Below are 57,304 nucleotides of genomic sequence, written 5' to 3'. Positions count from 1 at the left end.
CTGGCGCGCTGACCGCGTGCCCCGCTTGAGAGCCGCCGCTCGCGACCACGCCCGGACGGGAGCATGCCTTGTCGCGTGGACGCGTTCACGACCACCGGCACCACGCCGTGAGAGCCCGCGCACAGCGCACCGCGCGTCATGCGTGAGTGCCGCGCGCAGCCGTCGAACTGGTCTCGGTCAGCACCGCGCACGCTGGCCGTGTGCCCCGTTTGGGAGTCGCCGTCCGCGGCCACGCCCGGACGGGAGTGTGGTGTGTGGCGTGGGGGCGGTTACATCCACTCGGCATTCGGAGTGGTGTTGTGTGGCCGCGGTTAGGGGGATGCGCGGTCTCCCATTGAGGGAGACCGCGCATGGGTGGTGGGTTGTTAGGTGAGGGCGGCTTGTTTGGGTTCTTCCTGGCTGAACTGGGTGCGGTAGAGGTCGGTGTAGCGGCCTCCGGCGGCCAGGAGTTGGTCGTGGGTGCCTCGTTCGACGATGTGGCCCGCCTCGACGACGAGGATCTGGTCGGCGGCGCGGACGGTGGAGAGGCGGTGGGCGATCACTACGGCGGTGCGGCCGTCGAGGGCCTCGGTGAGGGCCTCTTGGACGGCGGCCTCGGAGGTGGAGTCGAGGTGGGCGGTGGCCTCGTCCAGGATCACCACGCGGGGGCGGGCCAGGAGGAGGCGGGCGATGGTGAGGCGCTGGCGCTCGCCGCCGGAGAGGCGGTAGCCGCGCTCGCCGACGATGGTGTCGAGTCCGTCGGGCAGGCTCTCGATGAGGTCCTTGAGGCGGGCGCGGTCGAGGACGTCCCACAGGTCGTCGTCGGACGCCTCCGGGCGGGCCAGCAGCAGGTTGTCGCGGATGGACTCGTGGAACAGGTGGCCGTCCTGGGTGACCATGCCGAGGGTGGCGCGGATGGTGGCGAAGTCGAGGTCGCGGACGTCGACGCCGCCGAGGCGGACGGTTCCGGAGTCGGGGTCGTAGAGACGCGGGAGCAGCTGGGCGATGGTGGACTTGCCGGCCCCCGAGGAGCCGACGAGGGCGATCATCTGGCCGGGCTCGGCGCGGAACGAGACTTCGTGCAGGACGTCGACGCCGCCGCGGGTGTCGAGGGTCGCGACGTCCTCGAGGGAGGCCAGGGAGACCTTGTCGGCGGACGGGTAGGCGAAGGTGACGTCGTCGAACTCGACCGAGGCGGGGCCGTCGGGCATGGGACGGGGCTTCTCGGGCTCGGCCACCAGGGGCTTGAGGTCGAGGACCTCGAAGACCCGCTCGAAGCTGACCAGTGCGCTCATCACCTCGACGCGGGCGCTGGCCAGGGCGGTGAGGGGCGCGTACAGGCGGGTCAGGAGCAGGGCCAGGGCGACGACCGCGCCCGCGTCGAGCTGGCCGCGCAGGGAGAAGTAGCCGCCCAGGCCGTACACCAGCGCGAGGGCGAGCGCGGAGACCATGGTGAGCGCGGTGATGAAGACGTGCTGGACCATCGCGGTGCGCACGCCGATGTCGCGGACGCGGCGGGCGCGGGCGGCGAACTCGGCGGACTCGCGGTGCGGCTTGCCGAACAGCTTGACCAGCGTGGCGCCGGGTGCGGAGAAGCGTTCGGTCATCTGGGTGCTCATGGCGGCGTCGTGGCCGGCGGCCTCGCGTTCGAGGCGGGCGAGGCGGGTGCCCATGCGCCGGGCGGGCAGCACGAAGACCGGGAGCAGGATCAGCGTGAGCAGCGTGATCTGCCAGGAGATCTGCACCATGACGACGAAGGTCAGCAGGACCGTCACCAGGTTGCTCACGACGCCGGAGAGGGTGTCGCTGAACGCGCGCTGGGCGCCGATGACGTCGTTGTTGAGCCGGCTGACCAGGGCGCCGGTGCGGGTGCGGGTGAAGAACGCGACCGGCATGCGCTGCACGTGGTCGAACACGGCGGTGCGCAGGTGGAGGATCAGGCCCTCACCGATGCTGGCCGACAGGAAGCGGTTGGCGAGGCCGAGCGCCCCCTCGGCGAGGGCCAGGCCGGCGATCAGCACGGCCAGCCACACGACGGTGGAGGTGTCGGAGCCGCCGACGATGGCGTCGACCACCCGGCCCGCCAGCACGGGCGTGGCCACCGCGATCACCGCCATGACCACGCTGCCCAGCAGGAAGAGGGCCAGCAGCCGGCGGTGCGGGCGGGCGAACCGTCCGATCCGTTTCAGCGTGGCCTTGGAGAAGGGCCTGCGGTCGTCCTGCGCGTTCATGGCGTGGTGGAGTGACATCCACGCCGTGACCTCCATGTCCATCGGGATCACCGCCGTCCGGTCGTCGTTTCGCCACCGGTGGCACGGCGGCCGTTCACGAAGATGATGGAACCTCAAGAATGGTTGAGGTCAAGTCCTCGTCTTGCCCAGACTGGCACCCGGGTACGACACTCTGGGCCGGACGAAGGACGAAGGGGAGAAATTGGACATCGGCAAGCTGCGGGCGGACACCCCCGGGTGCGACCGGGTCGTTCATCTCAACAACGCCGGGGCCGCGCTCCCCGCCCGGCCGGTGATCGACGCCGTCACCGGGCATCTGGAGCTGGAGTCGCTGATCGGCGGTTACGAGGCCGCCGACCGGGCCGCGGCGGAGCTGGAGCGTTTTTACGACGCGACGGCGGACCTGATCGGCGCGGAACGCGACGAGATCGCCTACGTGGAGAACGCCACCCGCGCCTGGGACATGGCCTTCTACTCCATCCCGTTCCGGGCCGGCGACCGGATCCTCACAACGACCAGCGAGTACCCCAGCAACACCATCCCCTACCAGCAGCTCGTGGAGCGGCGCGGCGTCCGCGTCGACGTCGTGCCGGACGATGGAGACGGGCAGATCTCCCTGGACGCGCTCGAGGCCGAGCTGGCCAAGGGCGACGTGCGGCTTGTGTCGCTCAACCACGTCCCCACGCACAACGGCCTCATCAACCCGGCCGCCGAGGTCGGGCGGCTCTGCCGGGCGGCGAACGTGCTGTACCTGCTGGACGCCTGCCAGTCGGTCGGGCAGTTGCGGGTGGACGTCGGGGAGATCGGCTGCGACATGCTCTCGGCGACCGGGCGCAAGTTCCTGCGCGGCCCGCGCGGGACCGGGTTCCTCTACGTGCGGCGGCCGATCCTGCACACGCTCGAACCGCCGTTCCTGGACCTGCACGCGGCGTCCTGGACGGAGTCCGGCACCTACGAGATGCGGGACGACGCGCGCCGCTTCGAGAACTGGGAGCGGTACATCGCGGGCCAGATCGGCCTGGGCGTGGCCGTCGACCAGGCCGCCGCCATCGGGCTCGAAGCGATCGAGGAGCGGGTGACGAGTCTTGCCGCCGGCCTGCGGGAGGCCCTCGCGGAGCGGCCCGGCGTCACCGTCCTGGACCGCGGCCGGCGACGCTCGGCGCTGGTGACCTTCACGCTGGACGGCCATGACCCGGCCGCACTGAAACTGTCACTGCGCGAGAAGGGCATCAACGTCAGCGTCACCAACGGCGGGCAGCAGCGCTACGACGTGCGGGCCGCGCCCGCAGCCGTGCGCGCCTCGGTGCACTACTACAACACCGAGGAGGAACTGGAGTCGTTCCTGGCGGCCCTGCCCGCGCCCTGAGGTTCAGGTGTTGCCCTTGGCCGCGCTGATGTCGGCCAGGGCGGACTGGGCGCCCTCCGCGATGGCGAGGTCGCCCAGGGAGACGATGCCGATCGGACGGCCGTTCTCGATGACCGGCAGCCGCCGCACGGAACGTTCCCGCATGCGGTCGGCGGCCGTGTCGAGGGAGTCGTCCGGTCCCACCGTCGCGGTCACGTCGCTGCACACCCCGGCGACCTTGGTCTGCCGCGGGTCGTCGCCCGCGGCCAGCCCGCGCACCACCAGGTCGCGGTCGGTGACCAGGCCGTAGAGCGTGTCGGAGTCGGCCACCAGCACGGCGCCGATGTCCTCGTCCCGCATCGCGCGGGCGACCGTGACGATGTCGAGTTCGGGAGAGACCGAGGTCGGCGACCCCGTCATGATGTCGCGGACCTTCGTGGCCATGGAACGGTCCTCCTCGGATCGGGTTCGTGTGAGACTCCCAGGACACCTCCCGCCTTACCCGACGACAACGGCCTCATTCACGCGGGAGGTCGCGCGGTGACACGGCGCGCAGAGCGCGGCGATCGCTTAATGCGCCGAAGTTTCCGACTAAACTGCACAGCCTTGAATGGTGTACGGGGAGTCGCCGGCGAGACCGCTCCCGCCCGCCCGTGAACACGAGCCGAGGAGGTCGCGCCGTGCAGGATCCGGCGCCTCTGAAGGATCCGGCGCAGCCCCCGGCCGAATCGTCCGATGCGGACGGGGCCCCGGAATCCCCCAGGTCCGGGACCGCCGCGTTCCGTACCGCCCCGGCCTCCGGCGCGCGCGAGGACGACGCCGAAGGCTCCGAGCGGGACGAGGATGGTCCCGAGGGCGGTGGCGGCGAACCTCCCGAGGACGACGCGGAGGCGGAGGCCACCGGTGAGGACAGCGCGCCGGAGCGCGCCGAGGCCGAGGAGGCGATCGGGGAGAAGCCCGAGTTCTCGGCGCTGATCTTCAATTCGGCCGGGCAGTGGACGATTCCGGCGCCCACGGACGAAGCTCCCGCGGCGGAGCCGTCCCCTCCCGAGCCGCCGGCTCCCGAGCCGCCGGCCGCTGAACCGGCGGCCGCGGAGGCGGCCGTCCCTGAGGCGGCCGTCCCTGAGGCGGCCGTCCCTGAGGCGGCCGTCCCTGAGGCGGCCGTCCCTGAGGCGGCCGTCCCTGAGGAGCCTGAGCAGGAGGTCTCCGAGCCGGAGGCGCCTCCGGCGGACGAGCCGGTGGCGCCGGCCTCCGCGACCGTCCCGGAGATCGATCGGAAGATCGCGCCGAAGGTCGCGCCCGAGACCGTTCCCGAGATAGACGTGGCGGCGGCACGCCCCAAGCCGCCCCCTCCCCCGGAGGAGCCCGACCCGCTCGGCCTCACGCCGGAGCCCGTACCGGACGAACCTCAGGGGCCGCCGGACGTTCCCGCGCCGGAACCGGAGCCCGAGCCCGAGCCGGATGCGCAGGCGTTCTACGAGGATCCCCTTCAGCAGCGCGGTGCACCTGAGGCACGGCCCAGCGCGCCCGTTCCCGCGGATGCCTGGGAGGGGTGGCCGCAGTCTTCGCACACCGCGCCGCCCGTACCGCGAGAGGTTCGGCCACAGCAGGAGATCCGGGTCCTGCCTCAGGAGGTTCGCCTGCCGCAGGGCTATGCGAGCCCGCCCACGCCTGCTCCTGCGGCGCCGCAGGAGCAGACACCCCAGGCTTACGCACAGCCGCCGGCCCAGCCTCAGCCGCGCGTACAGCCGCCGCCCCCGCAGCCCGAGCGTCCCCAGCAGCCGCCGCAGGAGTACTCCCCTGGCCCGCCGCACCACCAGTACGGGGAGACGCCCCCTGCCTACGGGGCCGCCGCCCCTCCCCACTACGGTCCGGTCCAGCAGGACGACCAGCAGACCTTCGGCGAGGCGCGCGACTTCGCCGCGGCGTACGAGGCCGCTGCCAGTGAAGTCAAGGGGCGCAAGAAGCGGCGCCGGGGCCTGATCAGCCTCATCATCGTGCTCGTCCTGCTCGCGGGCGGGGCGGCGGGGCAGCTGGTACGGCCCGTGCCCGAGCCCAGGATGCAGTTGACGCTCCCTGCGTCGACCCACACCTTCCCCGGGTCCGCCCCAGTGCTGCCTCTGCCCGTTCAGGGGCAGTCGGCCCTGTACGTGGACGGCATCGGGCCGATGGGCGCGTCCGGTGGGACGGTCCCCACGCCGACGGCCAGCGTGGCGAAGGTGATGACGGCCTACGTCTTCCTGCGCAGCCACCCGCTCGCCTCGGGGCAGCCCGGCCCGATCTACACCGTCTCTCCGCAGGCGGCGGCGCAGATGCCCGAGCGCAGGGAGCGCGGCGAGTCGCTGCTCGGGGTGACCGCGGGCATGCGGCTGACCGAGCGCAAGGCCCTCGAAGCCTTGATGATCATCTCGGCGAACGACGTGGCGCACGAGCTGGCCCGCTGGGACGCCGGCGATCCGCGCGCCTTCGTCCAGAAGATGAACGACACGGCGCGGACGCTCGGCATGACGAGCACCCGCTACACCGACCCCAGCGGCTACGACTCGGGCACCGTGAGCACGGCGGCCGACCAGGTGAAGCTGCTGCGCGCGGCGATGGACGTCCCCGCGTTCGCGGAGATCGTGAGCAAGCGCTCCTACGTGCCCGACGACGGCGGGGCGGTCCGTGCCGGCGGCAACGTCCTGATCGGCCAGTACGGGGTGGTCGGCGGCAAGACCGGCTACACCGACGCGGCCGGCGGCAACTTCGTCTTCGCCGCGCGCCGGCGGCTGGCCGGGGTCGACGTCCTCTTCCTGGGCGCGGTGATGGGGCAGCGGTCGCCCAGCGCACTCGGGGCGCTTCGGGCCAGCCGTGATCTGCTCGCGGCCGCCCAGCGGACGCTGACGTCGGTCACGCTGGCCCAGGGCGGCGCGCGTGTGGGCCGGGTCGACGACGGGTTGGGCGGGTTCACGCCGGTGCGCGCGGCCGCGCCGATCACCGTGGTGGGCTGGCCCGGGCTGACCGTGCGGATCCGGGTGGACGGCGACCCGCCGCGAACGGCCGCCCAGGGCACCCGCGTGGGTTCGGTGAAGGCCGGTGCGGCGGACGTCCCGCTCGAACTCGGCCAGCGGCTGGAGGAGCCGTCCATCCTGAAGCGTCTGATCCGCCTCGGCTAGACGGGCCGCGCACGGCTCAGACGTGGCCGGAGTAGAGGGCGGACAGGAAGCGGATCAGGAGTTCCTCGCGGGTCGCGGGCGGGAGGGCGTCCAGGACGGCGTTGACGACGGCCATCTCCGGCTGCCCGCCGGAGCCTGCGCCGATGTCCACGCCGACGGCCCCGAGCAGGCCGGCGAAGCCTTCGTCGTCCACGTCGTCGAGGTCGAGTGAGGCCAGCGCCTCGATCAGGCCGTCGGGGACCTCGGTGGGCCCCGCCGCACGCGCCGCCTTGGCCGCTTCGGCCAGGGTGTGCAGGAGCGCGTGCACCCCGGCGAGGCTCACTCCGGTGAGGGTGAAGTGGACGTTCGCCGGAATGCCCATGAAGGAGAGCTGGGGCTGGAAGAACCAGCCGCGCGCCCGGGCCTCGTCCGCGAGGACGAAGATGTCGAGCTCGGGGTCGTCGGAGGCCACGGCCACCAGAGGCGCGTCCGGTGCGCCGAGCACGCGCAGGCCGGGTATGGCGGCGACACCGGCGATGAGGCGTTCGGCCGCCTCCATCGCGCCCGCGGCGAGGTCGCGGTAGCCCTCCGCCCCGAGCGACATCATGGTCGCCCAGGCCGCCCCGAGCGGGCCCGCGGTCTTGCTGCTCTGGACGGTGGCGTTGATGACGGTGTAGCCGGGCCAGCCCGCCGAGGCGAAGTAGGCCCGCCTCCGCATCGACTCGTCCCGGAACAGCACCACCGACGCGCCCTTGGGCGCGTACCCGTACTTGTGCAGATCGCAGGACAGCGACGTCACTCCGGGCACGGAGAGGTCGAACGGGGGGATCGTCCGGCCGTTCTCGCGCAGCCAGGGCAGCACCCAGCCGCCGACGCACGCGTCCACGTGGCACGGCACGCCCGCCTCCGCGGCCAGGGCGGCGATCTCGGCGACAGGGTCGATGACGCCGTGCGGGTAGGACGGGGCCGAGGCGACCACCAGTGCCGTACGCGGCGTCAGCGCCGCGGCCATCGCTTCGGGGTCGGCACGGTAGGACGCGGGGTCGACCGGAACGGCCACCACGTCCATGCCCAGGTAGTGGGCCGCCTTGTGGAAGGCGGGGTGCGCGGTCACGGGGGCGACGATCTGCGGAGGCCCGTCCTCTGTCCTCTCGGCGGCAGGACGGGCGTCGCGGGCGGCCTTGACGGCGAGCATGATCGATTCCGTGCCGCCGCTGGTGAAGATCCCCGAACCGCCGCCCAGCCGGTCCGCGACCGCGCCGAGGACCTGCCGCTCCAACGTGACGATGCTGGGGAACGCGGTCGGGTCAAGGCCGTTGACCTCCAGCATCTCCTGGTACGCGCGGGCCGCCAGGTCGTGCACCGCGGCGCGTCCGGTGTCGTACACGTAGGCGGTGACCTGCCCGCCGCGTACGGGAAGGTCCCCGGCCTTGAGGCGGGCCAGCCGGTGCAGCAGTTCGTCCGACGCGATGCCGTGTTCGGGCAGGGCGTGGGGGGTGGCTTCAGGGGGCATGGCGCTGGGACTCCTCCAGGTGAGGGCGGGAACCGGACCCCGGGCCGGTGGCCAGGTGGCGATAGGCCAGGAGCATGGGCACGCTGAGCAGGAGCAGCAGGGCCGGTACGAGGGTGAAGCCCGCCGTGAGCCCGTTGAGGGCCGATTCCGGTTGCCGTGCGGGGGTGTCGAAGTCCGCGGACTGGAACGAGGTCCAGGCGAGGATCAGCGCGAAGATGCCCGGACCGAGGGCCAGTGCTCCGGTTTCGGCGGCCGTCCACAGGCCCGTGAAGGCTCCCGCCTGGGCGTGCCCGGTCCGTTCCGTGTCCGCGTGGACGGTCTCCGGGAGCAGGGACAGGGGCAGCAGTTGCACGGCCGCGTAGCAGACGCCCACCAGCGCCGTCAGGCCGAGGACCGGCGCGACGTCCCCGCCGTCCAGCAGCGGGTACAGGGCGCAGGCCGCGCCCGCGAACGCCGTGACCGCGGCCAGGTAGCAGGGGATGTGGCCGAAACGGCGTGCCAGCGCACCCCACAGCGGCACCGCCAGGGCGCTGGGGCCGACCATGCAGACGAACATCGTGGACGTGAGCCCGTAGTCGTCGAGCCGGTAGGTCGCCGCGTAGGGGGCGCCCGCCAGCATCACCGCCACCGCCAGGGACTGCAGCACGAAGGCGGCGAGCAGTGCGAAGAAGGGCCGGTTGCCTCGCGCCAGGCGCAGCGCGGCGGCCAGTCCAAGCGCGCGCGGGCCGGGGCGGGAGGGGATCCATCGGGTGGCCAGCGCACTGGCGAGCATGGCCGCGCCCATGGCCAGCCCTATGACCACGCCCATCACGGCGTAGCCGCCTCGGCCGCCACCGTCCACGGCGTCGACCAGGGCCGGGGCGAGGCCGCCCGCAAGGAGGATGCCCACCGTCAGGCAGACGATCCTCCAGGCCATCGCACGGCTCCGCTGGTCGGGTCGCGCGGAGATCTCGGCGGGCAGCGCCACGTACGGCACCTGGAAGCACGCGAACGCGCTCGCGGCGAGCAGGAACGCCAGCCCCGCCCACACCGCCGCGAACCCGGGCGAGTGGACGGGCACGGCGAACATGGCGGCGAAGCACAGCGGCAGGGCCATCGCGCCCAGCAGGAGCAGGCGTGTGCGGCGTCCGCTGCGCACGGCCTCCCGGTCACTGGCCGCGCCCACGATCGGGTTGAGCAGGACGTCCCACGCCTTGGGCAGCACCAGGACGGCGCCCGCGATCGCAGCGGAGACGCCCAGCACATCAGTCAGGTAGTAAAGGAGCAGCAGGCCCGGGACCGCGGAGAAGACGCCCGTCCCCACCGAGCCGATGCCGTATCCCAGCAACCGCCCCCGGGGCAGGCGTGAATCGGCGGTGGCTTCCGCGTTCATTCCGGGAGGTCCAGCATCCGGGCCACGAGGCGGTGCAGGTGGGCCCGGAAGCGGGCGACCTGTTTGGGGTCGTCCAGGCCGGTGCGCCGCCCGTCCACGTCGAGGACGCCGCCGCGGCAGAAGCCGTGGGTGGTCCAGATGACCGTCATCACGGCGTAGTCCACGTCCACCCCGTCCCCGACTACCTCTTGGACGGCCTCGCCGACCCTGGCGAGCAGGGGTTTGACGTAGAGGCCCTCCAGGTGGACGACGTCGGCCGCGTCCGAGAGCCAGCGGTGCATCCACAGCGCCGGGATCTCGGGGTGGTCGAGGCAGAAGTCGAGATAGCGGTCCACGAGCCGCCGCACGCCGCCCGGGTCGGGGGTGAGGCCGGCGAGCGCCTCTTCCAGGACGGCCCGTTCGGCGCGGTGGGCGCGTTCCATGACCGCCAGGTAGAGATCGCGTTTGCCGCCCACGTGGTAGGCGACGGTGGCGATGTTGAGCCCGGCGGAGTCGGCGATGAGGCGGGTGGAGGTCCCGTCGTAGCCGAGCTCGGCGAACAGCCGGGTGGCGACGTCGAGGATGCGCTCGCGCGCGGAGTCGCGCGCCGGTTCGCCGGGCATGCGGTCACGCTACGCCGCCGCCCGTTCTCCGTCAATCACTTGATGGAGAGTGGGGATCATGGAGCGCCCTTTTGGTTACTCAGGGCTGACTCCGGGCATTCAGGAGTCTGACGCAGTGGAGACATCACGCAGGTCAAAGCGTGGACAAGGACGGGAACCGGCGGGTAATGCGCCGGAGTCGAACGTTTCGGGGGACGACAGTGAGCATCCTGCGCCACGGTGGGGACGTCCGCGGTCCCGCCCTACGCCTTCTCACGCTCCGTGACACCCCGGGCCGCCCGTCCTCCCGCGAACACCCGGCCGGGCCGCCGGCGCCGTCCCCCTCCACCGCGGCCTCCGCCGCTCCGCCCCCGTGCGGCGCGGCTTCGCAGCCCGGCGGGCGCCCGGCGACGTCGGCGGTCCGCGCGGTCGCCAGCGTCCTGACGCTGGGCGCGGCGATCTTCTATCTCGCCGTCGCCGTGAAGGGCGTGGGCGGGCTGCTGCTGGGGCCGCCGCCGGAGATGGTGACCACCGCGGGCGATCTGGGCGCGAGCACCCGGTCGGCCCAGCTGCCGCCCGCCGAACTCGCCGGGGCCCGCTCCGGCACCGCCGAGGCGGAGACCGCGACCGATGCCGCGCCCGGTCCCGGAGACCAGGACCTGGAGGTCCTGCTGCGCCCGCTGGCGATCACCGGGGCGGCGCTGGCCGGACTGCTGCTGCTGTGGTCCGGGGTGCGCGGCCTGCACGCGGTGCGCGACCAGCGGCGCTGGCGCGGGCGGCAGATCTCCGGGCTGATCGGCTTCGGCCTCGGGACGCTGGCCTTCGGCCTCGGGCTCGCCGCGGCCGACGGCCGCACGGCCGCGTACGTCGGATCCGTGTGGCAGGGCGTGGAGCCGATCCGTCCGAGCGTGGTCCTGGCGCTCCTGATCGGCTCGCTGGCGCTGCTCCTGCCGGCGCGCAGGCGCGACCCCGGCCCGCGCCAGCCCGCCCGGGCCTCCACGGTGCCCGATTGCGCCGCGGCGCACCCGGCCCCGGTTCGTTCTCCTATCGGACGCTGATCCTTTCGGGCGCTGATCCTTCGGGCGCCGCCCGTTCGTCCGCGCACGCGCTCCTGGACTCATGCACGTGCGAATGGACGGCGTTCTTTAGCAGAGATCTTCACACTGGTTACGCCCGCGATCCGAACCGTCCTGCAAGCTGGCGATAGCTCCAAAGAGGACGAATCACCCAGCATGCGATTTCGGGGGAACTGCATGACGATGCCGCGGATCACCCACCCCATCAGTACGCGGAAGCGGACCTTCCGGCAGCGGGCCGACGAATGTCTGGTGGCCGCCTATACCACCGGTCTCACCAAGACCTACGACCCGTCCGGCGGCCCCGCGCTCGACAACGTGAACGTGGCATTCCGGGCGGGCGAGCTGTGCGCTCTCATGGGGCCCTCCGGCTCCGGTAAGAGCACGCTGCTGGCCTGCCTGGCCGGGCACGAGCCGCCCAGCGTCGGCCGCGTCTACGTGGGCCGCGGCGACGCGCGGCCGTGGCTGCCGCAGCAGATCCGGCAGATCTGCCGGGGCGAGGTCGGGTTCGCGCTCTCCCACTCCCGGCCGTTCCTCGACCGGACGGTCGAGGAGAACCTGGAGTGGGCCGCGGCGCTGGCCGGGACGCCCCCGGCCGCCGCCCGCGCCCGCACCGACCGGGTCGCCGCGGTCACCGGCCTCCTGGACGATCTCGGCACCCCGGTCGGCCTCCTCCCCGAGGACCGGCGCCACCTCACGATGTGCGCCGCCGCGCTGCTGCCCGGTCCCAGCGTGCTGCTGGTGGACGAGACCGAGTCCGGCGGCGCGATGACCGCCGACACCTTCGCCGTGCTCCGCCGCTGCGCGACCGCGTTCGGCACGACGGTGGTCGCCGTGACCGAGAGCCCGGCCGCCGCGGCGCTCGCCGACCGGGTGCTGTTCCTGTCCTGCGGGCGGGTCGCGGGGATCGTGGCGCGTCCGGCCGAGGACGTGGTCTACGAGCTGCGCGAGGTCTTCGCCGCGCAGCAGGCCGAGGAGGCCGGGAAGGCCGAGCCGGTCACGCCCCAGACGACGACTACCTCAGGACCCCCGGCCTCCGGGCAGCGCGGCCAGTTCCCGCCGGCCCCGGCCCAGCCTCGCCCGGCGCGGCGGGAGCCGCGCATACCGGGCATGCGGAACCCGGCCGAAGCCTAGGACCGCAACCGCGCCCCGCGGTGTGGTCTACGTGGCAGGCGAGACGGAGGCGCCGGAAGAGGAGGAGGCGGCTTCGGTGGGGCGCTGTTCGGCGTCCGCCGAGGTGAGCCAGACGGTGAGCACCATCTCCATCTCCATCCGCGACTCGGGGTCGTAGAGGTTTCCCCCGAACAGTTCCTCCAGCTGGTGCAGGCGGTAGCGGACGGTCTGCGGGTGCACGTGGAGGCGGCCGGCGACCTCGGTGGCGTTGAAACCGTTCTGGATGCAGGCCAGGAGAGTGCGCATCAGGCGTTCACGATGCCGGGGCCTGATCGCCTTGAGCGGCGCCAGACGCAGGTCCGCGATCGCCCGCACCAGTTCCTCGTCCTTGAAGACGACGAGGGTGGGCATGTGGTCGGCGCAGCGGATCAGCCGTTCGGACGGAAGGATGCCGCGCCGGGCCAGCGGCAGCGCCTCGCGGGCCCAGCGCAGCGACTTGGCGGCGTCCTCGGTCTTGACGGTGGGGCCCATGGCGGCGACCCACGTGCGCAGCGACGACTCCAGCATCCGCCCGCGCCCCGGCCCCTCCGGGTCCGGCACGATCAGGCACGGCTCGCGCCGGTTGACGTCGGCCAGCACGTCCGGCGGCAGCGACGGGTGCGAGAACGGCTGCCGGCTCCGCTCGTACAGGACCACGGCGGCGACGGTGCGCGGCACCCGCCACTGCGCCAGCCTGGCCAGGTCGGCGATCGCCTGCGGGGCGGCCGGGGGCTCGGCCAGCAGCAGGTCCAGCAACCGGCGGCGGCGGTGCTCCAGCTCGCCGGCCTCCTGCGCGCGGGCCTTGGTGTAACCCTCGGCGGCGGCGCGGGCGATCTCGTCCAGGAACGCGAAGATGGCCTCGGCGAGGCTGGCCAGGGCGCGCCGGGAGATGTTGAAGGTCTCCGACTCGGCCGCGAGCCGCCGCCACGCCACCCGCGCGCAGAGCCGCATCGAGGTCTGCAGGACGTCGAGGCTGCGGCCCTCGCGCGCCTCGGCCCAGCCGATCTCCCGGTAGACGGCCGCGACGGGCTCCCAGGAGCTGTCGGGGTCGACGATGAGGTCCACGAACTGCTGGAGCGCCCCCTCGACGGCCAGCCGCACCAGCCGGGAGTACTCCTCGTCCTGCGGGCGGGCGTACTCGGGGATCTCGGAGAGGATCTCCTGGATCATCTCCTCGGCCAGCGCGTCCAGATGGGGCCGCATGAGATCGGACATCTCACAGGGGACGCCGGCCCACGGTTTCAGGGGCGTGCGTTCCTCGAGCGTCGTGGTCACCGTTCGCACCTCCCGCCCCGTCGGCAACCAGGGGCTCATCGGAAGTTACAGAGCGGTGTACGCGTCCGCTGCGAACCGGGCCACGCATTGCGCGCACATCGTTGTCATCCGGATGACAAACCGTCGTTCCCGTGAAGGGATACAGCCGTCATATCCGCGCAAGGGGGCGCATCGGACAACAGCATCGCGCCTTGGGAAGCACCGGGTCAACGACCGCGCCCCCGTGCGTCCCCTGCCTGGTCCCCCACACGGGCCGTGCCCACCGTGAGGCCCCTGTCAGGCGCGCCTGGGGCCGGGGCCCGCGAACGCGGCGACCGCGCCGAGCCCGAGGTAGATCGCCCCGGTCGCGTAGCGCTGCCCGCGCCGGAAGCGCGGCCGGCCCCGCAGCATCGCGCCGATCGACCCGCCGGCGACGGCGTAGAGCACGTCGCTGACGAGCCCGATCAGCGCGGTGACCAGGCCCATGACCACGATCTGCGCCGGGACGGCGCCCGCCCGCTGGTCCACGAACTGCGGCAGGAACGCCAGGAAGAACAGCACGACCTTGGGATTGAAGATGTTGATCAGAACGCCGTCGAGGTAGACCCGGCGCAGCGGCTTGGGCGAGGTCTCGGGCCCGTCCACCCGGTCGCCGCCGCGCAGCGTCCGCACCGCCAGGTACACCAGGTACGCGGCGCCCGCGTAGCGCAGCACGCCGAAGGCGGTCGCGGACGCGGCCACGATCGCCGACAGGCCCGCCGCCGCGGCCGCCACGTGCACCAGCGTGCCGGTCTCCACGCCCAGCGCGGAGGCGATGCCGGCCCGCCGGCCGTCCGCCACGCTGCGCGCGGCGATGTAGAGGTGGTTCGGACCGGGGATCACGATCAGCGTCGTGGCGGCCAGCAGGAACAGGATCGGATGGGTCATGGTCCGTACGCTAGGGCCGGTTCAGTCACCGGGCACAGGTCCAATCGGCTTCGGCGATCGGGGTCCAACCCCGCCCCGGCGCAGGGCCCGGGCCACAGACGCGGCCGGGACGCGCGGCGCCGCCGGCGCCGTGGTCCGGGCGGAGGACGGCTCCCGGTGGAGCACGTCGAACATCCGCTCCCAGCGGTCCAGCGCCGCGCCCGCCTCGAACCGGCGGGCCGCGCGCGGCGCGGCGCCGCCCAGCCGCTCCCGCAGTTCCGGGTCCATGATCAGCCGGTCCAGCGCGGCGGCGAACCCGGCGGTGTCGCCGGGACGGGCCAGCAGCCCGTCCGCCCCGTCGGTGACCAGGTCGCGGACGCCGGGAGCGCCGTCGAACGCGACCGCCGGCAGCCCGGCCGCCATCGCCTCCAGCAGCGCCGTCGGGAAGCCCTCCCGGCGGGACGGCAGCGCGAAGATCGACGCCCGGGCCAGCGCGTCCGGCACGTCCCGCGCCACCCCGGCGAACTCCACCGCGCCCGCCGCGCCGAGCCGCTCCGCCTGCTCCCGCAGCGCGCCCTCGCGCGGGCCCGCCCCGTACAGCCGCAGCCGCCAGCGCGGATGCCGGGCCGCCATGGACGCCCAGGCCTCGATCGCCAGGTCCGCGCCCTTCTCGTGCGACAGCCGGCCCAGGCAGGCGATCACCGGCTCGCGCGGCACGGCCGCGCGGCCGGGCACGGCGAGCAGCGTGTGGGGCGTGTGGCCGGCGTTCTCGGCGGGCAGCGCCAGCACCCGCAGCCCGGCGCGGCCGCCCAGCCCGGCCAGGCGCACCCATTCCATCGCCCACACCTGCGCCACGATCACCACGGCGCCGGGGCGGGCGCCATCCAGCAGAGCCGCCAGCCGGACGGCCCCGTCCCTCCTGGTCGCGGCGCGCCTGCGGTCGAGCAGCCGCGCCCGCAGGTCGAGACGGTTGCGCAGCGTGCGTGGACGCCGTTCCAGGGCGGGCAGCGGCCAGGACTCGTGCAAAGTTTCGACGGCGTACGGCCGCGCCCGAGCCGCCTCGCGCGCTTCGTGCGGGGCGGCCTCCGCCGATCGGGTGACGCCGACCAGGGTGACGCGGTGGCCGCGTCCGGACAGCAGCCCGGCCAGGCCGTGCGCCCAGCGCTGGACGCCGCCCGGCCCGTCGACGTCGTCGCAGACGATGACGATGTCGCGGCGGGCACCGCGCCCGCCGTCCCGCGCCCATTCCGGTGCTCGCATGTCAGCCACGCCGCGCTCCCTCCCCGTCCCCCCGCATCGCGGTGCGCGCGCCGCCGGACGGCGTCGAGCCCGGTCTGGTCCAGGTTCTCCTCCTTCGTGCACGGGGCGTGGAAGACCATCGGTCGGTCGGGGGGCGCGCAGTCGAACATCACCTGTGCCCCGTCCGGAAACGCCGGAGGGCGCCCCGCCACGGATGGCGGGGCGCCCTGGGCGCACGAGCGGGTCGGGGTCAGCCCCGGTACTGGGGGTAGCCGTACCCGGCGACCTGCGCCTCGTCGCGGGTCTTCTTCATGACCTTGTTGCTGGTGTTGCCCTCGATGGTGTCGATCGTGCCGTCGCCGTTGTCCTTGACGACCATGCCGACGTGCTGGATGCCCTCGACGCCGCCGCCGTTCCAGTTGAAGAACACCACGGCGCCGGGCTTGGCCTTGTGGCCCCAGTGGCCGGTCTTCTCGAACCACTTGGCGTGCGCGACGGTGTAGGCGTCGGCGCCCATGCCCTTCGTGCCGGTCTGCGCACCCAGCCAGGACACGAACATGTTGCACCACTGGGCGCCGTTGTAGCTGGACACCGAGCCGCCGTCGCGCGCGGCGGTCGCCTTGGCCGCGTTGCTCCTGACGTACCAGTCGTGGAACTTGGTCTGGCCGCCCCTGCCCTCGGAGATGCCGACCTGCTTCTCGGCCAGCTTCAGGACCTGCTGGGCGGAGGCGGACTGGGTGGTCTTGGCCGCCCTGGCGGACTGGGCCTTCTCGCCCGAGCCGGGCTCGTTCCGGGCGGCCTCGGCGTTCTGGGCGGTGGAGCCGGTCTTCTCGGCCAGCCCCTCCGCGCGGACGGTGCCGTGGCCGTTCTTGCCGGCCGCGGCGGCGCCCGCGACGGCGCCGGTGCTGCCGGTGGACGAGTCGGAGGAGGCCACGGCGCCCACGGCCGAGCCGAGGGTCAGCGCGCCGAGGGCGACGCCGCCGACGACGCCGGCGGCCGCACGGCCGCGCAGCGCGATGGTCTGGGAGGTCAGCTCGCTCGCACGGTCACGGAGAGTGGCGAGCAGGGCCGTATAAGCGGGGTTCGTACGGAACGACAAAGCAGGGGTCTCCTGATTCCTTCCAAGGCCGCCTACCGGGTTAGCTGTCGGATTCGGGCGTGGAAGTCGCCCTACGGCGCACAGACGTGCGCCGATTCACCCCAGAGAGTTGGGTCCCCGGCTCCGGACGCCGTCGTCGGCGTGGAATGGACTCGGCGGAGCGGCGGCCTTCAGGGCCGCCGGCACTGCGATCAGATGGACACGGGTTCGCGCGGGTTCGTTGGTCCGCACACGCGACCGTTGAGGCGGTTCCGACCCCTACGGGGCGGGTTCGCCGGCTCCGACGACGCATGGGTCGCATCACCAGAACTGGACAGAAGGTATCAAACTTCCAGCTCAGCGCAAATCTGGGGCAAAGCACTCAGGACCGGAACAAAGTCCGCCCCTGGGACGCATCAGGTCCCGACATCGGGGAAGGATCCGGACTTCAAAGTCGAGTCATGGGGCGGGAGGACGACGATGGGGCCGGATCTGGGCCTGCTGCTGATCACTCTGCTGGGCCTGGCGGGCGCGGGTCTGGTGGGCCTGGCGCTCGTGGCGGTGGGGGCTCTGATGCTGGCGCGGGCCCTGGCCGAACGGGTGCCCGTACGCGCCGAGGGGACGCCCTGGCCGGTCCGGCGGACGACGCCCGCGGCCACCAGGGACAGCGCACGGCGAACCCCGGGAGAGGCTCCGCGGAACGCCCCGCGAGAGGCCGCGCGGGCCGGACGGTGAGATACGTCACACCCTGTGCGGGACGGCCCAGGGCCGACTCAAGGTCGACTCACGGGCCGGCTCAGGGGCCGGCGGCGCCGCTGCCCGCCATGGCCCCGGCCAGCACCAGCCGGCCGGAGGTCCGCACCATCGCCGCGACCTCGTCCACCGGCCGCCGCAGCGAGGCCAGGCTGACCAGGCCGGCCAGCAGCACGTGGCCCAGCACGATCTCGACCTCCTCCCGCTCCGGGACCGGGCCGCCGATCGCCGCCGCCAGCCGGTCCCGGACGAACAGGAAGAGCACCGTGCGGGCGTCGTCCACGCTGGAGTCGTCCGCCGTCACCGCCTGGACGATCGCCGAGGTCAGGGTGAGCTCCTCGGCCGCCACCCGCACGATCCGCTCCAGCATCGCGGTGAGCCGCTCCACCGGGGTGCCCCCGACCGCCAGCGCGTCGATGTCGTCGGTGATCCGGTGCGCCCAGGTGGCGGCGACCTCGGTCAGCAGGTGGTCCTTGGTGGCGAAGTAGCGGTAGACCGTGGCCCGGGCCACACCGGCCCGGTCGGCCACGTCGTGCATGGTCACGGCGGCGTAGCCGCCCTCTAACGCCAGCAGGCGCGCGGCCTCGATCAGCCGCTCCCGCCGCGCCTGCTGCTCCTTGCTCAGGGTCCGCGTCACGGTGATCCGCACATCGCCGCTCAACGCGCCTCCTCGGGGGTACCGAACGTGTGACCGATCCCATACTCTCGCACGTCCGTTCCCACCGCGCGGGCGGCGGCCCCCGAAGATCAGGTCATGGCTCAGGCCACGTCCGTGCGGCTCCGGAGCGCGGCCCATTCCAGGGAATGGCGGATGGCGTCCTCGATGGAGTACTCGGGCTTCCAGCCGAGCAATTCCAGCGCCTTGGCGGGATTGACGAACGCGCCGACCACGTCGCCGGGGCGGGCGGGCGCCTCCTCCGCCTGGAAACCGTCCCCGACGACGCCGCGGAAGGCGTCCACGAGTTCCCGCACGGTGGTTCCGCCGCCGGTGCCGAGATTGATGACCTGGTAACCGGTTCTGCGGCCGCCACCGCCGCCCGCGCCGTTCTTTCCGTTCTTTCCGTCGGAACCGTTCTGGTCATGCGGGACGATGGCGTCGAACCGCGCCGCCGCCTCGCAGAAGGCGCGGGCGATGTCCCACACGTGGATGTAGTCGCGAACCGCCGTGCCGTCGCGGGTGTCCCAGTCCACCCCGGTGATCCGGAACGGCACGCCCAGCTCGTACGACTCGATCATCTTGCCCAGCGCGTGCGTGGGCTTGCTGCTCTGCAGGCCGGTGCGCATCCGCGGGTCGGCGCCGATCGGGTTGAGGTAGCGCAGCGACACCACCCGCAGCCCGTAGGCGGCGCACAGGTCCTCCAGCAGCAGCTCGGCCATCATCTTCGAGCGCGTGTAGGGGTTCTGCGGCTCCAGCGCGGAGTCCTCGGTCACCGACAGGTCCGGCCCGGGGCGGTACATCCCCGCCGTCGAGGCGAAGATCATCCGGTCGCATCCGTTGCGGATCAGATGGCCGGCGAGACTGAGCGTCCCGGTCAGGTTGACCTGGTAATAGCGATGCGGATCCGACATCGAGTCGGGCACCACGATGAGCGCCGCGCAATGGACCGCGACGGCGATGTCGGGATGGGCGGCGAAGATCTCGTCCACCACGGTCCCGTCGGCGATGTCGCCCTGATAGAAGATCTTTCCCTCGGTGAACTCGGACCGTCCGGTGACGAGGCTGTCGAGCACGACCGGAACGATTCCGCGCTCGGCGAACGCCGACGCGATCGTGCTTCCGATGAAGCCCGCGCCCCCGGTGATCAGGACCTTCATGAAACTCCCCCTGCCCGCATTCCGCGCCCCCTTTGATCGATGAGCACAGCTTCGGCAGGCGGTGGCGGCCGGTCAACGCCGCGCCCCGCGGCTGACCGGCTCCGGACGGCCGTGAACTCCGCGCCCGCCGCGGGCGTCCGCGCCCGGCTCTTCCCCCGTCCCACCGTGCCCCCGCCGCCCGCGGGATCCGACCGGCCGATTACGCGCGGTTCGCTCGGGCGGGCCGGCCTGTCCAGAACCGGAATCCATGCCGAAGTACAGCGTTTGCAGGATCCGCCCGGCCCGCCGAACGGCGATCGTTCGGGGATGCGACCGCCCATCCGCGTCCTCATCGTGGACGATCACACCCTGTTCGCCGAGGCGCTGGCCGCCCGGCTGGGCCGGGAGCCCGACCTGGTGATCCTGCCGATCGCCGCCGACGTGCGGCGCGCCCTGGCGCTGGCCGCGACCGAGCGCCCCCAGGTGGTGGTGCTGGACATGACCCTCGGCGCCGAGAGCGGCCTGGACGTCCTGGACCGCGTCCGGGAGCGGCATCCCGGCATGCGGGTGGTGATCCTGTCGGCCATGGCCGAGGTCGACGCGATGGTGCGGGCGGTGCGGCACGGCGCGATCGCCTGGCTGTCCAAGACCGAGAGCGCCGACCTGGTCGCCCGCGTCATCCGCGGGGCGGCGCACCGCGGCGGCTGGCTCCCGCCCGACGTGGCGGGCGAGGTGCTGCGCCGCCTCCTGGCGGACGGCGCCGAGCCCAACGGCGGCGCCCGGCTGCTGGCGGAGCTGACCCCGCGCGAACGCGAGGTCCTCCAGTGCATGGTGGACGGCCTCAACCGGGCGGAGATCGCCGAACGGCTGGGCCTGTCGGCCAACACGGTCCGCACCCACACCCAGAACCTGCTGGCCAAGCTGGACATGCACTCGGCGCTGGAGGCCATCACCCTGGCGATGCGCGCCGGCATGAAACCCCGCTGACCCCGCCCCCGCCGCCCCGCACGACGTGGCGGCCCCCACCAAATGACGTAGCGGACGCTCGTCTCGATGGGCGATTCGATCTCCTCGGGCGGTTCCTACGCTCGGCCTGACGAGGCCGGAGGGAAGATCGTGGAGATCGACGAAGTCGCGGCGCGCGTGGTCCGCACCTACTGGGCGCTCCTGCTGGCGATGACCGTGCTGCCGGTGGTGCTGGTGGGCCTGGTGATGGGCGGGCAGGAGCCGCCGCACTCGGCCACGTCCCGGCTGCAGGCCAGCAGCAGGGCGACCGACGCGGCGGCCGGGGACGCGGGCGTCAGCATCGTGGTGAGCCAGGTCAAGGCGTTCGCGACCGGGCGGACGCTGCTGGACCGGGTGCTGCGCGAGCAGCGGATCGTCCGCGACCCGGTGAAGCTGGCCAAGGAGATCACGGTGGCCGGGCTCGGCACGTCCACCGTGGTGGAGCTGACGATCAAGGACCCGGACGCGGCGGTGGCGCGGCGGCTGACGGACGCGCTCGGGGCCGCGGTGGTCGCCGAGATCAACCAGTCCAACCAGGGCGCGATCACCCAGCAGCTGGCCGCGATCGAGAAGCGGATCCGGGAGCTGGAGGGGCAGCTGGGCCCGCTGTCGCGGCGGGCGGGCGCGGTGCCGGTGCCCGACATCGGCGCGGCGAACGAGCGGGAGCGGGTGGCCGCGGAGCTGAGCGACCTGCGCACCAGCCGCAGCGAGCTGCGGACGGACCTGACCACGGCGGGCACCGCGACGGTGGTGCAGCCGGCGGTGCTGGCCGAGCGGACGAACCCGGTGGTGATGCTGGCGGCGATCGCCGGCCTGGTCGGGCTGGTCGGCGGCGTGCTGGTCGCGGTCGTGGCGGAGATGTTCCGGCCGACCGTGCCGGGGCAGTCCCGGGCGGCGCGGCGGCTGGGCGTCCCGCTGCTGGGCCGGGCGGACGGCGGCGAGGCCGAGGCGGCCGACCTGGGCCGCCGGATCCGGCTGGCGGCGCGGCGGGCGGGGGTGGAGCGGGTCGTGCTGGTCAGCACGGGCGGCCCGCTGCCGGCCGAGCTGCTGTCGCGGATCGCGGCCGCCGCGTACGGGGACGACGCCGGCGTCCTCAAGGCGGCCCCCGCCGAACCGGAGCCCGAAGCCGAAGCGGACGCCGCGCCCCACGACGAGAGCGGCGATGGCGAGCCCGGCGGAAACGTCAACAGCACCGTCCCGGCGTCCGGCGGCGGGACGTCGGTCGTGCGGGCCGGGTCGAAGGCCCCCGGCTCCGGCACGGCGGTCATCGCCAGGAGGTCGGGTGAGCCTGCCCGGACGGCCGCCGAGCCCGCCCGCCGCCCCGCCGCCGCGAGGCGCGCGACGATCCAGGTGCACGCCTTCGAGGACATCGACACGGGCGCCGACGACGGCGCCGGCGTGGTCGCCGTGGCGGGTCCGGTGACGCCCGTGCCGGGCCTGGAGTCGGTCCGCGACCTGGTGTCCGCGTCCGGCTGGCCGCTGCTGGGCGTCGTCGCCACCGACCGGAAGATCACCGGCAGGCGGAAGCGCGCCGCCGGGCGGAAGATCACCGCGAACCGCGAGAGCAAGGGGTGACCATGGGCCAGGCCGGGCAGACCGCGCCGCCGGAGCAGAGCACGGTGCCGTTCACCGTGCCGTCCTTCGCCGGGGAGGTGTCGGACGCCGTCGTGAAGGTGCTCGACTCCGGGTGGGTGACGACGGGGCCGCAGACCGCCGCGTTCGAGCAGGACTTCGCCGACTACCTGGGCGCCGCGCACGTCGTCGCGGTCGCCTCGTGCACCACCGCGCTGGAGCTGTGCCTGCGCGCGATGGACCTGCCGCCGGGCTCGGCGGTCCTCACCCCGAGCCTGACGTTCTGCGGTGCGATCAACGCGATCCTGCACGCCGGGCACCATCCCGTGCTGGTGGACGTCGACGCGGGCACGCTGGTGCCGGGCCCCGCCGAGGTCGCCGCCGCGGCGGCCCGCCGCGCGCCCGCCGCGATGGTCGTGCAGAACCAGGGCGGCTACCCGGTGGACGTCGCCGCGCTGGCGGAGGCGGCCGGGCTGGACCGGACGCGGGTGATCGAGGACGCCGCGCACGGGCCCGGCGCGGCCCGGGACGGGACCCCGGTCGGCGCGTCGTCGTACGCGGCCTGCTTCAGCTTCTACGCCACCAAGAACATGCCGATCGGCGAGGGCGGCGCGGTCGCGACCTCCGACCAGGAGTTCGCCGACCGGATCCGCGCGACCCGGCTGCACGGGATGAGCAAGGACTCCTGGCGGCGCTACCTGCCCGGCGGCAGCTGGCGGTACGACGTCAAGAACCTGGGTCTCAAGGCCAACATGACCGACATCCAGGCGTCGATCGGCCGCGCGCAGCTGACCGCGCTGCCGGAGTGGCAGCGGCGCCGCGCCGAGCTGGTCGCCCGCTACGACGAGGCGCTGTCCGGGCTGCCCGGGCTGGTGCTCCCCCAGCGCGACCTGGACGGCGTCCAGCACGCCTGGCACCTCTACCAGGTGCTCGTGCCGGACCGGGACGCGATCATCGCCGAGCTGGAGGCGGCGGGCGTGTCGACGTCGGTGCACTTCATCCCGGCCAGCCACATGACCGCCTACCGGGAGATCCTCGGCGAGGAGGAGTGCGGGGCGGTCCCGGTGACCGACCGGGTGGCCGAGGAACTGCTGTCGCTGCCGCTGTACCCGGGGCTGTCGTCCGACGGCCAGGACCGGGTGGTCTCCGCCCTCGCCGGGGCGCTGCGGGCCCGGGGCTGACCGTGCGCTGGTTCCCGCTGCCGCGGCTCCGCCGCCCGGTGCCGCCCGCGCCGCCGCCGTCCCCGTCCCCGTCGGCGGAGGCCGGGCCGATGGCGCTGCTCATGGGGCGGGACGAGGTCGCGGTGGCGGGGCCGCGGGTGCGGCGGCTGGTCGCGGGCCGGCGGGTGCTGGTCACCGGTGCCTGCGGGACGGTCGGTTCCGCGCTGTGCCACCGGCTGCGGCGGCTGGAACCAGACGCGCTGTGCCTGATGGACCGGGACGGCCGGCGCCTGGACCGGCTGGCGGGCGAACTATGGGGCGCCGGGCGGGTGGCGGCGGCCGAGGCCGATGTCCGCGACCGCGGCCGGGTCGAGGCGATCCTCGGCGAGGCCCGTCCCGACCTGGTCTTCCACGCCGCGGGACAGAACGAGCTGGGCAAGGTCGAGGACGACCCGTGCCAGGGCGTGGCCGCCAACGTGTTCGGCACCCGGCATCTGGTGGACGCCGCCGTCCGGAACGGCGTGGAGAGGCTGGTGCTGGTGTCGTCCGACAAGGCCGCCGACCCGACCTCGGTGTTCGGGGCGACGATGCGGCTGGGCGAGCTGCTGCTGCAGACGGCCACGCCCGGCCCGACCCGGTTCGCGGCGGTGCGGGTCGGCAACGTGATCGGCGCGCACGCCTCCCTGCTGACCGCGCTGGCCAGCCGGATCTCCTCGGGCGAGGCCGTCACCATCACCCATCCGGAGGTGGCGCGGCACTTCATGACGGTCGCGGAGGCGGCGGGGCTGCTGCTGGAGGCGGCGGCGCTGACCGAGGAGGCCGAGACGTTCGCGCTGGACATGGGCAGCCCGGTGCCGGTGGTGGAGCTGGTGCACCGGTACGCGGCGCAGCTGCGGCTGCCCGAGGTGACGATCCGGTTCAGCGGCCTGGGGCCGGGCGAGAAGCTGGCCGAGAAGACCTTCGCCGACTCCGAGCGCCGGATCCGCACCGCCCATCCCAAGATCTGGGGGACCCGTCCGGCGCCGCCGCCCGCCGGGCTGCCGCGGCTGCTGGACGCGCTGCAGGCCGCGGCCGGGCGCGGCGACGCCGGCGAGGTGCGGCTGCTGCTGTGCCGGCTCCTGCCCGAGTACCGGCCGGCGCGGCGGCCCCGGCCGCCGGCCGGACCGCCGCCGCTGGCCGGGGCGGGCGGCGCCCGCCCCGATCCCCCCGTGTTGTGAGGTGCCGTGTTGTGAGGTGCCGTGTTGTGAGGTGCTCGTGAGGTCTGATCGCAAGCTCAGGGTGGCCACCGTGATCACCCGTTTCAACGGCGGCGCCGGGCAGGTGGCGCTGAACGGGGCGCTGGCACTGGATCCGTCCTGCTACGAGCGGGCGGTGATCACCGGCGGGGTCGGGATCGACAGCGCGGCCGCGGCGGGCGCGGACGGACCCGGCGCGGAGGTCCGGTACGGCGAGGACGCGGTCGCGCACGCCGCCGCCGGGGACTTCACGCCCCGCGCGCACGCGGCCGGGATGGAGATCGTGCAGGTGCGGCCGCTGGTGCCGCAGATCTCGCCGCGCGACGACCGGGCGGCGCTGCGGACGCTGACCCGGGTGCTGGCCGAGGGCCGGTACGACGTCGTCCACACCCACAGCGCCAAGGGCGGGGTGATCGGGCGGATCGCGGCGGCGCGGGCGGGGGTGCCGCGGATCGTGCACACCTGGCACGGGTTCCCGTTCAACGAGTTCCAGTCGTGGCCGCGCCGCGCCGCCTACATCCGGCTGGAGCGGATCGCGGCCCGGCGCACGGACGCGTTCCTGGCGATCGGGTCGGAGACGGTGACGACCGCGCTGCGCCTGGGCCTGGCCACGCCGGAGCGGATCCGGCTGTCGTGGCCCGCCGTGGACGTGGACGCCTACGCCGCAGCGCCCGGCTCGCGGGCGCAGGCCCGGCGGCGGCTGGACCTGCCGCTGGGGGTGAAGGTGGTCGGGTCGATCGGGCGGCTGACGTACCAGAAGGGTCCGGAGATCTTCGCGCGGGCGCTGGCGCGGCTGCCCGAGGACGTGTTCGGGCTGTGGGCCGGCGGCGGCGCGATGGCCGGGGAACTGGAGAGCCTGACCGAGAAGCTGGGCATCGCGGACCGGATGCGCTGGCTCGGGCACCGCGACGACGTGGCCGAGGTGATGCCGGCGTTCGACGTGATGGCGATGGCCAGCCGGTGGGAGGGCCTGCCGTGCGTGCTGGTCGAGGCGATCGGGGCGGGGATCCCGCTGGTCGCGACGGCCGTGCCGTCCAACCAGGACCTGGTGCTGGCCGGGGAGACCGGGCTGCTCGTCCCGCCGCAGGACCCGGCCGGGCTGGCCGCCGCGATCGCGCACCTGCTCGACCACCCGGCGGAGGCCGCGCGCATGGCCGGACGGGCACGGGAACGGGTCGGCGACTGGTTCTCGCCCGAGTACCTGGGCGCCGTCCTGGACGAGACCTACCGGGGGAGCTCCAGGCGGCCATGACGACGATCACGACGGCCCGGCCGCCCGCCACGTCCCGCGCGGCCGGCACGGCCCCGGACCCCGGGCCGGGACCGGAGGCGCCGGAGGAGGAGCCGCGGGCGCGCGGGCGCTCGCTGGTGGGCGCGGTCCTCGTCGGTGGGATCGCCTCGCTCCCGATGCTGATGCCGTTCGGGCTGCCGCCCGGCCCCGGCAACACCGGGCTGCCCGACCTGGCGCTGATCGTCGTGACGATGACCGCGCTGCTGTGGGCGGCCACCCGCCGCGTGCCCGTCCGGTGGCCGTTCCTCGTCCCGACGCTGCTGACGATCGTGGCCGGCGGCATCGCCGCGGTCGTGAACGACGCGGGCGCGCTCACGCTGGTCAAGGACCTGTTCGTGCTCCTGTGGGGGGTGAGCGTCGCCAACCTGGCCCGGGACACGGGGCTGCTGCGGCTGGCGATCCGGTCGTGGGTGTGGATCGGCACGTTCTACGCCCTCGTGATGATCGCCGGCTTCCTGATCGGGAACGACACGCTGTCGGGCAAGCAGGTGGACGGCGAGCGGGCCATGTTCACCTTCGGCGACGCGAACTACGCCTCGAACTGGTTCATCTGCGTCTTCTTCATCGCCCGGGCCGCCCGCGTGCCCGAGAAGGCGTGGCAGCGGTGGGCGGTGTGCGGGATCCTGCTGGTCGCCGAGGTGCTGACCGGCTCCAACGGCGGCGCGCTGTCGCTGGGCATCGCGATCGTCGCCGGGTACGTGTTCCGGCTGTTCCGCGAGGGCAAGGCCCACCACGCGATCGCGGTCGTGTCGCTGGCGGCCTTCGCGGGCGGCGGCGGGATCGCCGTGATCTCCACCGTCGACATCCAGCCGTACCTCGACCGGGCCAGCGAGGCGTCCCCCATCCTGCGCGACTCGATCGGCCGCACCACCGGGGAGAGCACCGAGTCGCGCAGCACGGTGTTCGCCACCACCGTCGAGATGATCGAGCGGCAGACCCATCCGTGGGGAATCGGGCCCGGCCACACCGAGGCCGCGATGCTGGAGAACCAGGAGACCTACGTCCGCGAGGCGCACAACGACTACGTCGCGGCGGTGCTGGAGCGCGGGTTCCTGGGCGGGGTCGCGCTGGTCGTGCTGGTGTTCGCGCTGCTGATGGCGTGCGTGCGGATCGCGCGCCGGGACGCGCTGACACCCGCGTACGCGCGGGTCGTGCCGAGGCCGGAGCTGTTCGGGGCGCTGGTGCTGGTCTTCCTGGTCTCCGGGCTGTTCTACGAGACGCTGCACTACCGGCACGGCTGGGCGTTCTTCGGCCTGATCGCCGCGCTGCACCTGTTCGGGCGCCGCGACGCCGTCCAGCCCGAGTCCGTCCTGCTCGCGGATGGGCCGGGCACCGCGCGCGAGGGGGGAGCGCCGTGACCGAGACCCGTCCGCGGCCCGGTGACGCCGTGCCGGACACGGTGCTGCCCACCGAGCACTCCGCCGCGCCCGCCCGTACCATCACCGGCCGGATCGCCAAGCTGATGGCGGGCAACATGGCGGGCCGGGTCGGCGCGCTGGCCTCGCTCGGCATCGCGACGATCATGGTGGCGCGGATCGGCGGGCCCGCGCTGGTCGGGGCGTTCACGCTGGTGCGGATCCTGCCGGGGCTGGTGTGCCACCTGTCCAACGCGGGCCTGCCCGCCGCCGCGCCCTACTTCCTGGCCGGACGGGACGGCACGGGCCGCGAGTACGACCAGTCGGTGGTCCGGCCCACGCTGGCGTGGCTGACCGTCGCGGGCGCGCTGGCCGGGGCGCTGGGCTGGCTGGCCCTCAGCCCGCTCATCCATCTCGCGTTCTTCCGGTCTTTCGGGTTCTGGGTGGCGCTGGCGGCGACCGTCCCGGCGTTCACCCAGGGGTTCGTGTCGGTCGGCAAGGGGCTGCTGCAGGGCACCGACGACCTGCGCGGCGCCAGCCTGGCGATCGCGGTCGAGGAGTTCGTGTTCCTGCCGATCTACCTGGTGATCCTCATCGGCTGGTACGGCCCCGGCGCGCTGGTCACCGGGCTGGTGCTGGCGGACGTGGCGGCCGCGGCCTGGATCATCGCGCGGCTGGCGCGGCGCGGCTTCTTCAAGGGCTGGGGCCGCCCCGACCCGCGGCTCGGCCGCACCATCGCCGGCTACGGCCTGCGCGGCTACCTCGGCCAGCTCATCGACCTGCTCCAGCTCCGCTTCGACATGGCGCTGCTGGGCGCGCTGGCCGGGCCGAAGGTCCTCGGCGTCTACACGGTGGCCAGCAAGTTCGCCGAGCTGGTGCAGCTGCCCGGCCTGGCGCTCAACTACGTGCTCTACCCCGACTTCGCCCGCGACGACCGGGCCGAGGCGACCCGCCGCACCCGGCGCATGATCCTGCCCGCGCTGGGCGTGTCCGCGCTGGCCGCGCTGCCGCTGGCGCTGATCGCCGGGACCGCGCTGCCGTGGGTGTTCGGGGAGGTCTTCGACGACGCCGTGGTGCCCACCTACATCCGGCTCGCCGGGGTGGTCACCTTCGGCGTCACCGGACTGGTCATGGCCTACCTGTACGGCGTCGGCCGGCCCGGCGCCGCCTCGACCGGGCAGGCGATCGGGCTGGTCGTGGTGGTGCTGTGCGGGGTGTGGCTGATCCCGCGGTACGAGGCGGCGGGCGCGGCGACCGCGACGGCGGTGTCGTTCGTCGCGACGACCGCGGCGCTGCTGATCTTTTTCCGCCGGGTCGGCCGCCGCGTCGGCGGGGGCGCCGGGGCCGAGGGCGACGGAGGGTGACCGCATGACGGAGAAAGAGCTGGACACGCGGCCGGTCGACCCGGCCGACGGCGTCGCCCCGTCCACCCCGCGCCGGGTGCTGGACGTGGCGGGCGCGCTGGCCGGGCTGGTGCTGCTGAGCGTCCCGCTGCTGATGATCTACCTGCTGGTGCGGGCGTCCAGCCCGGGGCCGGGGATCTTCCGGCAGACCCGGGTGGGGCAGGGCGGGCGGCCGTTCACGATGTACAAGTTCCGCACCATGCGGCAGGGCGTCGGCGGGCTCACCGTCACCGCCAACCGCGACCCGCGGCTGACCCGGATCGGCAAGCTGCTGCGCGAGTGGTCGCTGGACGAGCTGCCGCAGCTGGTCAACGTGCTGCGCGGGCACATGACGCTGGTCGGGCCGCGGCCGGAGACCTACGACCTGGCGGTGCACTACGACCCGGGCAGCCGCTGGATCTTCGACCACCGGCCCGGGCTGACCGGGGTGTCGGAGGTCCGGTTCCGCGACTTCGACGTGCTGCCGCCCGGGGAGGAGGTCGACCTGGTCAACTACATCGAGCGGATCGTCCCGGCCCGGGTGGCGGTGGACGCGGTGTACCTGCGCGACCCGTCGATGCGGGCCACGCTGGGGGCGCTGTGGGACACCGTCCGGCACATCCTCGGCTTCTCCGTCCCGCCCCTGGAGCCCTCGGCCCCCGCCAAGCCCAAGACCGCGCCGAAGACCACGCCCAAGGGCGACGCCGGACCCGCCGAGGAGACGGGCTCCGCCGCCTGACCGTTCCGTCCCCGGGGAGGCAGCGATGGACACGCGTGTGAAGGGCGCGGCCGTGGTGGCCGCCGTCGCCGTCCTGGTCGCGGGGGCCCTCTTCTTCGTGTGGCGCGGCGCGTCCGGACCGTACGAGCCGTACCGGGGCCCGCTCGCGACGCCGGGCACGACCGCCCCCGGTCCCGGCCGGACGCTCAACATCGCGCTGAACACCGAGCCGTCGGACTACCCGCGGCTGCGGGAGCTCGGCTACGACCTGGTGGACGTGAAGCCCGACGCCGCCTCGGTCGCGGGCGTCCCGGACGGCATGCGCGCCATGCTCTGGGTCGGCAACTTCACCTGCGAGGACTTCGAGCTGTCGTTCGAGGAGTTCGCCGCGGCCGTGCGGCGCCTGGCGCGGCATCCGAAGGTGTACGGCTGGTACCTGTCCGACGAGCCCAACCCGCGCGAGTGCCCGGACATCGCGGGCGAGATCCGGCGCCGCGCCGACCTCGTCGAGCGCGAGGCGCCGGGGCAGATCTCGTTCATCTCGCTGACCGACTGGCCGATGCGGACGCTCACGCCCGCCCGGGTGAACGTGGATCTGGTGGGGCTGGACCCGTACCCGTGCAAGGGGTCGGCCCGGACCGGCGCCCGCTGCGACATCGGCGCGATCGACCGGATGGTGCGGATGGCCGACCGGGCGGGCATCCCGCGGAAGGCGGTCGTGCCCGTCTACCAGACGTTCGGGCAGAGCTGCTCCCGCGGCGACAAGCAGTACTGGCTGCCGACCGAGGAGCAGATGCGCGAGATCCTGCGCCGCTGGGACCGGCTGGTGCCGAACCCGCCGATGGACATCGCCTACTCGTGGGGGCACCAGGGCCGCTGGGCCTGCCCGACGCTCGCGGACGCGACCGGCGGCGCGCACCCCGACCTGCAGTCGATCATGCGGGCGCGCAACACCCGCTGACGCGGGCTCGGGCGTGGACGCGGAACGGCTCGACCGGAACGGGTCAGGGGGCGGGGTCCTCCGCCATCGCGGGCGCGTGCGGCAGCTCGAGTTCGAGCGAGCCGAGTTGGAGGGCGAGCACTTCCAGCGTGACGACGAGCAGCACGAAACCCACGGCCAGCAGGCCGATTCTCTTCTTTTCCAGCACTCCCCGACCCCTTTGAACCCCCCGGATACCCCCAAAACCTAGCACGGCTAACAAATACGAAGTGCACCAGAACGGTTACGTTCAGGAGACATTGAGGAACACCCGTAATACCTTTGCGGGGCGGTCGCCGTCACCGGACCCGGCGGCTCGCCAGCCCGGCGGACCGGGCGTTGACGCAGCGGCCGGTCGAGAGGTCGAACGCGAAGTTGTGCGCCAGGCAGTGCACCTGCCCGTCGCGCACCACGGCGCCGACCGACAGGTCCTCCCCGGCGTGCGGGCAGTAGCGCGGGATGTCGTAGCTGACGCCGTCCGACTCCACGACGATGCGCTCCGACTCGTCCCGGCCCGTCTCGTAGGCCTCCACGGCCTGCAGCGCGGGCGCGTTGGCGTGCTTGAGCAGCCCGACGAGATGGTCGTTGTAGACGTCGGGGTCGCGGTAGAGGCTGAGGCGGAAGGAGATCAGCAGGTCCTCCCAGGCGATCCGGCCGTCCAGCACGCCCTCCACCCAGCGGCCCGCGGTGGTGATGCGGTAGTGCGGCCGGGTGCCGGGGGCGGCGTCGCCGACCTTGACGCCGTCGGGCGAGATGTCCACGTCCCAGACGCCGCCGTTCGGGCCGGTGATCTCGAAGCGGACCACCATGTCGATCCGGCCGAGGAAGTAGTCGCTGAGCCCGCCCAGGTACTCGAAGTGGGCGGCGAAGCGGTCGTGGAGGCCGGGGCGGGGCTCGGGGAACTCCGCCAGTACGCCCGCGATCGCGCCGGCCCGGTCCTCGGCGTACTTCCGCAGGTAGCCCTCGCGGAAGGAGTCGTCGAACGAGAACGCGGCCGAGACCGGGTCGCGGGTCACCTCGCCGGTGTCGAGGTCCAGGGCGTCGCCGGGCCTGAAGTGGTCCCAGCGCTGGCCGGGCAGGTGCTCGCGCAGCCAGTCGGTGGCCATGTCGGGGTCGATGAACGCGCCGTCCTCGCGGTCGAGGACCCAGTTGAGCCGTCCCACCTCCGCGTCCAGGAAGCAGGGCGGCCCGGCGAACGGCACCGCCAGCTCGGGGGCGGCCTGCCGGACGAGCCGCTGCACCGAGCGCAGCTTGGAGACCCGCTTGGCCATGGAGACCTCCGCCATCTCCGCGGCCGGGTACTCGTAGCAGATCGGATGCCAGGACGCGCCCGCGGTCTGCAGCGCCATCAGGTCCAGGCGGCCGCCGGCCAGGTGCTTGGCGCGGCGGGCCTGGGCGGCGGTGAGCCGGGCGTCGTTGCAGTGCAGCATCGAGCGGCCGTCCGCGACGATGAGAAAGGCCGCGTCGTGGCACATCGGCGAGAGCTCCGGAATTACGGTGATCCAGGACCCGCGATTGTCCAGCGGGAATCGCTCCCAGGCCGGTATCTCGATTACCTGGCGGGAACCGGCGGCCGCCGCCATCCGTTCACGGAAGGCGGGCCCCGGATAGCGCGGAATGAGGATTCGGGTCCGGCGGGGGAGCCGGTCGATGAACCACGGATCGAAATGATCTAGGTGTTCGTGCGAGACGGCGACCCAGTCGGCGTCGGCGAGCCCGGCGACGTCCAGGTGATCGTTTCTCGGATACTGGTGCCAGGCCCCGAGGAAGGCGCCGGCCGAGGTGAGCCAGGGGTCGGCGAGCAGGCGGAACGCGGAGGCGCGGACCGCCGCCCCGGCATGTCCGAGAAAGGTGATCGTCGGCATGCCATGACTGTCCCTCCCGGCCCGCCCGGCCACACCCACCGGAATGCGCAAGACGGCTACGCCGTAGGTATGAAAGAAATGGCGCGCAGTGGCCGAGAATCTCTCTCGGGCATGCTTGCGAACGCGCTCGCGCGCGCTTGGCGGAACGTCCGAAGAGATACCCCGAGACGTATCTAGGACGTACCGGGAAAGGGCCCGGTTGGCCGGGTCGCATTGCCATGTCCACTTCCGGTCAGCGACTGGTCGGTTGCGGTCAATTGTCTGGACAGCCGTTCCCGCGCGAGTGACCGTCGTCACGGTGCTGGTATTACGGGACGGGGGTCCTTCCATGAACCACGGGCAGTATCGGTCCTCTCCGGTCGACACGCCCGCCCACGTCGCGACGCTCCCGGCGGCCGGCGCGCCCCAGCCCGGATCGGAGGAGGATCCGGGCCTGTGGCGGCGGCGGCTGCGTCACGACATCCGACACGAGTTGGGCACGATCATCATGCTGGCCTCGGCGGTGGCCGTGGCCGACGACATCGGCGCCGGCAGCCGCGAGCGGGTCGAGCAGCTGCTGGGCGAGACCCGCTGGCTGGACCATCTGCTGCGGCAGCTGGACGAGGGCGACGACGCCTACGAGAGCACGGGCGACGACCGGCGGCCGGTGCCCATGCCGGAGCGGATCCGGGTGGACGACCTGGCCGCCGAGGTGGTCACCGGCATGCGGCTGGCCACCCCGCACGAGGTGTACTTCAGCGGCACGGAGGCATGGGCGCACATGGATCCGGTGGCGCTGTGGCGCGCGCTCCGTAACGTTCTCGACAACGCCTGCCGGGTCGCGGCCGGCCGGGTGGACGTCCGGGTCACCACCGACAAGGGCTGGGTGGCCGTGCAGGTCGACGACGACGGGCCGGGCTTCGGCGCGGGAAAGGCGGGGCTGTCCTCGCTCGGGCTGGGCATCGTGCACGACCTCATCTCCGGGTACGGCGGCGGGCTGGAGATCCGCACCGGGGAGATGGGCGGCGCGCGGGTGCGGGTGCTGCTGCCGTCGGCGCCGCCCGCCGGTACGGTTCCGGCCGGGACACCGGCGGCCTGGTCGCACGCCGACGACTGGCGGCCCCATCCATGAGCGGGGCCGTGGCGCTGCCGCCTCCGTCGTCGTCCATGCGGGTGGTGATCTGCGACGACCACGCGGTCTTCGCCGACTCGCTGTCACTGGTCCTCGCCGACGCGGGGCACGTCGTGGTCGGCGTGGCCTACTCCCCCGAGGCGCTGCTGCCGGTGCTGCGCGGGCGGCGGGCCGACGTGTGCCTGATCGACCTGCGGTTCCCGTCCGGAACCGTGCTGGAGTGGATCCCGCGCCTGCGGGCGTCCTCGCCGGCCACCCGGTTCGTGGTGCTGACCGGCTTCCTCGAACGGCACGTGCTGGAGGCCGGGCTGGCGGCGGGCGTGCGGGGATTCGCGCACAAGGGGCAGCAGGCCGAGGAGGTCCTGGAGGTGCTCCGGCGGGTCGCGCACGGCGAGGTCGTGGTGGACCGGGCCGCGCTCGACGGCGGCCCGGCCGACCGTCCGCGCAGCCAGGCGCAGAAGGTGGCGCGGTTCCTCACCCCGCGGGAGCGGGAGGTGCTGACCCGGCTGGCGCGCGGCGAGTCCACCCAGGCGCTGGCCAAGGCGATGGGCGTCACCCGCAGCACCGCCCGCAGCCATGTCCAGAGCGTGCTGAGCAAGCTGGGCGTGCACTCGCAGCGGGAGGCGGTGATCGAGGCGGCCCGGCACGGACTGGTCAGCGTGGAGACCGGCGAATGGCTCGCGGGCTGAGCCCGCACTCAGCCCGCGGGCCGGACGGTAGGCGGCGGCGAACCGGGAATGGACGGGAAAGGGCGACGGGAGGGAGGTGGACCGCCATGGCCCACCGGCGGGACGCGCCGCCCGTCTCCGACGCCGACGCCCTGGCCTCCCCCGACACCTACGCCCTCGGCGTGCCGTACGACCGGCTGGAGCGGCTGCGCGCCAGGACCCCGGTGGTGTGGCAGGAGGGGCGGCCGGCCGGCGATCCCGGCGCGTGGGCGGTGCTCCGCTACGTCGACGTCCGGTCCGCCCTGGCGCACGCCGAGCTGTTCGCGCCCGATCCCGCCGAGCCCCGGCACGGGCCGGTGACCGGGGCGGCCGGCGACCCCGACCTCCCGATCGACATGGAGCCGCCGGCGCGCTCCCTGGTGGCCCGGATGCGCCCGGAGGAGCCCGCCGACTTCGTCGGCGAGGTGACCGCCGAGCTGCCCGAGACACTGCGCAACACGCTGGCCGGGGGCGTGTACGCGCTGCTGCGCTCGCCCGAGCAGTACGCCCGGCTGCGCGCCGCGCCCGGCGACGACGATCTCCTCGACGCCGCCGTGGAGGAGATGCTGCGCTGGTGGACGCCCGTCATGCGGGTGCGGCGGGTGGTGCTGCGCGCCACGTCCGTGGGCGGCGTCCCGCTGCTGGCGGGCGAGCGGGTGTCGCTGTGGCTCACCGCCGCCAACCACGACGAGGACGCCTTCCCCGAGCCGGGACGGTTCGTCCCGGACCGGTTCCTGCCCGCGAGCCTGGCCGCCCAGCGGCCCCAGGGCACCGGGCCTGTGCGCCCGCATCTCTGCTTCGGGCACGCCGCGCACGCCTGCCTGGGCGGGACTCTGGCCCGGGTGCACCTGCGGGCACTGCTCAGCGCCCTGCTGGACCGGCCTGGCAGGCTGGTGCCGGCGGGCGAGCCGGTGCGGCTGCGTTCGAGCTCGCGGCACGGTTTCGAGCGGCTGCCCGTCCGCTGGACCGCCTGAGCCCGCGGGCCTCCCAGCGGGGACGGAGCCGCTCGGCGAGGCCGTACAGCAGCGGCGGCAGCAGGAAGCGGCCGATCCGCGCCAGCGTGTCGGTCCCCAGGAGTACGGCCGCGCCCACGAGCAGGCCGTGGTCGTCGAGGGTCTCGGTGACGCAGGCGTCGCGGAACAGGTCGACCCAGAGGACCAGCGTCCACACCCCGGCGCCGTAGCGGATCAGCAGCCCGGCCAGGGCGAGCGGATCGAGCGGTCTCATCCCGGTCCCCTCCCCTCGGGCTCGATGTGGATCAAGCCTGCCGGGCGGGCACCGCGCCGGACGTCGGCCGGATGGAGGCAATCGGGTGCCGCCGGTACCCCGCGGGGAGTACGGGCGATCACTCCTCCCGGCCGACGCCCGGCCGGGACACGTGACCTAACGTGCTGCAATGAGCAGTTCCCCGTCGAGCGCCGCGACCCCGGGCGCCACCGCGCCGGACGGCGCCCCGCCGGGCGCGGACCCGCCGGCCGGACCGCACCGGGGGCACTTTCCGCTGCCCGGCACCTGGCCGGTGTGGGTGGTCCCGCTCCTCCTCGCGATCTTCCAGGTCGTGGGGTCCCTCGGCGCGCAGAGCGGCGAGCGCGGGCCCTGGGGGCACGACGGGTGGGGTCCGTCCGAGGGCGGACACGGGCCGGGCGCGCCCGGCGGGGTCGACGACTACTCCAGCACACCGCTCGACGCCCTCGGCATCGCGCTGCTGGTCGGCGGCCCGGCGCTGCTGCTGCTGCGCCGCCGGAACCCGGTCTTCACGCTGGCGTCCGTCGGCGCCGTGACCGGCCTCTACCTGCTGCGCGCCTACACCTACGGGCCCGGCGTGTTCGCCGCCGCGGTCGCGATCGTGGCGGCGGTGACGGCGGGGCACCGGCTGTTCGCCTGGGCCGCGACGTTCGCCGGGCTGGCCGGCTACTTCGTGCTCACCTGGCTGATCGGGGTGCCGTTCGAGCAGCGCGGCCGCCCGGACCGGGTCTTCCCGGTGGAGGAGCCCAGCCTCGGCTCGACCGCGTTCGCGGTCGCCTGGGTGGTGGTGCCGCTGATCAGCGGGGAGCTGATCCGGATGCGCGCGCAGCGGGCCGCCGCGGCGGCCCGCACCCGGGCCGAGGAGGAGCGCCGCCAGGCCAGCGAGGAGCGGCTGCGGATGGCCCGGGAGCTGCACGACGTGCTGGCGCACAACATCTCGATGATCAACGTGCAGGCCGGGGTCGCGCTGCACCTCATCGACCAGGACCCCGAGCAGGCGCGGACGGCGCTGGCGGCGATCAAGGAGGCCAGCAAGGAGGCGCTGACCGAGATGCGGTCGGTGATCGGGGTGCTGCGCTCGCAGGGCGAGAGCGCGCCGCGCTCCCCCACCGCCGGGCTGGCCCGGCTGGAGGAGCTGCTCGGCCGGGCCCGGTCGGCGGGGCTGCGGGTGGACGCCGAGATCGTCGGCGAGCGGCGGCCGCTCCCGGCCGGCACCGACCTGGCCGCGTTCCGGATCGTCCAGGAGTCGCTGACCAACGTGACCCGGCACGCGGGCCCCGGCCCGGTGACGGCCACGGTCCGGATCGCCTACGGTGAGCGTGACGTCGCCGTCCGGGTCGAGGACGACGGCCAGGGGGTGTCGCTGCTGGACGACCATCCGGGCGGCAGCGGCGTCAACGGTATGCGGGAGCGCGCCGCCGCCCTCGGCGGCACGTTCTCGGCCGGGCCGCGTCCCGGCGGCGGGTTCCGGGTGAGCGCCTCGCTCCCCGTCGACGAGGAGCCCGGCCCGCGGGGCGGGCCGGGGCCGGGAGGTGCCGAGTGATCAAGGTTCTGCTCGCCGACGACCAGGTGCTGGTCCGCGCCGGGTTCCGGGCGCTGCTGGACGCCCAGCCCGACATCGAGGTGGTGGGCGAGGCGGGCGACGGCGAGGAGGCGGTGGCGCAGGCCCGGCGGCTGCGCCCGGACGTCATCCTCATGGACATCCGGATGCCCGGCCTGGACGGGCTGGAGGCCACCCGGCGGATCGCCTCCGACGAGCGGATGGACGGCGTCCGGATCGTCATCCTCACCACCTTCGAGCTGGACGAGTACGTCTTCGAGGCGCTGCGCGGCGGCGCGGGCGGCTTCCTGGTCAAGGACACCGAGCCGGTCGAGCTGATCCACGCGGTGCGGGCGGTGGCCGCCGGCGACGCGCTGCTGTCGCCGAGCGTGACCCGCCGGCTGATCGCCGAGTTCGCCACCCGGGCCAAGGAGCCCGCGCCGTCCCCGCGGCTCAACTCGCTCACCGAGCGTGAGCGGGAGGTGATGGCGCTGGTCGGCGAGGGCCTGACCAACGAGGAGATCGCCACCCGGCTGGTGGTGAGCCCGGCCACCGCCAAGACCCATGTGAGCCGGACGATGGTCAAGCTCGGCGCCCGCGACCGCGCCCAGCTGGTCGTCTTCGCCTACGAGTCGGGGCTCGTCAAGCCGGGATGGCTGTCCTGAAAATCCCCTGGGATCCCGACCGAAAATCGGGATGGAATTCTCACACCTTGCCGATTCGCCCTTGACCGGCTGTCGTCCGGGGCGGCGGCATGACAGGGTGGTCGGACGTAGCACCCACCGACGCCCGGAGGAGCCGGTGCCGCACGCCACCAAGATCCTGGCCGTGGACGACCGGCAGGAGAACCTGGTCGCCCTCTCGGCCGTGCTCGACGCGCTGCCGGTGGAGGTCGTCCCGGTCTCCTCCGGCCGGGCCGCGCTCCGGGAGCTGCTGAACGACGAGTTCGCGCTGATCCTGCTGGACGTGGTGATGCCGGAGATGGACGGCTTCGAGACCGCCGGGCACATCAAGAGCCGCCCCCGCACCCGCGACATCCCGATCATCTTCCTGACCGCGGCGGGCGAGGCCGGCGAGCAGGCCTACCAGGGCTACGCGGCGGGCGCCGTCGACTACCTCACCAAGCCGTTCGACCCCTGGCTGCTGCGCGCCAAGGTCTCGATCTTCGTCGACCTGCACCGCCGCACGCTGCAGCTGCGCCGGCAGGCCACGCTGCTGCGGCAGGCCCTCGACGGCGAGGACGGCGCCGGCCTCGACCAGATCCTCAAGGCCCTCGACGAACGGATGGCCCGGGTCGAGGGCGACGTGTCCCGGCTGCGCGAGGAGGGCACGGGCTCCGCGGGCACGCTGGACGATCTCGAAGCGCACATCGCCGACCTGCGCCTGGCCCTGAACGCCCTGGTCGCGGGCGGCTGACCGGCCCCGGCCTCCGCCCTCGCCTCCGCTCGACGCCCTAGGGCAGGGCCGGCGGGAGGTCGTCCACCGGCGGCGAGAGCGCGGACGCGGGCGGCGCGACGGGCGCGGCGGCGGAGGAGTTCAGCTTGGTCCGCAGGATGAACGCGCCCGCCAGCACGGCGACCACCACCAGGATCACCGCGACGGTGACGATCACGACGGTCTTGCGGCGCTCCCGCTCCCGGTTGCCGGACGGCCCGGCGGGCTGCTGCCACTGCCGGTGCTGCGCCGGCTGCTCCCACGGCGGCGGCGTCTGCGGCCCGGGCGGCGGGATCGCCCAGTCGGTCTCCAGCAGCGTCCGCACCTCGGGATCACGCGGCGAGCCGCCACCGGCACCCGCGTTGCCCCCGGCCCCGGCGTCCCGCCCCTGGCCGCCGCCCGCCTGGTGTCCCTGGCCCTGGCCCTGCGCCGGTCCGGGCTGCTGCCCCTGACCGCCGCCCTGCTGTTCCTGGCCGCCGCGACCGGACCCGCCGGCCGTGCCGGAAGGGTGCGTGTTGGGCCGGAAGACCGCGCTGTTCTGGCCGTAGGAGGAGGACGGGGACGACGACGAGGGCGACGAGGGGGACGAGGTCCCCGGGTCGACCCGGGTGACATCCTCGAACTCGGACGAGTCCAGCACGGTGTCCGCGGGCTCGTCGACCACCGTCTGCTCGTAGAAGGCGGGCGGCGGCTCGTCCAGGACGGTGTCCTCCGACAGCCGGGCCGGTGGCATGGGCGGGCGCGGCTCCGGCATCGTGGCCACATGGGTCAGCATCGGCTGCGCCTGCGCGGCGGTGATCCGCCTGGCCGGCTCGCGCGCCAGCAGCCCCTCCAGCACCGACGCCAGCGGACCGGCGTTCCGCGCGGGCGGTACCGGCTCGGTGAGCGCCGCCTGGAGCGAGGCCATGGCATCGGGCCGCTCGTAGGGCGAATGGCCCTCCAGCGCGGCGTACAGCGTCGCGCCCAGAGCCCACAGGTCGGAGGCCGGCACCGCGCGCTCCCCCTGCGCGCGCTCCGGCGGGATGTAGGCGGGCGACCCCATGACCAGGCCCGTCTGGGTGAGCGTCGCGTCGCCCTCCACCTGGGCGATCCCGAAGTCGGTCAGCACCACCCGCCCCGAGTCGGTGATCAGGACGTTGCTGGGCTTGATGTCGCGGTGCAGGATCCCCTTCTCGTGGGCATGCCGCAGCGCCGCCAGCATCTGCAGCCCGATCTCGGCCACCCGCCGGTGCTCCAGCAGGCCCACCTCCAGGACGTCCTGGAGCGAACGGGCCCGGACCAGCTCCATCACGATCCACGGCCGGTCGGACTCCTCCACCACGTCGTGCACGGTGACGACGCCCGGGTGGTTGAGCCGGGCCGAAGCCCTGGCCTCCCGGAAGGTCCGCTGGTACAGGATGTCGCGCTCCGCCGGCGTCAGCCCGGGCGGCAGCACCACTTCCTTTACCGCGACCTCGCGGTCCAGCATGACGTCATAGGCGCGCCAGACCGTGCCCATGCCGCCACGGCCCACCACCGCGTCCAACCGGTAGCGGTTGGCGAGCACATGACCCTCTCCCATGTCTAAATGTTCCCCCGTCGCGCGTGGCGCTGCCTAGAGGAACGCCTCGCGCACACCTCACGGCCTTCTGTTTTGTCAGGGACGCTCCCACCCGTCCCGATGTTCATTTCACGCTCATGGCTGGAACGTGTCGATGACATTGTTCACGGTCGGCTGGTACGTGTTCCACCGGGACGCCGGAACCGCCACCAGGACGGCGTACGAGCGCCCGTCGACGATGACCCCGCGGTCCTTGGCGCGGGTGCCGTTCCAGGCGAACTCGATGTCGGCGGCCGGGCGCCCTGCCACGGTCGCCCGGGTCAGGTCGATCGTCCGGTAGCCGGGCAGCGACCTCTTGGCGATCACCTCCCGCTGCCACTGCTGCCAGTGCTGGAAGGGGTCGCCGGTCCAGCCCGTCCGGTCCACCTGGACGTAGGCGTCCGAGGCCGGGTCCAGCCAGAACGTGCTGTTGCCCCTGACCTGCCGCGTCCAGCCCGCCGGAACGCCGATCGTGAACCCGGGCCCGCGCTGCCGGACGAACCCCTGCGGAAGCGCCGGCAGGACGTCCTTGGGCGGGCTCACGGCCGCCGTGGCCGGCCCGGACTGCGGCGGGGCGGCGCTCTGCGCGGGCGGGCTCTGCACGGGCGCGCTCGGCGACGGCCCGGCATCGCCCCCGGACTCCTTGTCCGGCCAGAGCACGAACCCGAAGACGCCCACGACCACGAGCGCGATCAAGGCGCCCGTCATCACCGGGACCAGCACCTTGCCCCGCCGGCCCGTCCCGCCGCCGGGGCCGCCCGTGCCGTGGACGGTGCGCTCCGGGCCCGGCAGGTCCGGCACCGGGATGTCGGAGTTGTAGTCGGGCACGCGAACATCCGAGACCAGGGCCGGAGCCCCCTGCGTCCGGTCCGCCGCGGGCGCCAGGGTCTCCGCATCCCCGCCGGACACCGCCCCCGCGGTCACCGCGCCCACGGGAGCCGAGCCGTGCGCGGCCGGGGCGGTGCCCGTGGCGACCTGGCGCAGCATCTCCTCGGCCTGATCGGCCCGCAGCCGCTGGACGGGATCGCTCCGCAGCAGCCCGTACAGGACGGGGGCGAGCGGCCCCGCGTTGCGCGGCGGGGGCGGCTCCTGCGTCATCACGGCGGCCAGCACGGCCATCGCGTCCGAACGGTGGTGCGGCGGCTTCCCCTCGCACGCCGCGTACAAGGTCGCCCCCAGCGCCCACAGGTCCGACGCCGGGATCGCCCGCTCGCCCTTCACCCGCTCGGGCGACATGTAGGCGGGCGAGCCCACCAGCGCCCCGGTCCGGGTGAGGGTGGCGTCCCCCGCGACCTGCGCGATGCCGAAATCCGTGAGCACCGCCCGGTCCTCGGAGGTGATCAGCACGTTGGCGGGCTTCACGTCGCGGTGCAGGATGCCGATCGCGTGGGCGGCCCGCAGCGCCCCCACCACCTGCCGCCCGATCCCGGCGACCCGCCCGGGCGGCAGCGGCCCGCCGTCATCGACGATCTCCTGCAGCGACCGCGCCCTGACCAGCTCCATCACGATCCACGGACGGTCGTCCTCGTCCACGACATCGTGTACGGTCACCACGCCCGGATGGTTCAGCCGGGCCGACGCCCGCGCCTCCCGCAGCGTCCGGCGATGCCGCTCCTCCCGCTCCTGATCGCTCAGATCCTGGCGGAGCAGCACCTCCTTGACCGCCACCTCGCGGTCGAGCATCTCGTCCTGGGCGCGCCAGACGGTCCCCATGCCGCCGCGTCCCACCACCGCGATCAGCCGGTAGCGACCGGCGACCACCCGTTTCCCGTCCGATTCCCCGTCCGACATAGATGCCCTTTCATTGTGGGGGGCGACCCCCCACACCCCCCGGGACGGCGGTGAACGCCTCCTCCGCTCGCCTGGGGGCTCGCTACGGACCCGCTCCCCGCCGCCTGCCCGTCCCTCCACTCCGCTGGCGCTCCGCTCCGGGCCGGACAGTGGACAAGCGAGGTGGGTGCCGAGTTGGGCTGGCGGGGAACGGGGGAGGTCAGTTGTCCTTGGGCTTGAAGAATTGGTAGATGGGGGCCATTTCGGAGAAGGTCTTGTCCCAGTCGGCGTCGGGGGCCACCAGCACGATCGCGTAGCCGGTGTCGTTCATGACGAAACCGCGGTTGAGGGCGTGCAGCCGTTGGCCGCCCTTGCCGTCGTAGGTCCACTCCCAGTCGGCCGCGTCGTCGCCGTCGGGGTCGCTGACCGGCTCGCCCTGGGCCACGGGACCGATCCTGACCTTGTCGTAGCCCGGGAACCGGCCGCGCGCGTTCGGCTCGTACTTCTCCCAGTCCTCCAGCGCGCTGTCGTTGGGGTCGGAGGTCTGGTCGACCTGGATGTAACCCTCGCCGCTCGGCGGCTCGAAGAACACGCTGGAGGACGACGAGCCGCGCCGGAGCGGGCCCTTCCAGTCCTTGGGGATCGCGATGGAGAAGCCCGTGGGGTCCTCGTGCAGGCGGAACCCGGCGGGGATGCCGGGGCTGCCGCTCGGCGACGGTGACGGCGTCTCAGAGGCGCTCTGGGACGCGGAGGCGGGGGCGGTGCCGGTGGGCGTGCTGCCGCGCGTGTCGGCCTCCTTGCCGTCGCCGTCCCGGGTTAGCAGGAAGACCACCACGGCCACCAGCACGGCGAGGACGATCACGCCGATGAGGAGCGGGTTGCGGTTGCCCGGCGGGCGGTCGCCGGAGGGCGCGAGGCTGCCCGCCGGTTCGGTCGGCGAGCCGGGGCGCCACGCCATCGGGCCGGACGGCCGCTTGCGCGCGGGCGCCTCGGGAGCCGGCTCGATCCGGGTCTGCCCGCCGGGCGGTTCGGCGCGGGACGTGTCGCGCACGGTCTCGTCGGAGGCGGGCGGGGCGGCGGATTCGGCCTGGGCCTCGCCCAGGGGGAACTCGACGGCCTGCGTGCGCTGGGTGTCGAAGGTCTCCTGCCGGACGATGTCGTCGAGCAGCGCGCCCGCCTCGATCGCGTCCATCCGCTGGTCGGGGTCCTTGCGGAGCAGGCCGCGGATGACCGGTGCGAGACGGCCGGCGTTGTCGGGCGGGTCGGGGTCCTCGGAGATGACCGCGACCAGGGCGGCCATCGGTTCGGAGCGTTCGAAAGGCGACTTGCCGTGCGTCATCGCGTACAGCGTGACGCCGAGGGACCACAGGTCGGAGGCGGGTCCGGCGGTGCGGCCGCGGGCGCGCTCGGGAGCGATGTAGGCGGGCGAGCCCATCACCAGGCCGGTCTGGGTGAGGGTGGCGTCACCGGAGGCGGTGGCGATGCCGAAGTCGGTCAGCACCGCGCGGTCGCCCCTGGTCACCAGCACGTTGCTGGGCTTGACGTCGCGGTGCAGCACGCCGGCCTCGTGGGCGGCGTGCAGCGCGGCCAGCATCTGCCGGCCGATCTCCGCGGCGCGCCGCGGCTCCAGCGGGCCCTCCCCCTTGATGACCTGGTCGAGCGACCGGGCCAGGATGAGCTCCATGATGATCCAGGGCCGGCCGTCCTCCTCGACCACGTCGTACACCGTGACCACGCCGGGGTGGCCGAGGCGCGCGGCGGTGCGCGCCTCACGGAACGTGCGCTTGTGGTGGACCGTGCGTTCCTCATCGGTGAGACCATGCGGCAGGATGACCTCTTTCACCGCGACGTCACGACCGAGGACCTCATCGTGAGCCTGCCAGACCGTGCCCATGCCGCCGCGGCCGACCTGCGTCACCAGTCGGTAGCGGCGGGCGAGCAACCGCTCCCCGGTGGACTCATTTGGCATATCCGCGACCATATCGACTTTTGCTGACAACCTTGGACCGACTCCGATGGGGGGTAGGTCTCCCCGTAGGGACATCATCCCCCAGCTGCCCCGTCCCCTACCCGTGAGACGTTCACCGTGTCGCCGAGGTTGGCGCCAAGGTGGACCTGAGAGCCGACGAAGACAGAAGCGTGCATGAACGTGACACCAGGTACAGGTAAGGGCAGGCCCGGCGCGGGACTCGCCGCAGGCTGGCACGGCCTCATCCAGACCGTGCCGACCATCTTCTTCTGGTACACCCGGCTCTCCGGCATCCTGTCCATTCTGGCCTGGCTGTCGTCCGACCTCATCCTCGAGGTCGCCGACATCTGGGCACTGCGCTGGATCTATTATCTGGGATTCACCGCCAGCGTGCCGTTCGGCCTGCTGCTGATCCTGCTGTCGATGGGGGTGCGGCGGCGCAAGAAGGCGGCGTGGCGGATCCTGGTCCTGCTGTTCGGCCTGTATTCGGCGACGTCCACGCTGCTGCTGCTCGCGCTGATCCTCGACCCGACGGAGCCGACGCCGGTCGGCGAGGCCATCACCACCGGCGTGTTCCTGGCCGCGCTGGCGCTGCTGATCGCGGCGCGCGGCGAGTTCACCACGCTGCCCGACCGCGCCAACCGGCGGCTCGCCGCGATCGTGTTCACCGTGCTGGTGGTGGTCAGCGGCGGGATCGGCACGTTCCTGGTCACCGTCACCGACCAGGACCCGCGGGGCGGCTTCTGGACCCATCCCTGGTACGTGGTGATACAGACCGTGCTGGGGTCGGGCGTCACCGGCGAGCCCATCGACGTGCTGGTCCCGGGCTGGGTCGACACGATCATCGGGGTGCTCGGCACCGGGCTGCTCATCGTCACCTTCTGGGCACTGTTCCGTCCCGGCCGGGGCGACGCGGTGCTCGACTCCGACGAGGAGATCGCGGTGCGCACGCTGCTGGCCGAGTACGGCGAGGAGGACTCGCTCGGCTACTTCGCGCTGCGCCGCGACAAGGACTTCGTCCTCGCCCCCAACGGCAAGGCCGGCATCGCCTACCGGGTGGAGGGTTCGGTCTCGCTGGCCAGCGGCGACCCGCTGGGCGACCCCGAGTCCTGGGACCAGGCGATCGCGGCCTGGCTCGGCGAGTGCCGCGCGCACGCGTGGATCCCCGGCGCGGTCAGCGTCGGCGAGCGCGCCGCGCGCATCTACCGGCGGCACGGCTTCGACGCCCTCGAACTGGGCGACGAGGCGATCCTGGACCTCACCGACTTCAACCTCGACGGCCGCGAGATGCGGCAGGTCAGGCAGGCCGTGCGGCGGGTCGAGCGGGCCGGGTACACGGTGCGGATCCGCCGCCACTCGCAGATCGCCGCGTGGGAGATGGCCAAGCTGATCCGCAGCGCCGACGCCTGGCGCGGCGAGGACACCGAACGCGGGTTCTCCATGGCGCTCGGGCGGCTCGGCGACCCCACCGACGGCCGCTGCGTGATGGTCGAGGCGTTCGACGCCGAGGGCGAGCTGCGCGGGCTGCTCAGCTTCGTCCCGTGGGGCCGCACCGGGCTGTCGCTGGACCTGATGCGGCGCGACCGCGCGGCCGAGAACGGGCTGAACGAGTTCATGGTGGCCAAGCTCGCCGAGCGGGCCGGCACCATCGGCGTGCAGCGGCTCTCGCTCAACTTCGCGATGCTGCGGTCGGCGTTCGAGCGCGGCTCGCAGATCGGCGCGGGCCCGGTGGCGCGGCTGTACTACCGGCTGCTGTCGTTCGCCTCCAAGTTCTGGCAGCTCGAATCGCTGTACCTGTCCAACGCCAAGTACAACCCCGACTGGCGGCCCCGGTTCATCTGCTACATGCAGAACCGCGACGTCATCCGCCTCGGCCTCGCCTACGCGCGGGCCGAGGGCTTCCTGCCCAACCTCAACCGGCCCAAGCTCGACCGCGCCGCGCGGATGGCGCCGTCCCGGGAGCTGGTCACCAAGATCCATGAGATCGAGGAGGAGGCGGAGGCGGCGCGCGCGCCGCAGCGGCGGCTGTCGGAGCAGGAGCGGGTCCGGCACGCCAAGCTGGAGCAGATCCGCGAGGCGGGGATGGAGCCGTACCCGCTCGGCTTCGAGCGCACCGACTTCGCCGCCGGCATCCGGGAGCGCTTCCCCGATCTGGCGCCCGACACCCTCACCGGCGCGTCCGTCTCCGTCGCCGGGCGTGTCATGCTGGCCCGCGAGCACGGCCGGCTCATCTTCGTGTCGCTGCGCGACGAGACCGGCGACCTGCAGATCATGCTGACCTCCGACGCGCTCGGCGCCGCGTCGCTGAAGTCGTGGAAGTCGCTGATCGACCTCGGCGACCAGGTCGGCGTGACCGGCGAGGTGGTGACGTCCCGCACCGGCGAGCTGTCGGTGCTGGCCCACTCCTGGAAGCTCACCGCCAAGTGCCTGCGCCCGCTCCCGAACAAGGCGACGGGCCTGGCCGACCCCGAGGCGCGGGTGCGGCAGCGCTACGTCGACTACATCGTCAACGACGAGTCGCGCCGGATGCTGCGGATGCGCGGCGACGCGGTCGCGGCCGTACGGGACGGGCTGCGCGATCGCGGCTACCTGGAGGTCGAGACGCCGATGCTCCAGCCGATCCACGGCGGCGCCACCGCACGGCCGTTCACCACCCGCATGAACGCCTACAACATGCAGCTGTACCTGCGGATCGCACCCGAGCTCTACCTCAAGCGGCTGCTGGTCGGCGGCGTCGGGAAGGTGTTCGAGCTCAACCGCAACTTCCGCAACGAGGGCGTGTCGCACAAGCACAACCCCGAGTTCACGATGCTGGAGGCCTACGAGCCGTACGGCAACTACGACACCATGGCCGTGCTCACCCGCGACCTGGTCGTCGCGGCGGCGCGCGCGGCGCTGGGCACCACGGTGGTCGTCCGGGACGGCGTCGAGTACGACCTGGCCGAGCCGTGGCGCGAGATCACCGTGTACGGGTCGGTGTCGGAGGCGCTGGGCGAGGAGCTGACGCCCGACACCGCGCTGACGGCCGTCCGGTCCGCCGCCGAGGGGGCCGGGGTGAACGTCGACCCGGCGTGGGGGCAGGGGCGCGTCGTCCAGGAGCTGTTCGAGGCGCTGGTCGAGGATGACCTCAAGGCACCCACGTTCGTGCGCGACTTCCCGGCGGAGACCTCGCCGCTCACCCGGCCGCACCGCAAGGACCCGCGGCTGGCCGAGAAGTGGGACCTCATCGTCTTCGGCCTCGAACTGGGCACCGCCTACTCCGAGCTCATCGACCCGATCCTGCAGCGGCGGCGGCTCACCGAGCAGTCGCTGCAGGCGGCGGGCGGCGACCCCGAGGCGATGGAGCTGGACGAGGACTTCCTGCGCGCGCTGGAGTACGCCATGCCCCCGGCCGGCGGCATGGGCATGGGCATCGACCGGCTGCTCATCACCCTCACCGGGCGCAGCATCCGGGAGACGGTCCCGTTCCCGCTGGTCCGCCCCGGCTCGTGACCTGCTAGAGGAAGGGGCGGGGGCCGGGGCGGTAGCCGTGCGCGGCGAGCCAGCTCCGCGCCCTGCCGCGCTGCGCCTCCTCGCCCGGTCCGCCGGGGCCCGGCCCGCCCGGGACGAACGTCAGCCACCGCCCCGGGTCGTCGGCGGTGTCGAAGGGCGGCGGGCCGCCGTCGATCTCAGAGTCGATGTCGCCGGTGCGCAGGTCGACGACGTGGACGCCCTCGGACGGGTCGGCGTCGAGCCGGGGGCCGAGCGCGGCCAGGTCGACGGGCGCGTCCGCCAGCGGCGTGGCCGTCCCGTCGAGAGCGGCGGCCAGCTCGGCGGCCAGCTCCGCGTCGCCGGGGCCGTCGCGGCCGGTCAGCTCCTCGACGCATGTGCGTGCGAGCCGGTCGGCGCCGGTTAGCGCGCCCTCCAGCGCCGCGATCAGGACGTCGCCCGCGTACTGAAGCACCGGCCCCAGCGGACGGCCGGCCAGGACGTCGAGCCCCCGCCGGGCGTCCCGCCGGTGCACGGCGGCGCGCAGTCGCCCCCGCGCGTCCTCATCCCAGTCGGCCACGCCTCCCTATATACCGACAACCACTGACACCCGGCGTCACGTCGGGGAATTCTCCTGGTGGGGCCGGTCTCAGTCGCCGCGCCCGCGCTTGTCCTCCACGTGGACGACCTCGAGCTCGCGCCCGTCCTGGTCGCGCCGGGAGCGGCCGAGCAGCCCCACCTTCAGCTCGTCGGCCTCCTCGACCTCGTCGGGCGCGACGTAGCTGAGCACGTCGTCGTGGTGGTGGCCGTACACGACCCAGCCGGGCGCGTCGTCCAGCTCGATGATGCCGAAGTCGGCGGACGGCGTCCCGGCGTGCACGGGCCCGTACTCGCGCAGGATCCCGACGGCCTGCGCGGCGAGGTCCTCCTCGGGCTCCATCAGGATCACGCACGTCCCGTTCCCGAACATCACCCACGACTTGTGGTCGCCCAGGATCACGGTCCGCCAGATACCGATGATCTCTTCTGTCCGCATACAGAGATCATGCCGTTCCGGCCCGCTCCCTCCCACCGATATGTCAGACCCGATCCGTCTCGGGACCCGCGCGTGCCCCCCGGTTTACCGGATGTCCGCATGTGGGCACCTTCCGTCAGGCCGCTCCCCCGCAGGTCACCCGGCTCTAGCGTGCGACCATGCAGAGCTCCGAGCACCCTGGTGAATGGGCGCTCGTGGACGTGGAGACCTCCGGTTTCCGCGCGCACGAGCACCGCGTCCTGTCCCTGGCGATCGTGACCGTCGGCTCCGACGGCGCGCGGACCGGCGAGTTCACGACGCTGCTGGATCCGGGCTGCGACCCGGGGCCGGTGCACGTCCACGGGCTGACCGCCGGGCGACTGCGGGGCGCCCCGAGGTTCGAGGACGTCGGCGGGAAGGTCGCCGAGCTGCTGCGCGACCGGGTGATGGTGGCGCACAACGCGCCGTTCGACTACGGCTTCCTCGCGCACGAGTTCGCGCGCGCCGGGCTGGCGCTGCCGGTCCGGCGGCGGCTGTGCACGCTGGCGCTCAACCGGCGGCTGGCGCCGCCGACCTCGGATCTGCGGCTGGGCACGCTCGCCGCGCACTACGGCGTCGCGCACGCCCGCGAGCACGACGCGCTGGAGGACACCCGCGCGCTCGCCGGGGTGCTGCGCGGCTCCCTGGCGTCCGCGGCGGAGATGGGCGTGCCGCTGCCGCTGGTGCCCTGCCCGCCCAAGCAGAACGGCGCGTACCGGCCGAGGACGTCCAAGGTCCCGTGCGCGTACCGCAACCCGGGGCGGCTTCCCGACGGCGGCCCGCTCGTGCAGGGCATGAAGGTCGCGGTGACCGGCGAGACGGGCGTGCCGCGCGAGGAGCTGGCCGCGCGGGCGGCGGCGGCCGGGCTGAACGTGATGAGCTCCGTCAGCCGCCACACCAGCGCGCTGGTGGCCGGCGACCCGAGGTCGGACTCGGGCAAGGCGCGGCGGGCGCGGGAGGAGGGCGTCCCCGTCATCGACGAGCGGACGTTCGTGCGGCTGCTCGGCGACGTCCGGGCCGGGGTGCCGCACGACGCCCCGGCCCCGGCCGCCGACGCGCCGGAGGCGGCGCCACAGGGCGGCGGGAACGGCGGCAGGGGCCGGAAGGGCGGTCCGCTCGCGGGGCGGCGGGTGCTCGTCGTCGGCGGGAGCCACCCGCAGGCGTCCGGCGCCCGCGGCAGGGTGGTCGAGCTGGGCGGGGCCGCGGCGGTGAACCTCTCGGCGAGCGTCACCGACGTGGTGGTGCTGGCGGGCGGCGAGTCCGACCGGCGCATGGCGCGGGCCCGCGCGCTGGAGCTGCCGGTGTACGAGGGCGAGTGGCTGCGGGCGCCCGTGCCGCGTCCGGCACCGGACCGGGCGGCGGACCCGTTCGTGCTGGCCAGGGGCGCCGTGGCCGACCTGCCCGTCAGCGCCGGGGCGACGCGGTGGACGGTGGCCGCGTCCTGGGCGCAGCACGCGGCCTGCGAGGTCGACGTGGTCGCGTTCGCCGTGGACGCCGACGAGCAGGTCGCCTGCGACGAGGACTTCGTCTTCTACGGCGCGCCGGAGAGCCCCGACGGCGCCGTGCGGCTGTCCGCCGACGGCCCGGCCGAGCAGGCGGTGACCGTCGACCTGGCGCTGCTGCCCGCCGGGGTGCGGCGGGTCGTGGTCGCGGCGGCGGTCGACGGCGACGCGACGTTCGGCGACCTGGGCGCGGTCGAGATCGCCGCGGGCCCCGGCCGGCACGCCCGGCCGCTAGCGCAGGCGACGCTGGACGCGGCGACGACGGAGCGGACGATGCTGCTCGCCGAGCTCTACCGGCGCGGCACCGGCTGGCGGCTGCGCGCCGTCGGGCAGGGCTACGGGTTCGGGCTGGACGGCCTCGCCCGCCTGTTCGGCGTCGACGTCGCGGACTGACCGGTCAGCCGAAGATCTCCCGGTACTGCTCGACCGCGTACCGGACCCGCGCCCCCACCAGCAGTGCCTCGTCCGCCGGGCAGTCCAGCAGCCGGGCGACCAGGTCGACGAGCCCGTCGTCGTCGAGGTCCGGCTCGCGCAGCGCGACCTGCTCCACGATCTCCACCAGCTCCGGGCGCTTGTAGACCGCGATGGACCGCCCCGGCCTGACCCGGACGACCTTCGCGACCGCTTTGGGCTGCCGCCGCTGCCGCGGAGGCTCGGGTTCGGGCGGAGGCGCGGGGGCGGGCTGGGGCTCGGGCTCGGGCGGCTCGGGTTCCGGTTCTGGTTCTGGTTCCGCTTCGACGGGAGGGTCGGGGGCGAAGCGGGTCAGGAGGATCTCGAAGAGCGGCGCGGTCGGGGTGATGATCTCCGCCAGGTCCGGCGGCGGGGCCGAGACCGGCACGGGGCCCTCGGGGGCGGGGAGGGCCGGGCCGCCCTGCCCGACGATGATCACGCGGGGCGCGTGCCACAGGAGGAAGAGGGCCTCCGCCCCCGCGCCGTGCTCACCGTCCGCGATCACCACGTCGAACGCGCCGGGACGGGGCGGCAGCGCCTCGGGGATCCGCCACAGCGGGACGATCCACACCGGGACGATCTCCGCCGGGTCGGTGGCCGCCGGGTCCACGCCCGGCAGGCAGGCGCCCCAGACCTCCTCCTCGGCCAGCCGGGCCGTCACCTCGTCCAGGTGCGCGCGGGCCCGTCCGAGGTCGGCGCGCAGCCGGTCCTCGGCGCCGGAGCGGGACAGCGCGGCCAGGCGGGACGCCGCCGCGGCCCACGCCCACGCCTCCTCCCAGCGCTCCACCCGCCCCGGCCAGGACTCGTCGGCGACGGTGGCGGCGAGCAGGTCGGCGAGCTCGGGGTGGACGGCCCGGACGCGGCCGAGCAGCTCGGCGCAGCGGATCTCCAGGGCCCGCTCGTGCCGCGCCTCGGCGAGGGCGCGCAGGCACCGGCCGTACGCCTCGGCGTCGCGGGCGTCGATCGCGGCCATGGCGGCGTTCAGCTCGGGCGGGCGGTCGCCGTCGTCGCCGGCCCGGGCGACCGCGTCGCGCAGGGCGGTGAGGTCGGCGGTGGCGCGGTTCACGCCCTGGTTGAGCCGGGCGCTCTCCAGGCCGGCGACGTACCCGTACCACTGGAGCGGGTGGGTGAGCGGGATGCCCAGGCCGGCCTGGAAGAGGAGGTCGACGGTCTCGTCGATCGCGGGGACCACGTCCCGGACGCGGGCGAGGCGGGCGTGCGCGCGGCGGAAGCGGGCGACCCGCGTCCCCGGCGGCACGTCAGCCGGGAACGACACCCCGGCCGCCTCCCACACGTACTGGAGCTCCTGGCAGGCCATCCGCACCATCAGCTCGGTGAAGACGGCGTCGAGGGCCTCGGGGGTGGCCGGCGGGCGGCCGTCGACGGTGATGCCCTGGAGGAGGGGTTCGGCCTGGCGCTGCGGCGCGGAGCGCAGCGGGCCGCGCTTGAGGGTGCCGCCGTCGGCGAGGTAGTTGCGGAGCTGCTGGGCGGCGGCGGCCAGCCCGCGCAGGTGCAGCTCGCCCGGCGGGAGCTCGACCCGGTGGCCGGCCAGGGAGCGCAGGGCCCGGTCCGCCCACTCGGCCTGCGAGGCCATCTCCGCGACGCGTTCCCAGACGGCCGGGCGGCGCCGTCCGAGGGCGTCGGTGAACGCGCGGACCGCGTGGTCGGCCTGGTCCCACGCGTGCGGGTGGCCCTCCAGGCCCAGATCGCGGAGCGCGGCGTTCACGGCGGCCGCGCAGCTCTCCAGGCGGGCGATCAGGTGGACGTCGCAGTGCCGCAGCCGCCGGGACAGGTCGCTCTCGGAGCGTTCGGCGCGGGCGGCGGCGGTGGCCTCCGCCTCGATCAGCGTCCGCACGTAGGGAGGGCTGGGAAGGGTGGCCGGGTCGACGTCGCGCTGCGCCGCGCGGGCCTGCCGGACGGGGGTCCGCCCCGCCAGCAGCCGGACCAGCTCGGCGGCCTCGGCGCCCCGCAGCGGGGCGGGGCCGAGTCCGGGGCGCGGCGGCAGCCACCCGTGCTCGGCCTCCTCGGCGCGTATCCGGCGTTCGAGGTCGGCGCGGCCTCCGGTGTAGCCGCCGCCGAGGTCGTGGCGCTCCTCCTCCTCGGCCGCGCGCAGCCGCCCGGCGAGGTCGTCGACGGCGGCCTTCACCTCCTCGTGCCGTTCGACCAGCTCCTCGGTGAGCGCCCGGTGCCGCTGCCGGTCGTGCCCGGCCACGCGGGCGAGCACGGCCGCGGCCACCCGCTCGGGGGACGCGGCGGCCGCCTCGCCCTCCTCGAAGCCGGTCACGGTCGCGCAGAGCCCGGCGACCCCGGCGGGCAGGGAGGCGTGCAGGCTCCGGGCCGCCTCGTCGTCCGGGACGGCGACCAGCACCCGGCGGCCCCGGTTCAGCATCCCGCCGAGCAGGCCGGCGACGGTTTCGGCATCGCGGTCCTGGACGTGCAGCAGCGGCGAGCGGCCGCCCGGCGCCAGGAACCCGGCGAGCCCGGCGGGCACCGGGCCGTCGCCGAGGAGTTCGAGCAGCGTGTCGTAGTGGGCGGCGACGGCGGCCCGGCCCGGCGCGCGGGCGACCAGCGCGGGCGCCAGCCGCAGCCGCGGCACCGGCGGCGGGGGGCCGGCGGGCTGGGCGGGCGCCCAGTCCTCCCGGAACGCCACCGCCTCGCCGCGGTCGCCGAACGCCACCGAGCACCACTTGCGGAGCACGTCCGACACCGAGGCGTGCAGGCCGAGCCCCTGCCCGGACGAGCGCACCGCGTCCCACACCCAGTCGGTGCGGGCGGGCTGGAAGCCGGGCAGCCCGGCCAGCAGCTCGCGGTCGCGCGGGGTCGCGTGGCCGGCCAGGACCACGTCCAGCCGCCCGGACCGGTCGTCCACGACGATCCGGACCGGGGTGGACAGCAGGTGGTCGTGCACCGCGGGGCCGTCGGCGGGACCCCAGCTGAGCAGCCCGGTGGCCAGCACCACGTCCGCGCCGCGCGCGGCGGCGTCCTCGGCCATGTCGTGCAGGGCCCGGTACCAGTGCCGCATGCCCAGCCAGCCGTCGAACTCCTCCAGCACGCCGGGCGGCGACAGCGGGATCACCGGGACGCTGAACAGCACGTCGCCGGGCCCGGCGTCGGTCTCCACGTAGACCTCGCCGGGCAGGTCGGCCAGCCAGTGGACCTGTTCGCGGGCCGCGCCGTCGCGGACCGGCCCGCGGCGGGCCCGGGCCAGGTCGCGCAGGTGCCCGAGCAGCGCGCGGGCGCCGTCGGCGGTGCCCGCCTCCGCGCCGGGGCCCGGCCACCGGCCCTTGTCAGGCACTGGGCTCCCTCCCGGACTCTCGGAAACGCCGTGCCACGATCTAACACCGTGGGATCCCCGGGTCCAAGGGGCTCCGCCGGTCGAAACGGCGTCAGGACGTTATCAGTGCGCCCGCGGGAAATTCAGGAGGAGCGCGCCAAGTGCCGGTCTTCGTTCGGCAGCATGACCCACAGCACGAGGTAGACCACGAACTGCGGGCCGGGCAGCAGGCAGGACAGCAGCGCCAGGATCCGGACGGTGGCGGGCGTGGTCCCGAACCTGCGGGCCAGCCCGGCGCACACGCCGGCGATCATCCGTCCGCGGCGCGGGCGGTAGGTGCCGTTCATGAGAATGCTCTCCCCGTTCCACTTCGCTTGATGCGTGTCCGCCACCTGCGGACACGACATCAACGGTAGGAAACGGGCGGCCGGACGAAATCCCTCTGACGGCCGGTCTTGATGCCCTACTCACGAATTAAGGGATGACCCTTAGGGGCCGTGGGCCCGCCGGAGCCGGGCCGCGAATGGCAATTCCCGGGAAAGGGCGCGGTCAGGCGGCGGCATTGTGCGCGGCGACCAGGGCGGGCAGCCCCTCCAGGTCGTCCAGCACGAACGTGCAGCCCTCCAGGGCCTCGTCGTCCCCCTGGATGAACCCCCACGGGCCGCGCCGCAGGAAGGCCGCCTGCATGCCGTACGCCAGGGAGGGGCGCACGTCGTTGTCGACGCGGTCGCCCACGTACAGCACCTGCCGCGCAGGCACGCCCGCCAGCTCCTCGCACCGCGCGAAGAACGCCGGGTCGGGCTTCTGGAGGCCCCACACGTCCGAGATCCCGACGACGTCGGCCTCCAGGCCCAGCGCGGCGAACTGCTCGGCCGCCTCGACCGGCTGGTTGCCGGCGACCCCGACGAACAGCCCCTGGGCGCGCAGCGCGGTCAGGCAGCCGCGGGCGTCGGGGTAGAGGTCGGCGGGTCCGAAGCCGTTCGGCACCCCCGCCTCGACGCGCCTGCGCTGCTCCTTCTCCAGGTCGAACCCCGGCCGGAAGTACTCCAGGAGGTCCATGTGGGTGCCGCCGGTGGCCAGCAGCGCGCCCAGCTTGGTGAGGAAGGTGTGCCGCGGCACGCCCAGCCAGTCGGCCCACCGGCCGTAGATCTCGCCCTCGTTGATCAGGGTCTCGCCGATGTCGAAGAAGACCGCGCGTATCTCCCTCATGACGCGAGGTCGACGGACTCGCCGGGCTTGAGGCGGCGGAAGTCCTTGCCGGCCTCCTTGCCCGCGTTGGTCACGTGCGTCTCCATCACCGACAGGCCGTTGTCGTTCAGCAGCCCGTCGTGGATGACGAACGCGCGCTCGGGGCGCACCTCGCGGGCGTACTGGTACAGCTCCGGGATCTTCATCCAGGGCGCGTTGCCGGGCAGGCACAGGGTGCGGACGGGCTCGCCGGGGACGGTCAGCGCGTCGCCCGGGTGGAACACCTCCCCGTCGACCAGGAAGCCGGTGTTGGGGATCGGCGGGATGTCGGGGTGCAGGATCTCGTGGTCCTCGCCGTAGACGTGCACCTCGAAGCCGGCCACGGTGACCGCGTCGCCGTGCCCGACCTGGTGGACGCGCCCGCCGAGGTCGGCCAGGTTCTCGGCGACGACGCGGGACGTCCACGCCTCCAGCGCCGGGTTCTCCGCCATGGCCTTGCGCAGCCGGTCGGGGTCGAAGTGGTCGAAGTGCTCGTGCGTGATCAGGACGGCGTCGGCGCCCTCCAGGGCGTCGGCCTCCGTGGTGAACGCCCCCGGGTCGATGACCAGGGTCCGGTCGTCCTTCTGGAGCCGCACGCAGCTGTGTCCGAGCTTGGTCAGTCGCATGATCCGATCCTTTCACGCCCGCCTGGCCCGCCGGGGGCGCCGGATCGCCCGGGGCATTGACCGCGCCCCGGGGCGTTGATAGAACACGTTCTAGTTTGGTGTCCGCCCGGCGTCCGGGGCCGGCCGCCCCACCCTCACCCGGCCGCCCCGGCACCGGCGGCGCGCGAGGAGGCGGCCATGCCCGTACCCGACCAACGCGACCCCGAGATCACCCTGAGGAGCCTGGCCGGCTGGCTGGACGGCCGCCTGCCCGGAGCCCGGATCCCGCACCTGGAGACCCCGTCGACCAGCGGCTTCTCCAACGAGACGCTGCTGTTCGACGCCGCCTGGACCGACCCGGACGACGGCCGCGGGCGGCGCGAGCCGTACGTGGCCCGGGTCGCCCCGGCCCGCTACCAGATCTTCCCCGAGCCGCGCTTCGAGGAGCAGTACCGCCTGATGCGGATCCTGGACGCGCACACCGACATCCCCGTGCCGCCCATCCGCTGGTACGAGCCGTCCGCCGACACCCTCGGCGCCCCGTTCTTCGTGATGGGGCGGGTCGAGGGCCGCGTCCCGACGGACATGCCCCCGTACCACATGGACGGCTGGGTCACCGAGGTGTCCCCTGAGGAACGCGCCGCGATGTGGTGGTCCACCCTGGACATCCTCGCCCGCGTCCACAGGCTCGACCCGGTCGCCCTGGACCTGGGGTTCCTCGACCAGCCCCAGTGGGGCGCCCCCGGGCTGGGCCAGCGGCTCGCCTACTACGAGCACTACCTGCCCTGGGCGTACGACGGCCCGCAGGAGATCGCCCACACGGCCCTGGCCTGGCTCAAGGCCAACCGTCCCGAGGAGCTCGACCCGCCCGCCCTGCTGTGGGGCGACGCGCGCATCGGCAACGTCATCTTCCAGGACGGCGTGCCCGCGGCCGTCCTCGACTGGGAGAACGCCGTGCTGGGCGCGCCGGAGGAGGACCTGGCGTGGTTCATGTTCCTGGACCGGCACCACTCCGAGGGCATCGGCGTGCCCCGCCTGGAGGGCTTCCCCCCGTACGCCGAGACCGTCGCCCGCTACGAGGACCTGCTCGGACGGCCGGTCCGCCACCTGGAGTACTACGAGATCCTGTCCGGCTTCAAGTTCGCCGTGATCATGGCCCGGATCGGGCAGGCGATGATCGACTTCGGCTGGATCGAGCCCGGCAGCGACTTCCCGTACGACAACAACTGCACCCGCCTGCTCGCCCGGATCCTCGGAGGGGACCAGTGACGCTCTCGCCGCTCGACGACTACCCGATCCACCAGGCGCCCGAGGTGATGCGGCACGTCACCACCTCCGACCGCAACTTCTACGACCGGTACTACTTCAACGCGCACGGCTGCTCCGGCGAGCTGATGATGATCGTCGGGATCGGGCAGTACCCGAACCTCGGCGTCACCGACGCGTTCGCGGTGGTGCGGCGCGGGCCCGTCCACAAGGTCGTACGGGCGTCGCGCGAGCTGGGCCTGGACCGGATGGACACCGCGGTCGGGCCGTTCCGGGTCGAGGTCGTGGAGGGCCTGAGGCGGCTGCGGGTCGTCCTGGAGGAGAACGGGCACGGCCTGTCGTTCGACCTCGCCTGGGAGGGCGCCATCCCGGCGCAACTGGAGCCGCCGCACTACCTGCGCTGGCAGGAGCGGGTCGTGTTCGACTCCCGGCGGCTGGCACAGACGGGCCGCTGGACCGGGACGATCGTGGTGGACGGCGAGCGGATCGAGGTCACCCCCGACCGCTGGTGGGGGTCGCGGGACCGGTCCTGGGGCATCCGCCCGGTCGGGGAGCCCGAGCCGCCCGGCATCCAGGCGAAGAACGCGGGGACCTTCTACTGGCTGTACGCACCGATGCAGTTCGAGGACCACTCGATCCTGTGCATCGTCCAGGAGGACGAGAAGGGCCGCCGTCTCCTGGAGGAGGCCGTGCGCGTGTGGCCCGACGAGATGCGCGACCCCGGCTCTGCTTCCCCGGGGACGACCCCGGACCCCGAGTATCTCGGCCGCCCCGAGTACCGCCCGGTCTACAAGGAAGGCACGCGTGAGGTCTCCACGGCGACCATCGCGTTCAACCCGCCCGGGGGCGGCGAGCCGTTCACCGTAAGGGCCACGCCCATCCTCCCCGTCCACATGATGGTCGGCACCGGGTACGGCCTGGAGCCCGAATGGAAGCACGGCATGTACCAAGGGCCCGACCTCAAGGTGCAGGGCGTCTCCTACGACACGCGCAAGGAGGAGGACGCCGCCCGCATGTGGGGCATGGTCGACGCCGTCGCGCGCTACGAATACCTGGACGGCGCGGCGCCCACCCCGGCCGCCACCGGTTACGGCCTGTTCGAGTACTGGGCGCTGGGCCCGCACCCCTCGTTCA

Annotated in this window: 48 protein-coding genes and 1 riboswitch (2 of these 49 cut by a window edge); of the genes, 24 read left to right on the top strand and 24 right to left on the bottom strand. The window is 73.8% G+C overall.

All coding sequences use genetic code 11. From position 1 onward, the window contains the following. Positions 1-365: 365 nt before the first annotated feature. On the bottom strand, positions 366-2,252 hold the full coding sequence (locus ACZ466_RS29220; protein ID WP_378279026.1) for an ABC transporter ATP-binding protein: 1,887 nt from the start codon (positions 2,250-2,252) through the stop codon (positions 366-368). A gap of 100 nt (positions 2,253-2,352) precedes the next feature. On the opposite strand from ACZ466_RS29220, the gene ACZ466_RS29215 reads away from it, so the two are divergent. Then, a complete protein-coding gene (locus ACZ466_RS29215) occupies positions 2,353-3,576 on the top strand; it encodes an aminotransferase class V-fold PLP-dependent enzyme (RefSeq protein ID WP_378279028.1) in 1,224 nt (407 codons plus the stop codon). A 3-nt stretch (positions 3,577-3,579) separates the two neighbouring features. Here ACZ466_RS29215 and ACZ466_RS29210 read toward each other — a convergent pair whose 3' ends face one another. Then, complete coding sequence (locus ACZ466_RS29210; protein ID WP_378279030.1) at positions 3,580-3,999, bottom strand: CBS domain-containing protein; 420 nt, start codon at positions 3,997-3,999, stop codon at positions 3,580-3,582. A 236-nt stretch (positions 4,000-4,235) separates the two neighbouring features. On the opposite strand from ACZ466_RS29210, the gene ACZ466_RS29205 reads away from it, so the two are divergent. Continuing rightward, positions 4,236-6,710, top strand: coding sequence for a D-alanyl-D-alanine carboxypeptidase family protein (locus ACZ466_RS29205; RefSeq protein ID WP_378279032.1), 2,475 nt, complete (start codon positions 4,236-4,238; stop codon positions 6,708-6,710). 16 nt (positions 6,711-6,726) lie between these two features. On the opposite strand, the gene ACZ466_RS29200 is transcribed toward ACZ466_RS29205, so the two are convergent. Genes ACZ466_RS29200 through ACZ466_RS29190 form a run of 3 tightly spaced genes read right to left on the bottom strand, consistent with a single transcriptional unit; the run spans position 6,727 to position 10,176 of the window. Continuing rightward, positions 6,727-8,202 (bottom strand): pyridoxal phosphate-dependent decarboxylase family protein, encoded by a 1,476-nt coding sequence (locus ACZ466_RS29200; protein WP_378279033.1) that lies wholly within the window; start codon positions 8,200-8,202, stop codon positions 6,727-6,729. After that, entirely contained in the window at positions 8,192-9,574 is a 1,383-nt protein-coding gene (locus ACZ466_RS29195; RefSeq protein WP_378279035.1) for an MFS transporter, read from the bottom strand. The genes ACZ466_RS29200 and ACZ466_RS29195 overlap by 11 nt, the downstream gene beginning before the upstream one ends. Beyond that, positions 9,571-10,176, bottom strand: a complete 606-nt coding sequence (locus ACZ466_RS29190; protein ID WP_378279037.1) for a TetR/AcrR family transcriptional regulator — start codon at positions 10,174-10,176, stop codon at positions 9,571-9,573. Before ACZ466_RS29190 ends, ACZ466_RS29195 begins: the two co-directional genes overlap by 4 nt. 200 nt (positions 10,177-10,376) lie before the next feature. On the opposite strand from ACZ466_RS29190, the gene ACZ466_RS29185 reads away from it, so the two are divergent. Both ACZ466_RS29185 and ACZ466_RS29180 read left to right on the top strand, forming a co-directional pair. Continuing rightward, positions 10,377-11,213, top strand: a complete 837-nt coding sequence (locus tag ACZ466_RS29185) for a hypothetical protein (RefSeq protein WP_378279038.1) — start codon at positions 10,377-10,379, stop codon at positions 11,211-11,213. A 195-nt stretch (positions 11,214-11,408) separates the two neighbouring features. Beyond that, on the top strand, positions 11,409-12,365 hold the full coding sequence (locus ACZ466_RS29180; RefSeq protein ID WP_378279040.1) for an ATP-binding cassette domain-containing protein: 957 nt from the start codon (positions 11,409-11,411) through the stop codon (positions 12,363-12,365). Positions 12,366-12,392: 27 nt separating this feature from the next. Here ACZ466_RS29180 and ACZ466_RS29175 read toward each other — a convergent pair whose 3' ends face one another. The 4 genes from ACZ466_RS29175 to ACZ466_RS29160 all read right to left on the bottom strand — a co-directional run bounded on the left by ACZ466_RS29175 (position 12,393) and on the right by ACZ466_RS29160 (position 16,725). Further along, positions 12,393-13,658, bottom strand: coding sequence for a PucR family transcriptional regulator (locus ACZ466_RS29175; RefSeq protein ID WP_378279042.1), 1,266 nt, complete (start codon positions 13,656-13,658; stop codon positions 12,393-12,395). Between the two features lie 276 nt (positions 13,659-13,934). Continuing rightward, positions 13,935-14,564 carry a LysE family translocator gene (locus ACZ466_RS29170; protein ID WP_378279044.1) on the bottom strand — a complete coding sequence of 210 codons (630 nt, stop codon included), beginning with the start codon at positions 14,562-14,564 and terminating at the stop codon, positions 13,935-13,937. Positions 14,565-14,585: 21 nt separating this feature from the next. Then, on the bottom strand, positions 14,586-15,569 hold the full coding sequence (locus ACZ466_RS29165) for a glycosyltransferase (RefSeq protein WP_464041736.1): 984 nt from the start codon (positions 15,567-15,569) through the stop codon (positions 14,586-14,588). Positions 15,570-16,032: 463 nt separating this feature from the next. After that, positions 16,033-16,725 carry a CHAP domain-containing protein gene (locus ACZ466_RS29160; protein ID WP_464041735.1) on the bottom strand — a complete coding sequence of 231 codons (693 nt, stop codon included), beginning with the start codon at positions 16,723-16,725 and terminating at the stop codon, positions 16,033-16,035. A 170-nt stretch (positions 16,726-16,895) separates the two neighbouring features. Beyond that, positions 16,896-17,033: riboswitch (cyclic di-AMP (ydaO/yuaA leader) on the bottom strand. A gap of 307 nt (positions 17,034-17,340) precedes the next feature. Here ACZ466_RS29160 and ACZ466_RS29155 point away from each other — a divergent pair. After that, a complete protein-coding gene (locus tag ACZ466_RS29155) occupies positions 17,341-17,595 on the top strand; it encodes a hypothetical protein (protein WP_378279048.1) in 255 nt (84 codons plus the stop codon). Between the two features lie 61 nt (positions 17,596-17,656). Here ACZ466_RS29155 and ACZ466_RS29150 read toward each other — a convergent pair whose 3' ends face one another. Then, positions 17,657-18,250: a TetR/AcrR family transcriptional regulator gene (locus ACZ466_RS29150; protein WP_464044029.1), complete on the bottom strand. Its 594-nt coding sequence runs from the start codon at positions 18,248-18,250 to the stop codon at positions 17,657-17,659. A gap of 122 nt (positions 18,251-18,372) precedes the next feature. Continuing rightward, positions 18,373-19,428 carry an NAD-dependent epimerase/dehydratase family protein gene (locus ACZ466_RS29145; RefSeq protein WP_378279051.1) on the bottom strand — a complete coding sequence of 352 codons (1,056 nt, stop codon included), beginning with the start codon at positions 19,426-19,428 and terminating at the stop codon, positions 18,373-18,375. Positions 19,429-19,734: 306 nt separating this feature from the next. Here ACZ466_RS29145 and ACZ466_RS29140 point away from each other — a divergent pair, with 306 nt between their 5' ends. From ACZ466_RS29140 to ACZ466_RS29100, 9 genes are all read left to right on the top strand, one after another. Further along, the gene (locus ACZ466_RS29140; RefSeq protein ID WP_378279053.1) at positions 19,735-20,394 is read left to right on the top strand and encodes a response regulator transcription factor; all 660 of its coding nucleotides are present in this window, start codon (positions 19,735-19,737) and stop codon (positions 20,392-20,394) included. Between the two features lie 66 nt (positions 20,395-20,460). After that, positions 20,461-21,987 carry a hypothetical protein gene (locus ACZ466_RS29135; protein ID WP_378279055.1) on the top strand — a complete coding sequence of 509 codons (1,527 nt, stop codon included), beginning with the start codon at positions 20,461-20,463 and terminating at the stop codon, positions 21,985-21,987. Positions 21,988-21,989: 2 nt separating this feature from the next. Further along, positions 21,990-23,165 carry a DegT/DnrJ/EryC1/StrS family aminotransferase gene (locus tag ACZ466_RS29130; protein WP_378279057.1) on the top strand — a complete coding sequence of 392 codons (1,176 nt, stop codon included), beginning with the start codon at positions 21,990-21,992 and terminating at the stop codon, positions 23,163-23,165. 2 nt (positions 23,166-23,167) lie between these two features. Next, entirely contained in the window at positions 23,168-24,361 is a 1,194-nt protein-coding gene (locus ACZ466_RS29125; RefSeq protein WP_464041734.1) for an SDR family NAD(P)-dependent oxidoreductase, read from the top strand. 70 nt (positions 24,362-24,431) lie between these two features. Then, entirely contained in the window at positions 24,432-25,631 is a 1,200-nt protein-coding gene (locus ACZ466_RS29120; protein ID WP_378279060.1) for a glycosyltransferase, read from the top strand. Further along, positions 25,628-27,028: an O-antigen ligase family protein gene (locus ACZ466_RS29115; RefSeq protein ID WP_378279062.1), complete on the top strand. Its 1,401-nt coding sequence runs from the start codon at positions 25,628-25,630 to the stop codon at positions 27,026-27,028. The genes ACZ466_RS29120 and ACZ466_RS29115 overlap by 4 nt, the downstream gene beginning before the upstream one ends. Next, positions 27,025-28,389, top strand: coding sequence for a lipopolysaccharide biosynthesis protein (locus ACZ466_RS29110; RefSeq protein ID WP_378279064.1), 1,365 nt, complete (start codon positions 27,025-27,027; stop codon positions 28,387-28,389). Before ACZ466_RS29115 ends, ACZ466_RS29110 begins: the two co-directional genes overlap by 4 nt. Before the next feature lie 4 nt (positions 28,390-28,393). Beyond that, the gene (locus ACZ466_RS29105; RefSeq protein WP_378279066.1) at positions 28,394-29,146 is read left to right on the top strand and encodes a sugar transferase; all 753 of its coding nucleotides are present in this window, start codon (positions 28,394-28,396) and stop codon (positions 29,144-29,146) included. A 25-nt stretch (positions 29,147-29,171) separates the two neighbouring features. Beyond that, positions 29,172-30,086: a hypothetical protein gene (locus ACZ466_RS29100; RefSeq protein ID WP_378279068.1), complete on the top strand. Its 915-nt coding sequence runs from the start codon at positions 29,172-29,174 to the stop codon at positions 30,084-30,086. Between the two features lie 43 nt (positions 30,087-30,129). On the opposite strand, the gene ACZ466_RS29095 is transcribed toward ACZ466_RS29100, so the two are convergent. Both ACZ466_RS29095 and ACZ466_RS29090 read right to left on the bottom strand, forming a co-directional pair. Then, on the bottom strand, positions 30,130-30,273 hold the full coding sequence (locus ACZ466_RS29095) for a hypothetical protein (protein ID WP_378279070.1): 144 nt from the start codon (positions 30,271-30,273) through the stop codon (positions 30,130-30,132). 130 nt (positions 30,274-30,403) lie between these two features. After that, entirely contained in the window at positions 30,404-31,579 is a 1,176-nt protein-coding gene (locus ACZ466_RS29090) for a Rieske (2Fe-2S) protein (RefSeq protein WP_464041733.1), read from the bottom strand. A gap of 718 nt (positions 31,580-32,297) precedes the next feature. On the opposite strand from ACZ466_RS29090, the gene ACZ466_RS29085 reads away from it, so the two are divergent. The 3 genes from ACZ466_RS29085 to ACZ466_RS29075 all read left to right on the top strand — a co-directional run bounded on the left by ACZ466_RS29085 (position 32,298) and on the right by ACZ466_RS29075 (position 34,761). Continuing rightward, entirely contained in the window at positions 32,298-33,080 is a 783-nt protein-coding gene (locus ACZ466_RS29085) for a sensor histidine kinase (protein ID WP_378279074.1), read from the top strand. Continuing rightward, complete coding sequence (locus ACZ466_RS29080; RefSeq protein WP_378279076.1) at positions 33,077-33,769, top strand: response regulator; 693 nt, start codon at positions 33,077-33,079, stop codon at positions 33,767-33,769. The genes ACZ466_RS29085 and ACZ466_RS29080 overlap by 4 nt, the downstream gene beginning before the upstream one ends. Before the next feature lie 86 nt (positions 33,770-33,855). Next, on the top strand, positions 33,856-34,761 hold the full coding sequence (locus ACZ466_RS29075) for a cytochrome P450 (RefSeq protein WP_378279078.1): 906 nt from the start codon (positions 33,856-33,858) through the stop codon (positions 34,759-34,761). Here the strand turns inward: ACZ466_RS29075 and ACZ466_RS29070 are convergent. Continuing rightward, a complete protein-coding gene (locus ACZ466_RS29070; protein ID WP_378279080.1) occupies positions 34,649-35,014 on the bottom strand; it encodes a hypothetical protein in 366 nt (121 codons plus the stop codon). The two genes, ACZ466_RS29075 and ACZ466_RS29070, sit on opposite strands and share 113 nt — an antisense overlap. Before the next feature lie 169 nt (positions 35,015-35,183). Here ACZ466_RS29070 and ACZ466_RS29065 point away from each other — a divergent pair, with 169 nt between their 5' ends. The 3 genes from ACZ466_RS29065 to ACZ466_RS29055 all read left to right on the top strand — a co-directional run bounded on the left by ACZ466_RS29065 (position 35,184) and on the right by ACZ466_RS29055 (position 37,988). Further along, positions 35,184-36,575: a sensor histidine kinase gene (locus tag ACZ466_RS29065; protein WP_378279082.1), complete on the top strand. Its 1,392-nt coding sequence runs from the start codon at positions 35,184-35,186 to the stop codon at positions 36,573-36,575. Continuing rightward, complete coding sequence (locus tag ACZ466_RS29060; protein WP_378279084.1) at positions 36,572-37,237, top strand: response regulator; 666 nt, start codon at positions 36,572-36,574, stop codon at positions 37,235-37,237. Before ACZ466_RS29065 ends, ACZ466_RS29060 begins: the two co-directional genes overlap by 4 nt. A 136-nt stretch (positions 37,238-37,373) precedes the next feature. After that, on the top strand, positions 37,374-37,988 hold the full coding sequence (locus ACZ466_RS29055; RefSeq protein ID WP_378279086.1) for a response regulator: 615 nt from the start codon (positions 37,374-37,376) through the stop codon (positions 37,986-37,988). Between the two features lie 37 nt (positions 37,989-38,025). Here the strand turns inward: ACZ466_RS29055 and ACZ466_RS29050 are convergent, their stop codons facing one another. The 3 genes from ACZ466_RS29050 to ACZ466_RS29040 all read right to left on the bottom strand — a co-directional run bounded on the left by ACZ466_RS29050 (position 38,026) and on the right by ACZ466_RS29040 (position 43,324). After that, complete coding sequence (locus ACZ466_RS29050; RefSeq protein ID WP_378279088.1) at positions 38,026-39,567, bottom strand: serine/threonine-protein kinase; 1,542 nt, start codon at positions 39,565-39,567, stop codon at positions 38,026-38,028. Between the two features lie 114 nt (positions 39,568-39,681). Continuing rightward, positions 39,682-41,376 (bottom strand): serine/threonine-protein kinase, encoded by a 1,695-nt coding sequence (locus ACZ466_RS29045; RefSeq protein ID WP_378279090.1) that lies wholly within the window; start codon positions 41,374-41,376, stop codon positions 39,682-39,684. 199 nt (positions 41,377-41,575) lie between these two features. Then, a complete protein-coding gene (locus tag ACZ466_RS29040; RefSeq protein WP_378279092.1) occupies positions 41,576-43,324 on the bottom strand; it encodes a serine/threonine-protein kinase in 1,749 nt (582 codons plus the stop codon). A gap of 174 nt (positions 43,325-43,498) precedes the next feature. Between ACZ466_RS29040 and lysX the strand changes: the two genes are divergently transcribed. Further along, on the top strand, positions 43,499-46,816 hold the full coding sequence (gene lysX, locus ACZ466_RS29035; protein WP_378279093.1) for a bifunctional lysylphosphatidylglycerol synthetase/lysine--tRNA ligase LysX: 3,318 nt from the start codon (positions 43,499-43,501) through the stop codon (positions 46,814-46,816). 4 nt (positions 46,817-46,820) lie between these two features. Here lysX and ACZ466_RS29030 read toward each other — a convergent pair whose 3' ends face one another. Both ACZ466_RS29030 and ACZ466_RS29025 read right to left on the bottom strand, forming a co-directional pair. Further along, a complete protein-coding gene (locus ACZ466_RS29030) occupies positions 46,821-47,372 on the bottom strand; it encodes a hypothetical protein (RefSeq protein WP_378279095.1) in 552 nt (183 codons plus the stop codon). A 69-nt stretch (positions 47,373-47,441) separates the two neighbouring features. Further along, positions 47,442-47,828: a hypothetical protein gene (locus tag ACZ466_RS29025; protein WP_378279097.1), complete on the bottom strand. Its 387-nt coding sequence runs from the start codon at positions 47,826-47,828 to the stop codon at positions 47,442-47,444. Between the two features lie 158 nt (positions 47,829-47,986). Here ACZ466_RS29025 and ACZ466_RS29020 point away from each other — a divergent pair, with 158 nt between their 5' ends. Continuing rightward, positions 47,987-49,741: a TerD family protein gene (locus tag ACZ466_RS29020; RefSeq protein WP_378279099.1), complete on the top strand. Its 1,755-nt coding sequence runs from the start codon at positions 47,987-47,989 to the stop codon at positions 49,739-49,741. Between the two features lie 4 nt (positions 49,742-49,745). On the opposite strand, the gene ACZ466_RS29015 is transcribed toward ACZ466_RS29020, so the two are convergent. The 4 genes from ACZ466_RS29015 to ACZ466_RS29000 all read right to left on the bottom strand — a co-directional run bounded on the left by ACZ466_RS29015 (position 49,746) and on the right by ACZ466_RS29000 (position 54,925). After that, on the bottom strand, positions 49,746-53,093 hold the full coding sequence (locus ACZ466_RS29015) for a hypothetical protein (RefSeq protein ID WP_378279101.1): 3,348 nt from the start codon (positions 53,091-53,093) through the stop codon (positions 49,746-49,748). A 122-nt stretch (positions 53,094-53,215) separates the two neighbouring features. Next, entirely contained in the window at positions 53,216-53,419 is a 204-nt protein-coding gene (locus tag ACZ466_RS29010) for a PspC domain-containing protein (protein WP_378279102.1), read from the bottom strand. A 202-nt stretch (positions 53,420-53,621) separates the two neighbouring features. Next, positions 53,622-54,281, bottom strand: a complete 660-nt coding sequence (locus ACZ466_RS29005; RefSeq protein WP_378279103.1) for an HAD family hydrolase — start codon at positions 54,279-54,281, stop codon at positions 53,622-53,624. Continuing rightward, entirely contained in the window at positions 54,278-54,925 is a 648-nt protein-coding gene (locus ACZ466_RS29000) for an MBL fold metallo-hydrolase (RefSeq protein WP_378279104.1), read from the bottom strand. The genes ACZ466_RS29005 and ACZ466_RS29000 overlap by 4 nt, the downstream gene beginning before the upstream one ends. A 177-nt stretch (positions 54,926-55,102) precedes the next feature. On the opposite strand from ACZ466_RS29000, the gene ACZ466_RS28995 reads away from it, so the two are divergent. Further along, the gene (locus ACZ466_RS28995; RefSeq protein ID WP_378279106.1) at positions 55,103-56,173 is read left to right on the top strand and encodes a phosphotransferase family protein; all 1,071 of its coding nucleotides are present in this window, start codon (positions 55,103-55,105) and stop codon (positions 56,171-56,173) included. Beyond that, on the top strand, positions 56,170-57,304 hold the 5' portion of the coding sequence (locus tag ACZ466_RS28990; protein WP_378279108.1) for an Rv3169 family protein. It continues 14 nt past the right edge of the window; the window shows 1,135 of its 1,149 coding nt (coding positions 1-1,135); the start codon lies at positions 56,170-56,172; the stop codon falls past the right edge of the window. The genes ACZ466_RS28995 and ACZ466_RS28990 overlap by 4 nt, the downstream gene beginning before the upstream one ends. Continuing rightward, positions 57,302-57,304: the final stretch of a hypothetical protein gene (locus ACZ466_RS28985; RefSeq protein WP_378279110.1), read on the bottom strand. It continues 201 nt past the right edge of the window; only the last 3 of its 204 coding nucleotides appear in the window; its start codon lies off the right edge, out of view; its stop codon occupies positions 57,302-57,304. The genes ACZ466_RS28990 and ACZ466_RS28985 overlap by 17 nt on opposite strands.

The organism is Actinomadura rugatobispora (assembly GCF_055379765.1).
This window is presented reverse-complemented; position numbering and strand designations above follow the sequence as displayed.

Bases quoted from the DNA above. Each gene is read 5' to 3' on its own strand.
- ACZ466_RS29100 (WP_378279068.1), top strand. From the start codon at position 29,172: ATGGACACGCGTGTGAAGGGCGCGGCCGTGGTGGCCGCCGTCGCCGTC.
- ACZ466_RS29170 (WP_378279044.1), bottom strand. From the start codon at position 14,564: ATGACCCATCCGATCCTGTTCCTGCTGGCCGCCACGACGCTGATCGTG.
- ACZ466_RS29010 (WP_378279102.1), bottom strand. From the start codon at position 53,419: ATGAACGGCACCTACCGCCCGCGCCGCGGACGGATGATCGCCGGCGTG.
- ACZ466_RS29210 (WP_378279030.1), bottom strand. From the start codon at position 3,999: ATGGCCACGAAGGTCCGCGACATCATGACGGGGTCGCCGACCTCGGTC.
- ACZ466_RS29070 (WP_378279080.1), bottom strand. From the start codon at position 35,014: ATGAGACCGCTCGATCCGCTCGCCCTGGCCGGGCTGCTGATCCGCTAC.
- ACZ466_RS29085 (WP_378279074.1), top strand. From the start codon at position 32,298: ATGAACCACGGGCAGTATCGGTCCTCTCCGGTCGACACGCCCGCCCAC.
- ACZ466_RS29065 (WP_378279082.1), top strand. From the start codon at position 35,184: ATGAGCAGTTCCCCGTCGAGCGCCGCGACCCCGGGCGCCACCGCGCCG.
- ACZ466_RS29040 (WP_378279092.1), bottom strand. From the start codon at position 43,324: ATGCCAAATGAGTCCACCGGGGAGCGGTTGCTCGCCCGCCGCTACCGA.
- ACZ466_RS29140 (WP_378279053.1), top strand. From the start codon at position 19,735: ATGCGACCGCCCATCCGCGTCCTCATCGTGGACGATCACACCCTGTTC.
- ACZ466_RS29155 (WP_378279048.1), top strand. From the start codon at position 17,341: ATGGGGCCGGATCTGGGCCTGCTGCTGATCACTCTGCTGGGCCTGGCG.
- ACZ466_RS29190 (WP_378279037.1), bottom strand. From the start codon at position 10,176: ATGCCCGGCGAACCGGCGCGCGACTCCGCGCGCGAGCGCATCCTCGAC.
- ACZ466_RS29020 (WP_378279099.1), top strand. From the start codon at position 47,987: ATGCAGAGCTCCGAGCACCCTGGTGAATGGGCGCTCGTGGACGTGGAG.
- ACZ466_RS29145 (WP_378279051.1), bottom strand. From the start codon at position 19,428: ATGAAGGTCCTGATCACCGGGGGCGCGGGCTTCATCGGAAGCACGATC.
- ACZ466_RS28995 (WP_378279106.1), top strand. From the start codon at position 55,103: ATGCCCGTACCCGACCAACGCGACCCCGAGATCACCCTGAGGAGCCTG.
- ACZ466_RS29135 (WP_378279055.1), top strand. From the start codon at position 20,461: ATGGGCGATTCGATCTCCTCGGGCGGTTCCTACGCTCGGCCTGACGAG.
- lysX (WP_378279093.1), top strand. From the start codon at position 43,499: ATGAACGTGACACCAGGTACAGGTAAGGGCAGGCCCGGCGCGGGACTC.
- ACZ466_RS29105 (WP_378279066.1), top strand. From the start codon at position 28,394: ATGACGGAGAAAGAGCTGGACACGCGGCCGGTCGACCCGGCCGACGGC.
- ACZ466_RS29000 (WP_378279104.1), bottom strand. From the start codon at position 54,925: ATGCGACTGACCAAGCTCGGACACAGCTGCGTGCGGCTCCAGAAGGAC.
- ACZ466_RS29090 (WP_464041733.1), bottom strand. From the start codon at position 31,579: ATGTGCCACGACGCGGCCTTTCTCATCGTCGCGGACGGCCGCTCGATG.
- ACZ466_RS29050 (WP_378279088.1), bottom strand. From the start codon at position 39,567: ATGGGAGAGGGTCATGTGCTCGCCAACCGCTACCGGTTGGACGCGGTG.
- ACZ466_RS29180 (WP_378279040.1), top strand. From the start codon at position 11,409: ATGACGATGCCGCGGATCACCCACCCCATCAGTACGCGGAAGCGGACC.
- ACZ466_RS29025 (WP_378279097.1), bottom strand. From the start codon at position 47,828: ATGCGGACAGAAGAGATCATCGGTATCTGGCGGACCGTGATCCTGGGC.
- ACZ466_RS29005 (WP_378279103.1), bottom strand. From the start codon at position 54,281: ATGAGGGAGATACGCGCGGTCTTCTTCGACATCGGCGAGACCCTGATC.
- ACZ466_RS29045 (WP_378279090.1), bottom strand. From the start codon at position 41,376: ATGTCGGACGGGGAATCGGACGGGAAACGGGTGGTCGCCGGTCGCTAC.
- ACZ466_RS29075 (WP_378279078.1), top strand. From the start codon at position 33,856: ATGGCCCACCGGCGGGACGCGCCGCCCGTCTCCGACGCCGACGCCCTG.
- ACZ466_RS29200 (WP_378279033.1), bottom strand. From the start codon at position 8,202: ATGCCCCCTGAAGCCACCCCCCACGCCCTGCCCGAACACGGCATCGCG.
- ACZ466_RS29195 (WP_378279035.1), bottom strand. From the start codon at position 9,574: ATGAACGCGGAAGCCACCGCCGATTCACGCCTGCCCCGGGGGCGGTTG.
- ACZ466_RS29115 (WP_378279062.1), top strand. From the start codon at position 25,628: ATGACGACGATCACGACGGCCCGGCCGCCCGCCACGTCCCGCGCGGCC.
- ACZ466_RS29130 (WP_378279057.1), top strand. From the start codon at position 21,990: ATGGGCCAGGCCGGGCAGACCGCGCCGCCGGAGCAGAGCACGGTGCCG.
- ACZ466_RS29080 (WP_378279076.1), top strand. From the start codon at position 33,077: ATGAGCGGGGCCGTGGCGCTGCCGCCTCCGTCGTCGTCCATGCGGGTG.
- ACZ466_RS29220 (WP_378279026.1), bottom strand. From the start codon at position 2,252: ATGGACATGGAGGTCACGGCGTGGATGTCACTCCACCACGCCATGAAC.